This window comes from Emcibacter nanhaiensis, assembly GCF_006385175.1.
Taxonomy (GTDB): domain Bacteria; phylum Pseudomonadota; class Alphaproteobacteria; order Sphingomonadales; family Emcibacteraceae; genus Emcibacter; species Emcibacter nanhaiensis.
This window is the reverse complement of the sequence record NZ_VFIY01000005.1, coordinates 178,632-236,302: the sequence shown is the minus strand read 5'-3', so window position 1 is coordinate 236,302 and position 57,671 is coordinate 178,632. Positions and strand designations below refer to the sequence as shown.

The 57,671-nt window shown below is 57.0% G+C and carries 52 protein-coding genes and 1 tRNA gene (1 of these 53 only partly in view); 26 read left to right on the top strand and 27 right to left on the bottom strand.

Annotated features, from left to right (window positions below; translation table 11 throughout):
- The 4 genes from FIV46_RS05025 to FIV46_RS05010 all read right to left on the bottom strand — a co-directional run.
- A protein-coding gene (locus tag FIV46_RS05025) for a heme ABC transporter permease (RefSeq protein ID WP_139939032.1) crosses the window boundary here: on the bottom strand, positions 1 to 331 show its 5' portion. It extends 401 nt beyond the left edge of the window; 331 of the gene's 732 nt are visible here — the first part of the coding sequence; the start codon lies at positions 329 to 331; its stop codon lies beyond the left edge, outside the window.
- 149 nt (positions 332 to 480) lie between these two features.
- A complete protein-coding gene (locus tag FIV46_RS05020) occupies positions 481 to 888 on the bottom strand; it encodes a hypothetical protein (protein ID WP_219845891.1) in 408 nt (135 codons plus the stop codon).
- Positions 889 to 903: 15 nt separating this feature from the next.
- Positions 904 to 1,977 (bottom strand): metallophosphoesterase family protein, encoded by a 1,074-nt coding sequence (locus FIV46_RS05015; protein ID WP_342780408.1) that lies wholly within the window; start codon positions 1,975 to 1,977, stop codon positions 904 to 906.
- Positions 1,978 to 2,043: 66 nt separating this feature from the next.
- The gene (locus FIV46_RS05010; protein ID WP_139939028.1) at positions 2,044 to 3,177 is read right to left on the bottom strand and encodes a cytochrome-c peroxidase; all 1,134 of its coding nucleotides are present in this window, start codon (positions 3,175 to 3,177) and stop codon (positions 2,044 to 2,046) included.
- A 183-nt stretch (positions 3,178 to 3,360) separates the two neighbouring features.
- Here FIV46_RS05010 and FIV46_RS05005 point away from each other — a divergent pair, with 183 nt between their 5' ends.
- Together FIV46_RS05005 and FIV46_RS05000 are read left to right on the top strand one after the other, a co-directional pair.
- Positions 3,361 to 3,984: a hypothetical protein gene (locus FIV46_RS05005; RefSeq protein ID WP_139939026.1), complete on the top strand. Its 624-nt coding sequence runs from the start codon at positions 3,361 to 3,363 to the stop codon at positions 3,982 to 3,984.
- A gap of 134 nt (positions 3,985 to 4,118) precedes the next feature.
- Positions 4,119 to 4,418, top strand: a complete 300-nt coding sequence (locus FIV46_RS05000; RefSeq protein WP_139939024.1) for a PGPGW domain-containing protein — start codon at positions 4,119 to 4,121, stop codon at positions 4,416 to 4,418.
- A gap of 12 nt (positions 4,419 to 4,430) precedes the next feature.
- On the opposite strand, the gene ccmB is transcribed toward FIV46_RS05000, so the two are convergent.
- From ccmB to FIV46_RS04980, 4 genes are all read right to left on the bottom strand, one after another.
- Entirely contained in the window at positions 4,431 to 5,099 is a 669-nt protein-coding gene (gene ccmB / locus FIV46_RS04995; RefSeq protein ID WP_139939022.1) for a heme exporter protein CcmB, read from the bottom strand.
- Positions 5,096 to 5,758, bottom strand: coding sequence for a heme ABC exporter ATP-binding protein CcmA (ccmA, locus tag FIV46_RS04990; RefSeq protein ID WP_139939020.1), 663 nt, complete (start codon positions 5,756 to 5,758; stop codon positions 5,096 to 5,098). Before ccmA ends, ccmB begins: the two co-directional genes overlap by 4 nt.
- Before the next feature lie 199 nt (positions 5,759 to 5,957).
- Positions 5,958 to 6,194, bottom strand: a complete 237-nt coding sequence (locus FIV46_RS04985; protein WP_139939018.1) for a hypothetical protein — start codon at positions 6,192 to 6,194, stop codon at positions 5,958 to 5,960.
- Positions 6,195 to 6,350: 156 nt separating this feature from the next.
- Complete coding sequence (locus FIV46_RS04980; RefSeq protein WP_139939016.1) at positions 6,351 to 8,429, bottom strand: methyl-accepting chemotaxis protein; 2,079 nt, start codon at positions 8,427 to 8,429, stop codon at positions 6,351 to 6,353.
- Between the two features lie 374 nt (positions 8,430 to 8,803).
- Here FIV46_RS04980 and acnA point away from each other — a divergent pair, with 374 nt between their 5' ends.
- Both acnA and FIV46_RS04970 read left to right on the top strand, forming a co-directional pair.
- On the top strand, positions 8,804 to 11,494 hold the full coding sequence (gene acnA, locus FIV46_RS04975) for an aconitate hydratase AcnA (protein ID WP_139939014.1): 2,691 nt from the start codon (positions 8,804 to 8,806) through the stop codon (positions 11,492 to 11,494).
- 89 nt (positions 11,495 to 11,583) lie between these two features.
- Positions 11,584 to 12,270 (top strand): hypothetical protein, encoded by a 687-nt coding sequence (locus FIV46_RS04970; RefSeq protein WP_139939012.1) that lies wholly within the window; start codon positions 11,584 to 11,586, stop codon positions 12,268 to 12,270.
- 6 nt (positions 12,271 to 12,276) lie between these two features.
- Here FIV46_RS04970 and FIV46_RS04965 read toward each other — a convergent pair whose 3' ends face one another.
- Positions 12,277 to 13,146, bottom strand: a complete 870-nt coding sequence (locus FIV46_RS04965) for a hypothetical protein (RefSeq protein ID WP_139939010.1) — start codon at positions 13,144 to 13,146, stop codon at positions 12,277 to 12,279.
- Positions 13,147 to 13,269: 123 nt separating this feature from the next.
- On the opposite strand from FIV46_RS04965, the gene FIV46_RS04960 reads away from it, so the two are divergent.
- Positions 13,270 to 13,968 (top strand): DUF1223 domain-containing protein, encoded by a 699-nt coding sequence (locus tag FIV46_RS04960; protein WP_181163060.1) that lies wholly within the window; start codon positions 13,270 to 13,272, stop codon positions 13,966 to 13,968.
- Positions 13,969 to 14,071: 103 nt separating this feature from the next.
- On the opposite strand, the gene htpG is transcribed toward FIV46_RS04960, so the two are convergent.
- Positions 14,072 to 15,967 (bottom strand): molecular chaperone HtpG, encoded by a 1,896-nt coding sequence (gene htpG / locus FIV46_RS04955; protein WP_139939006.1) that lies wholly within the window; start codon positions 15,965 to 15,967, stop codon positions 14,072 to 14,074.
- A gap of 98 nt (positions 15,968 to 16,065) precedes the next feature.
- Positions 16,066 to 16,755, bottom strand: coding sequence for a glutathione S-transferase family protein (locus FIV46_RS04950; RefSeq protein WP_139939004.1), 690 nt, complete (start codon positions 16,753 to 16,755; stop codon positions 16,066 to 16,068).
- Between the two features lie 275 nt (positions 16,756 to 17,030).
- Between FIV46_RS04950 and FIV46_RS04945 the strand changes: the two genes are divergently transcribed.
- A complete protein-coding gene (locus tag FIV46_RS04945; protein ID WP_139939002.1) occupies positions 17,031 to 17,387 on the top strand; it encodes a DUF2794 domain-containing protein in 357 nt (118 codons plus the stop codon).
- A 310-nt stretch (positions 17,388 to 17,697) separates the two neighbouring features.
- Positions 17,698 to 18,261, top strand: coding sequence for a porin family protein (locus FIV46_RS04940; RefSeq protein WP_139939000.1), 564 nt, complete (start codon positions 17,698 to 17,700; stop codon positions 18,259 to 18,261).
- Between the two features lie 52 nt (positions 18,262 to 18,313).
- Here FIV46_RS04940 and nadB read toward each other — a convergent pair whose 3' ends face one another.
- Complete coding sequence (gene nadB / locus FIV46_RS04935; RefSeq protein ID WP_139938998.1) at positions 18,314 to 19,957, bottom strand: L-aspartate oxidase; 1,644 nt, start codon at positions 19,955 to 19,957, stop codon at positions 18,314 to 18,316.
- A gap of 54 nt (positions 19,958 to 20,011) precedes the next feature.
- Positions 20,012 to 20,968: an ABC transporter ATP-binding protein gene (locus tag FIV46_RS04930; protein ID WP_139938996.1), complete on the bottom strand. Its 957-nt coding sequence runs from the start codon at positions 20,966 to 20,968 to the stop codon at positions 20,012 to 20,014.
- Between the two features lie 230 nt (positions 20,969 to 21,198).
- On the opposite strand from FIV46_RS04930, the gene FIV46_RS04925 reads away from it, so the two are divergent.
- On the top strand, positions 21,199 to 21,390 hold the full coding sequence (locus FIV46_RS04925; RefSeq protein ID WP_139938994.1) for a zinc-finger domain-containing protein: 192 nt from the start codon (positions 21,199 to 21,201) through the stop codon (positions 21,388 to 21,390).
- 39 nt (positions 21,391 to 21,429) lie between these two features.
- A complete protein-coding gene (gene polA, locus FIV46_RS04920) occupies positions 21,430 to 24,207 on the top strand; it encodes a DNA polymerase I (RefSeq protein WP_139938992.1) in 2,778 nt (925 codons plus the stop codon).
- 69 nt (positions 24,208 to 24,276) lie between these two features.
- Here the strand turns inward: polA and FIV46_RS04915 are convergent, their stop codons facing one another.
- The 5 genes from FIV46_RS04915 to FIV46_RS04895 all read right to left on the bottom strand — a co-directional run bounded on the left by FIV46_RS04915 (position 24,277) and on the right by FIV46_RS04895 (position 31,131).
- The gene (locus FIV46_RS04915; RefSeq protein WP_181163059.1) at positions 24,277 to 26,823 is read right to left on the bottom strand and encodes a TonB-dependent receptor; all 2,547 of its coding nucleotides are present in this window, start codon (positions 26,821 to 26,823) and stop codon (positions 24,277 to 24,279) included.
- A gap of 40 nt (positions 26,824 to 26,863) precedes the next feature.
- On the bottom strand, positions 26,864 to 27,151 hold the full coding sequence (locus tag FIV46_RS04910) for a hypothetical protein (protein WP_139938988.1): 288 nt from the start codon (positions 27,149 to 27,151) through the stop codon (positions 26,864 to 26,866).
- On the bottom strand, positions 27,148 to 27,510 hold the full coding sequence (locus tag FIV46_RS04905) for an Hpt domain-containing protein (RefSeq protein ID WP_139938986.1): 363 nt from the start codon (positions 27,508 to 27,510) through the stop codon (positions 27,148 to 27,150). The genes FIV46_RS04910 and FIV46_RS04905 overlap by 4 nt, the downstream gene beginning before the upstream one ends.
- Positions 27,511 to 27,551: 41 nt before the next feature.
- Positions 27,552 to 27,956 carry a hypothetical protein gene (locus FIV46_RS04900; RefSeq protein WP_139938984.1) on the bottom strand — a complete coding sequence of 135 codons (405 nt, stop codon included), beginning with the start codon at positions 27,954 to 27,956 and terminating at the stop codon, positions 27,552 to 27,554.
- A gap of 391 nt (positions 27,957 to 28,347) precedes the next feature.
- On the bottom strand, positions 28,348 to 31,131 hold the full coding sequence (locus FIV46_RS04895; RefSeq protein WP_181163058.1) for an SBBP repeat-containing protein: 2,784 nt from the start codon (positions 31,129 to 31,131) through the stop codon (positions 28,348 to 28,350).
- A 246-nt stretch (positions 31,132 to 31,377) separates the two neighbouring features.
- Between FIV46_RS04895 and FIV46_RS04890 the strand changes: the two genes are divergently transcribed.
- The 5 genes from FIV46_RS04890 to FIV46_RS18330 all read left to right on the top strand — a co-directional run bounded on the left by FIV46_RS04890 (position 31,378) and on the right by FIV46_RS18330 (position 33,881).
- Complete coding sequence (locus FIV46_RS04890) at positions 31,378 to 31,668, top strand: YggT family protein (protein ID WP_139938980.1); 291 nt, start codon at positions 31,378 to 31,380, stop codon at positions 31,666 to 31,668.
- A complete protein-coding gene (locus tag FIV46_RS04885; protein ID WP_139938978.1) occupies positions 31,665 to 31,988 on the top strand; it encodes a DUF167 family protein in 324 nt (107 codons plus the stop codon). Before FIV46_RS04890 ends, FIV46_RS04885 begins: the two co-directional genes overlap by 4 nt.
- Positions 31,985 to 32,869 carry a bifunctional methylenetetrahydrofolate dehydrogenase/methenyltetrahydrofolate cyclohydrolase FolD gene (folD, locus tag FIV46_RS04880; protein ID WP_139938976.1) on the top strand — a complete coding sequence of 295 codons (885 nt, stop codon included), beginning with the start codon at positions 31,985 to 31,987 and terminating at the stop codon, positions 32,867 to 32,869. The genes FIV46_RS04885 and folD overlap by 4 nt, the downstream gene beginning before the upstream one ends.
- 10 nt (positions 32,870 to 32,879) lie before the next feature.
- A complete protein-coding gene (locus tag FIV46_RS04875; protein WP_139938974.1) occupies positions 32,880 to 33,521 on the top strand; it encodes a MarC family protein in 642 nt (213 codons plus the stop codon).
- A gap of 234 nt (positions 33,522 to 33,755) precedes the next feature.
- Positions 33,756 to 33,881 carry a hypothetical protein gene (locus FIV46_RS18330; protein WP_281280508.1) on the top strand — a complete coding sequence of 42 codons (126 nt, stop codon included), beginning with the start codon at positions 33,756 to 33,758 and terminating at the stop codon, positions 33,879 to 33,881.
- Positions 33,882 to 34,006: 125 nt separating this feature from the next.
- On the opposite strand, the gene FIV46_RS04870 is transcribed toward FIV46_RS18330, so the two are convergent.
- On the bottom strand, positions 34,007 to 34,690 hold the full coding sequence (locus FIV46_RS04870; RefSeq protein ID WP_139938972.1) for a hypothetical protein: 684 nt from the start codon (positions 34,688 to 34,690) through the stop codon (positions 34,007 to 34,009).
- 206 nt (positions 34,691 to 34,896) lie between these two features.
- Here FIV46_RS04870 and FIV46_RS04865 point away from each other — a divergent pair, with 206 nt between their 5' ends.
- The 7 genes from FIV46_RS04865 to FIV46_RS04835 all read left to right on the top strand — a co-directional run bounded on the left by FIV46_RS04865 (position 34,897) and on the right by FIV46_RS04835 (position 41,428).
- Complete coding sequence (locus tag FIV46_RS04865; protein ID WP_139938970.1) at positions 34,897 to 36,291, top strand: MATE family efflux transporter; 1,395 nt, start codon at positions 34,897 to 34,899, stop codon at positions 36,289 to 36,291.
- 90 nt (positions 36,292 to 36,381) lie between these two features.
- The gene (locus FIV46_RS04860) at positions 36,382 to 37,113 is read left to right on the top strand and encodes a lysophospholipid acyltransferase family protein (RefSeq protein ID WP_139938968.1); all 732 of its coding nucleotides are present in this window, start codon (positions 36,382 to 36,384) and stop codon (positions 37,111 to 37,113) included.
- Positions 37,114 to 37,176: 63 nt separating this feature from the next.
- The gene (locus FIV46_RS04855; protein ID WP_139938966.1) at positions 37,177 to 37,749 is read left to right on the top strand and encodes a helix-turn-helix domain-containing protein; all 573 of its coding nucleotides are present in this window, start codon (positions 37,177 to 37,179) and stop codon (positions 37,747 to 37,749) included.
- A 108-nt stretch (positions 37,750 to 37,857) separates the two neighbouring features.
- On the top strand, positions 37,858 to 39,051 hold the full coding sequence (locus tag FIV46_RS04850; protein ID WP_139938964.1) for a glycine C-acetyltransferase: 1,194 nt from the start codon (positions 37,858 to 37,860) through the stop codon (positions 39,049 to 39,051).
- Between the two features lie 12 nt (positions 39,052 to 39,063).
- On the top strand, positions 39,064 to 40,107 hold the full coding sequence (gene tdh, locus FIV46_RS04845; protein ID WP_139938962.1) for an L-threonine 3-dehydrogenase: 1,044 nt from the start codon (positions 39,064 to 39,066) through the stop codon (positions 40,105 to 40,107).
- A 37-nt stretch (positions 40,108 to 40,144) separates the two neighbouring features.
- Positions 40,145 to 40,221, top strand: a tRNA-Pro gene (locus FIV46_RS04840).
- Positions 40,222 to 40,453: 232 nt separating this feature from the next.
- Positions 40,454 to 41,428, top strand: a complete 975-nt coding sequence (locus FIV46_RS04835; RefSeq protein ID WP_181163057.1) for a sensor histidine kinase — start codon at positions 40,454 to 40,456, stop codon at positions 41,426 to 41,428.
- Between the two features lie 6 nt (positions 41,429 to 41,434).
- Here the strand turns inward: FIV46_RS04835 and FIV46_RS04830 are convergent, their stop codons facing one another.
- Positions 41,435 to 43,096, bottom strand: coding sequence for a sensor histidine kinase (locus FIV46_RS04830; protein WP_181163056.1), 1,662 nt, complete (start codon positions 43,094 to 43,096; stop codon positions 41,435 to 41,437).
- Between the two features lie 239 nt (positions 43,097 to 43,335).
- Positions 43,336 to 43,812, bottom strand: coding sequence for a peptide-methionine (S)-S-oxide reductase MsrA (msrA, locus tag FIV46_RS04825; RefSeq protein WP_139938956.1), 477 nt, complete (start codon positions 43,810 to 43,812; stop codon positions 43,336 to 43,338).
- Positions 43,813 to 44,046: 234 nt separating this feature from the next.
- Here msrA and FIV46_RS04820 point away from each other — a divergent pair, with 234 nt between their 5' ends.
- The gene (locus tag FIV46_RS04820; RefSeq protein ID WP_246056885.1) at positions 44,047 to 45,066 is read left to right on the top strand and encodes a cytochrome-c peroxidase; all 1,020 of its coding nucleotides are present in this window, start codon (positions 44,047 to 44,049) and stop codon (positions 45,064 to 45,066) included.
- Positions 45,067 to 45,138: 72 nt separating this feature from the next.
- On the opposite strand, the gene FIV46_RS04815 is transcribed toward FIV46_RS04820, so the two are convergent.
- Positions 45,139 to 46,188, bottom strand: a complete 1,050-nt coding sequence (locus FIV46_RS04815; RefSeq protein WP_139938952.1) for an aldo/keto reductase — start codon at positions 46,186 to 46,188, stop codon at positions 45,139 to 45,141.
- 146 nt (positions 46,189 to 46,334) lie between these two features.
- Positions 46,335 to 46,589: a GlsB/YeaQ/YmgE family stress response membrane protein gene (locus tag FIV46_RS04810; RefSeq protein WP_139938950.1), complete on the bottom strand. Its 255-nt coding sequence runs from the start codon at positions 46,587 to 46,589 to the stop codon at positions 46,335 to 46,337.
- A gap of 113 nt (positions 46,590 to 46,702) precedes the next feature.
- On the opposite strand from FIV46_RS04810, the gene FIV46_RS04805 reads away from it, so the two are divergent.
- The gene (locus FIV46_RS04805) at positions 46,703 to 47,554 is read left to right on the top strand and encodes a DUF1853 family protein (RefSeq protein WP_139938948.1); all 852 of its coding nucleotides are present in this window, start codon (positions 46,703 to 46,705) and stop codon (positions 47,552 to 47,554) included.
- Here the strand turns inward: FIV46_RS04805 and FIV46_RS04800 are convergent.
- On the bottom strand, positions 47,551 to 48,591 hold the full coding sequence (locus tag FIV46_RS04800) for a TIGR00341 family protein (RefSeq protein WP_139938946.1): 1,041 nt from the start codon (positions 48,589 to 48,591) through the stop codon (positions 47,551 to 47,553). The genes FIV46_RS04805 and FIV46_RS04800 overlap by 4 nt on opposite strands.
- 101 nt (positions 48,592 to 48,692) lie before the next feature.
- Between FIV46_RS04800 and FIV46_RS04795 the strand changes: the two genes are divergently transcribed.
- Together FIV46_RS04795 and msrB are read left to right on the top strand one after the other, a co-directional pair.
- Positions 48,693 to 50,084: an FAD-binding oxidoreductase gene (locus FIV46_RS04795; RefSeq protein ID WP_139938944.1), complete on the top strand. Its 1,392-nt coding sequence runs from the start codon at positions 48,693 to 48,695 to the stop codon at positions 50,082 to 50,084.
- The gene (gene msrB / locus FIV46_RS04790; protein ID WP_139938942.1) at positions 50,084 to 50,482 is read left to right on the top strand and encodes a peptide-methionine (R)-S-oxide reductase MsrB; all 399 of its coding nucleotides are present in this window, start codon (positions 50,084 to 50,086) and stop codon (positions 50,480 to 50,482) included. The genes FIV46_RS04795 and msrB overlap by 1 nt, the downstream gene beginning before the upstream one ends.
- Positions 50,483 to 50,534: 52 nt before the next feature.
- On the opposite strand, the gene FIV46_RS04785 is transcribed toward msrB, so the two are convergent.
- Positions 50,535 to 51,371, bottom strand: a complete 837-nt coding sequence (locus FIV46_RS04785) for a PEP-CTERM sorting domain-containing protein (RefSeq protein ID WP_139938940.1) — start codon at positions 51,369 to 51,371, stop codon at positions 50,535 to 50,537.
- Between the two features lie 439 nt (positions 51,372 to 51,810).
- Between FIV46_RS04785 and prsT the strand changes: the two genes are divergently transcribed.
- Positions 51,811 to 54,618: an XrtA/PEP-CTERM system TPR-repeat protein PrsT gene (prsT, locus tag FIV46_RS04780; protein ID WP_181163055.1), complete on the top strand. Its 2,808-nt coding sequence runs from the start codon at positions 51,811 to 51,813 to the stop codon at positions 54,616 to 54,618.
- A gap of 54 nt (positions 54,619 to 54,672) precedes the next feature.
- Here prsT and FIV46_RS04775 read toward each other — a convergent pair whose 3' ends face one another.
- Together FIV46_RS04775 and FIV46_RS04770 are read right to left on the bottom strand one after the other, a co-directional pair.
- Complete coding sequence (locus FIV46_RS04775) at positions 54,673 to 55,632, bottom strand: ribonucleotide-diphosphate reductase subunit beta (protein ID WP_139938936.1); 960 nt, start codon at positions 55,630 to 55,632, stop codon at positions 54,673 to 54,675.
- A 75-nt stretch (positions 55,633 to 55,707) separates the two neighbouring features.
- Complete coding sequence (locus tag FIV46_RS04770; RefSeq protein ID WP_219845885.1) at positions 55,708 to 57,543, bottom strand: ribonucleoside-diphosphate reductase subunit alpha; 1,836 nt, start codon at positions 57,541 to 57,543, stop codon at positions 55,708 to 55,710.
- Positions 57,544 to 57,671: the final 128 nt, after the last annotated feature.

Genomic DNA, 57,671 nt, shown 5'->3' with positions numbered 1-57,671 from the left:
CCCACAGGCTGCCGGTGATCAGGGCCAGCAGGGTGAAGGCCGCGCCGATCGGCGCCGTCGCCCGGGCGGTATAGTCCGCCAGCGGATGTTTCCAGATGATGCCGACAATGCTGGCCACCGCCATCAGCACATAGCCGAACATGGACATATAGGCCGACGGCACATGGACGTACATGATTCGGAAAGTCGCCCCCATCTGGTAGTCTTCAGGAGCGACAAAAAGGGACATATAGGTGCCAATGGTGAGGAGGACGACAGCAAGCGCGATCGCCCAGGGCTGGATCAGTTTACTCAACCGCATGAAGCGGGCGGGATTTGCGAACTTATGCATGATCTGAGGTCTATCGCCAACTTATGTTTTAATCAAGTTATTTGGGCATATTCCCCGATAAATTCACAAACGCCCCCGCCGGTATCCGGACAGCCTCCCCTGATATCTTCCACTATTAAGTAAAAGGCTGTCCGGAACTTGGAATAGATTTAGTGCTTGCCCGGATCGAGGGCAACGCCGCGGCGCTCATAGCGGGCATAGGCCTGCATGGCGATCAGAGTTTCATCATCCAGCGCCAGGGCCTTGCCTTCCAGCGGGTTGATGATGCACCAGTTGATCATTTCGCCAAACACAACCACCCGGCCGATCTGCTGCTGGTATTTGGGATAGGTTTCCGGGTGGGTGTCGGCGGCATTGGGGTGACACTGGGCGCAGGCCACGCCGTTGGTGCCGAGATTACCATCCACCCAGGCGGCACGGCCTTTTTCCACTGCGGCCATGAATTCCCTGGTCCAGGTTTCCACATCCTGTTTGTTAAACTCATCCGCCTGGGCAACGGGTGACAGAATCATCATCCCCCCCAGGACAAGAGCAAAATTCCTAAGCGTCTTTTTCATGTTTGTCTCCCATCCTCAATAACGTTTCTGCGGCAAAGTCAGACCTGCTTCCTGATAAGTCGTGTCCACAGGATGACCCTTGTCCGGATCGTAGGCAACGGTCCGGGATTTATTCTGGGGCAGGCTGTAGTTCACAGAGGCCCTGCCGCTGTTGATGTCAATATACTGCCAGCCGGTGGCATCCCGTTCAAAGAACGGATTGGCCCGGTTCATGGGAATGGTCAGCTGCGGCAGGTGGCTTTCCGCCTGCACGTATGACTGCGGATAAGGCCAGGGCCAGGCCGTCGCCATCACCGCATGGAAACTGATATTGTCGATCTGGTTATACTGGATCTGATGGACGTGACCATACAGCACTGTCGCCTTGTCGAATTTCTTCAGCAGTTTCTGGATGTCCTCGGCTTCCTCGGTCCAGAAGTTCCAGTTTTTGAAGATTTTCTGGATCGGCGAGTGGGAGCAGACCACCACCGGTGTATCCTTGCTCACCTTCTTCAGATCGTTTTTCAGCCATTTCAGCTGTTTCTTGCCGATCATGAAGGGAGAGCCGCGCGGATCGTCCAGGCCGGCCATCACGCCCATGCGCTCGGTGCCGTCCTTCCAGGTATTATGGGTCCAGTCGTCATCCACAATGATGCTGTTCAGCACCACGAAATGCACGCCCTTGTGGTCGAAGCTGTAATACTGGGGACCGTTATGTTCGGACCAGTATTCGCCAAGATCCAGATAATAGTCGTGCTCACCCATGACATAGTGAACATCGAAGTTATTCAGCCCGGCCATCATTTCAAAGCCGTGATCAAGCTCGGACTTTTTACCCAGCTGCGCCAGGTCGCCGCCGTAGATGACGAAGTCCGGACGCGGGTTCATCAGATTACATTCGGCCACTGCGCGGATCAGACCGCGATCCCAGTTGCGGACGAATTTGTTGCCGCGGATATGCTGGATATGGCTGTCGGAGATATAGGCGAAGGTAAAGTCTTCACGTTCGCCGCCAAACGCCAGTTTCACGCTGGTGATCGGCAGGCAGGCGCCGGCCACAAGGGCCACGCCGTTGCGCAACACCGTCCGCCGGGTGGTATTTTCAGCCACAGGAGTATCTTCAAGAAGCTGTGCCGTGGTCAGATTCACATCGTCAATATGTTTCATTGAAGCCTCCTATTTGGTCAGTTCGGCGAGTTTATTGAGGGATTCCCGGGGGCTGGTCAGCGCCTTGAGGAATTCCACAAGATCGGCTTTCTGCTGATCGGTCAGGTTCAGCGGGCGAATGCCGCCACTCTGGAAATCATTGATCGGGTCGTCCGGGTTTACCCGGCCGCCGTTGTTATAGAAGTCAACGACCTCTTCCAGGGTTTTCAGGCTGCCGTCATGCATATAGGGCGCGGTCAGCGCAACGTTGCGCAGGGTCGGCGTCTTGAAGGCGCCGATGTCGGCCGCATGGGTGCTGACCACGAAACGGCCAAGCTCGGAGGCCTCGGCATCGGTCAGGACCGTAACATCGAGATCCATGCCGCCTGCCTTGTCACGCTTGAACGCCTCGGTCACCGAATCGATGCTGCCGGAAATCTTGTCGAAATTCACGTTGAGGTTATGAAATTTGCTGTCCGAGAACAGGGCATAGGTTTCGCTGGTGGTGTGACAGGACACGCAGCGGCCCTCGAACCGGAATACCCGCATGCCGCGGATGGCAGATTCCGACATGGCCGTCTTGTCCCCGCCGTACATATAACGGTCGAAGGGGCTGTCTCCGGCCAGGATCGTGCGCTCGAAGGAAGCGATGGCCTTGGCCACATGGTCGATAGTAATCTTTTTCGGGGAAATGCCGAAGGCGGCCTTGAACATCTTCTGATATTCCTTGTCGCCCTGGACAAGTTTAACCACCGGGTCATGGTTTGGTTGTCCCATTTCCACCGGATTGACAATCGGCCCCTTGGACTGATGTTCCAGGTCCGGTTCGCGGCCGTCCCAGAATTGCGTCTTCATATAAGCCGCATTGATCACGGTCGGCGCATTGCGGGTCCCGGTCAGCTTGTTGATTCCCTCGGAGACCCGAAGAGGACTGTCGGTGAAGGCCTTGCCGCCGTCATGGCAGGTGGCGCAATTTACCTCGCCGGTGGTACTGAATCTCTTGTCGTTGAAAAGCTTTTTGCCGAGCGCCACCTTTTCCGCGGTCATCGGGTTATCTGCCGGCACCGGCACCGGCGGCAATCCAAGCGGCGTTTCCGCCAACGCTGACAATGGCGCAAACAGCACGGTACAGAAGGCGCCGGCTGCAAGAATGGTCCTTTTCATCATCCGTCTCCCATATTTGTCAGTGAAGACCAACCTGTCTCCCCTGTAGTCTTCCACAATCCACACTATAATTAGACAAGTTATAGGAAAAACTATAACCTATTGAAATTATAAGTAAATATATGAATGATGGGAACATCCCCAGTTCAGGGAATAAAACCGCGATTAAGCTATTGTTATACAATGAAAAACAAATACTGCATTCGTTCCCGCATTTCCGAGGATAAATTCAGGCAACTCCTGAAAAGCTACATCGGCGACAGAACAGCCCAGCAGACGGCTGACGAGACCAATATGAATATCAACAGTATCGACCGCTACTTCAGATTATTCCGGGAACGAGTGGTCCTGCTGACCGGCACAAATGTCTCGCAAAATGACCTGCTACAGGATAGCTATCCCCAAAAAGCAGACCATATCCTGATCGGAGTCCTGGAGAAACGGGAACAGGCCTGTGCGGAAATCATCACCGCCGACCTCCATGAGCCGTTAGCCGAACTGTTGTCGCAAAAGCCCGGCATCAAGGATGTCGTCCGTCATCGGCACTGGCCCGGGTATGACGAACTGATAGACGTCAGCCATGACCGGCGCATCCGGCTTCGCGCCACCGGCATTGCCGGTTTCTGGGATTTTGCCCATCTGCGCCTGGCCAAATTCCGGGGCATGCACAAATCCACTTTCCTGCTGCACCTGAAGGAATGTGAGTGGCGCTATAACAATCGTGACCAGGACCTTTATGCCACACTGCTGGCCGAGTTCCGCAACTATCCCCTGGGCCGCCGACGGCCCCTTCGGCCGGCCCCTTGAGTCTGTTTGTCGCATGTCACCAATCTTTCATCGAATGGCCATAGTTCCGCCGCGAATCCATGGTTAAAATAAATCCTGCTACAGACCCGTCGTCTGTCACCAAATGTTAAGTTGTTTCTGGCTGAATAGTGACCATGTCCTGGAAGACCGTAAAAAGACCCGTAAAACTGATTATCGGCTGGATCCTGTTCATTGCCGGAGTCATCATTGCGCCAATGCCGATCCCCATCGGCCAGATCACAGCCCTGGTCGGCTTAAGCCTGCTGGTGTCCGAAAGTGAAAAAGTCAGGGTCTGGGTCCAGAAGCTGCGCCGACGCATCCCGGGGCTGTGCCGCCAGCTGACCAAAGCCAAACCGCACCTGCCCGGTTTTCTGAAAATACTGATTGAACGGACCGATCCTGTTCACCTGAACAAGAACTCGAAACATGTCTAGGGCCGGGATCGCCTAGTCAAGGCCGGACCTGATCGCCGCCGCGGCCGCCCAGGGTGCCAGCACGGCGCTGCCCAGGGTGAAGCCGGCCAGAATCATCAGCGGCAGGCGAATATCCTGGCCGTCGAGGGCGCCATTGACCGCCAGCACGCTGAAAATCAGGCTCGGGATATAAAGCGGCAGCACCAACAGGGACAGCAGGACCCCGCCGCGGCGCAGGTTCACGGTCAGCGCCGCCCCGACCGCCCCCACAAAACTGAGCGTCGGTGAGGCCAGCACCATCACCACCATCATCGGCAGATAACCGTTCGCCGGCAGATGCATCATAATTCCCAGTACCGGCGACAGGATAATCAGCGGCAGCGCCGTGGTCAGCCAGTGGGCCAGCGACTTGGCCAGCACCACCAGTTCCAGCGGCAGGGGCAGCAGGACAAACTGGTCCAGCGAGCCGTCTTCAAAGTCGGCCTGGAAAATCCGGTCCAGCGACAGCAGCGAGGACAACAGCACGGCGACCCAGATCACAGCCACGGAAATGCGCGACAGCATGTCCGGGTCCGGCCCCACCGCGAAGGGGAACAGCGACACGACAATGGCGAAAAAGAACACCACCATCAGGCCGGTGCTGCCTTGGCGCCAGGACAGTTTCACATCCCGGCCGATGATCTGGAAAAACAACGCGCTCATGACCAGACCTCCGACAGGGACCAGTCGTCCGCCACCGCACCTTTTCCGGAAAATTGACCAAGATCGAGAACGATACTGCGATCGCGGGCCAGTCCCAGGTCGATATGGGTCGCGGTGACAATCAGCCCGCCCCGGTCCAGATGCGACGTCATGACCGCGGACAGCCGCTGAACGCTGTCCTGATCCAGTCCCACGGTCGGTTCATCAAGCAGCCAGATCGCCCCCCGGTGGCAGACCATCCGGGCCAGCGCCGTCCGGCGGCCCTGACCCGAGGACAGGTAGCGGGCCGGCTGATCCCCAAGATGATCGATTCCCAGAGCGGCCATGGCCCCGTCGATGCCGTCCTCCACCCCGTGCAGGCGGGCCCAGAAGGCGATATTTTCGCGCACGGTCAGTTCCGGCTTCAGGGCGTTTTTGTGGGCCAGATAACAGATATTTTCGGCGATCCAGTCGCCATCACCGGTAAACGCCTCGCCTTCCCAGGCAAGGAATCCGGCCCGGACCGGCAACAGGCCGGCAATGGCCTTGATCAGGGTCGATTTCCCGGATCCGTTGGGACCACGAAGCACCAGCGCCTTTCCCCGTGGCAGGGAAAACCCAAGGTCGGTAAAAACGGTAAAATCGCCCCTCACACAGCACAGGCCGTTTGCCTCGAGAATGGTCCGGTCCTCCTCACATTCACATAACGTCCTGAGAGCTATAGCATTTTGACATCAAAGACAGAAGAAAAATTGGGGTATGCCTGATAAAAGTGCCTGCTCCTGTACCCGGACAGGACAGGAAGCAGGCACCCCGGGGCGGGCATTTTAGAGGACAGGTTGGAGTGTGCCCGCCACTCGATAAAACTGTTGGTGAGGCCTATCTCAGAACGCGCTGGTACAGATCCCCGGCCCAGAGGATAAATGCGGTCGACAGCGAAAACAGGGCGGTCCCGACCAGAATATTCGTGATAGACGGTCCGTCGGCCGAGAGCGGGCCGGTCGCGAAAAGATCGGCGGCAAAAATCGCAAATGTGACGATCGTGGCGACGGGCAAAAACAGACGCGACCAGGAAATCTTCTTTTTTGAAGGGCGGGCAACGATTCTTGTTTTCATTTTTCTCTCCAGTTTTCTCTCCGACACATCTCTATGTTTGCAACGTTAGACCGGCAATGGGGTTTCAATGAGACCACATTGGGAAAAAAATCGGGCAGAATATGGCCATCTGGTCACATTCTGCCCGACAATGGAGAGGATATTCAGATTTGGCGACTAGGACGCCGACTTGATATCTCTCAGAAACTGCTCGAACTTCTGGTTCAGTTTTTCAGATTCGGCATTGAGCCTGTTGGCATTGGACAGCACATCATTGGCAACCCGTGACGTGTTCTGGGCGTCATGGCTGACCGATACGACATTTTCCAGGATGCCGCCCATGCCACCGGACACTTCTTTCACGCTGCGCACGATTTCCCGGGTGGCTTCCTCCTGGTCATGGACGGAAGACGCAATATCCTCCGATGTACCGGATATGCTCCTGATGGTGTCCCCGATCAGGCGCATGGTCCGGACGGCCTCCATGGTGGCGTCCCGCATGCCGCTGACCTGGGCGGCAATCTCGCTGGTTGCTTCTGCGGTCTGGCCGGCCAGGTTCTTCACTTCCGAGGCCACCACGGCAAAGCCGCGCCCGGCATCCCCGGCCCGGGCCGCCTCGATGGTGGCATTGAGCGCCAGCAGGTTGGTCTGTTCGGCGATATCATTGATCAGGCTGACGACGGCGCCGATTTTCTGACTGGCGTCTTCCAGGTGCTGGATGTGGATATTTGCCTGTTCGATTTCCTCGACCGCACCGCTTGTCCCCTGGGCTGATTCCCGGACCCGGCCGGAAATCTGGTCGACGGTGGCCTCCAGGTCACCGGCGGACACAGACACGGCGCTCATATTCTGGTTCGACTGCTCCGAGGCGGCGGCCAGGGCTTCCGTACGGGCACTAGTGGAATCAGCGAGCGAGAACATTTCGCGGGCGGACCCTTCCATCTCAACCGAGGCACTGCGGACCTGGCGCAGCACATCACGCATGGTCGCCTCAAACTCGAGGCAGACCTGTTCAAGACGGGCCTGTTTTTCGGCGCTCCGTCGTTTGTCCTCCTCTTCCCGTTCCATTTTTTCCATGGCCAGCTGGCGCTCCTGCTCGGCTGCCCGTTTCTCCGCCGCCAGGCGCTGCTCCTTCTCCCGGGCCTGCTCAAGCCGGGCCTGCTCCATTTGTCCCAGGTTTTCCCGGAACCGTTCGATGGCCGAGACCATCTTGCCGATTTCATTGTTCTGGGCAGGAAGATCGATCTGCACATCATCCTCGCCGTCCGACAACGCCCGCATGGCTTCGGTAATCTTGCGGATCGGGCGGGTCAGGCTGCGGGTCAGGGGCAGGGACAGCAACAGGTAGGCAACCAGGGCGATCACCGCCACCAGCGCCATGGTCACGACAAACCGGCTTTTTGCCTCGTCATAGGTCCGCTCTGCATTTTCCCGGCCGGTCCGCGCAAGATCCATCACGGATTTAAAATCGGGCACCATTGAGCTATAAATCTCATCGAGGCGGGTCGATGCTTCCTTCACCTCTTCATTATGCTGGACAAAATCGGCGAAGCTTTTTTCATAGGCGGCGATGTATCCCAGCAACAGGTCCTTCCGTTCCCTGGAAATATTAGTCTGCGGGATACCTTTCTTGACCGTGCGAAGATGGATCTTGTACCAGCGCTGGCTGGCCTTGTCCCCCAGGCGGATATAATCCTGTTCGGCTTTGCGCGTTTTGAGCAGGGCAACCTGGATTTCCGGCAGGTTGGTTTCATCCAGGGCTTCCTCGGCCTTTTGTCCCGACTGTTTCAGTTTGCCGCGCAGGCCGTCTTCCTCGGTATAGCCGAGCTGCCTGAGGCCTGACGCCAGGCTGGAAAACCGGTCCTGATATGTTTTTGATTTATCCTGCAGGGACTTGAGGGCCGATTTGACCTCCCCGTTCTCCGCCTGTTGCGCATAGTCGTCCAGGATAGATGTCAGTCGCCGGCTTGTTTTTCCGTGCTGGGCCAGCAGATCGTCCTCAGGGTGCAGCAAAAAGCTTTTTTCATCCTGGCGGATTTCCCGGCCAAGACTGAAGAGTTCGGAGCCCAGTCGACCCTGGCGTTCATAATCCTGGTAACTATGGAACTCGCTGTTGATTTTGCCGTAATTCCAGACAAACCCGATCGTCAGCATGACCATCGACAGGATCGTCAGCCCGGCCAGAAGAAAGATCCGGCGGGAAATGGTAAATTTACTCAATAAATTATCGGTAAGCGAAAAAAGCCAGTTAAACATCCTTTACCCCTGAAGCTTTTTGCTGCATAGCAATATATTAGAAATACTAGAAATAACAATTACTTATAAAAGAAATTCCATTCATTAGACGCAAAAGTTTTTGCACTGAAATACTTAATAGTTCGTCAATTTAGAGGTGAAGCTTTTGTGACAAAATCCTTAAAATCCCCAGGCCCTTTGCCCTCATGCCGGAATCTCCTCCACTGATCAGCGCTGAAGTAGTTAAGAACGGCTCTCAAAAGCATATTTTCCCTTGAGAAATCCACGGTTTTGGTGCAGAAAACGGCTGTATTCCCCGCAAGCACTACCGGTGCCCGTCCACCCGGGCCCAGAACGCTTGCCACAACGGCCTTACTAAACAAAGGAGAACAATCGTGGCATCTGTTGGTCAAGACAGCCTGAACACCCGCCGCACGCTCAATGTCGGCGGCAAGGAATATGATTATTTTTCACTTTCCGCAGCTTCCGAAAAAATCGGTGACGTATCCCGTCTTCCCTATACGCTGAAAGTGCTGCTGGAAAACCTGCTGCGCTACGAAGACGGCGTGACGGTCTCCACAGAAGACGTTCAGGCCCTGGCTGACTGGCAGAAAAACCGCGGCAAGGACAGCCGCGAAATCCAGTATCGCCCGGCCCGCGTGCTGATGCAGGATTTCACCGGCGTACCCGCCGTTGTCGACCTGGCCGCGATGCGCAACGCCATGGTTGACCTGGGCGGCGACCCGCAGAAAATTAACCCGCTCAGCCCGGTGGACCTGGTCATCGACCACTCCGTGATGGTTGACAAGGCCGGCACGCCGACCGCGTTTAAGGAAAATGTGGACCTGGAAATGGAACGCAATGCCGAGCGTTACCAGTTTCTGAAATGGGGCCAGAAAAGCTTCGATAACTTCTCCGCCGTGCCGCCGGGCACCGGCATCTGTCACCAGGTGAACCTGGAATATATCGCCAAGACCGTCTGGACCGCCGACGTGGCCGGCCGCACCGTGGCCTACCCCGACACCTGTGTCGGCACCGACTCCCATACCACTATGGTCAACGGCCTCGCCGTTCTCGGCTGGGGCGTGGGCGGCATCGAAGCCGAGGCCGCCATGCTCGGCCAGCCGGTCTCCATGCTGATCCCGGAAGTGGTCGGCTTCAAGCTGACCGGTGAAATGCAGGAAGGCATCACCGCCACCGACCTGGTGCTGCGCGTTGTGGAAATGCTGCGTGAACTGGGCGTGGTCGGCAAATTCGTTGAATTCTACGGCGACGGCCTCGATCACCTGACCCTGGCCGACCAGGCCACCATCGCCAACATGGCCCCGGAATATGGGGCCACCTGCGGCTTCTTCCCGGTGTCCGCCCAGACCCTTGATTACCTGCGCTTTACCGGCCGTGACGACGACACTGTCGCCTTGGTCGAATCCTATGCCAAGGAACAGGGCATGTGGCGTGACGCCAACTCCCCGGAGCCGGTTTACACCACCACCCTGGAACTGGACATCTCCACCGTCGTGCCGAACCTGGCCGGCCCGAAACGCCCGCAGGACCGCGTTGCCCTCGACACTGCCGCCTCTGCATTTGACGGCGTGCTCGACGGCTTCGGCAAGCTTGCTGAAAAAGGCAAAACCTTCGAGGTGGAAGGTGACGAAAACGGCATCCGCCACGGCGACGTGGTGATTGCCGCCATCACCTCCTGTACCAACACCTCCAACCCGGGCGTGCTGATGGCTGCCGGCCTGGTGGCCAAGAAAGCCCACGAACTGGGCCTCACCAAAAAGCCGTGGGTGAAAGCTTCGCTGGCGCCGGGATCCCAGGTGGTGACCGACTATCTGGAAAAAGCCGGCCTGCAGTCTCATCTCGACGCGCTGGGCTTCAACCTGGTGGGCTACGGTTGTACAACCTGTATCGGCAACTCCGGTCCGCTGGCCGCGCCGATTTCCAAGTCCATCAACGAAAACGACCTGGTCTGCACCTCTGTGCTGTCCGGTAACCGTAACTTTGAAGGCCGCGTGTCCCAGGATGTGAAAGCCAACTATCTGGCGTCACCGCCGCTGGTCGTGGCCTATGCCATCGCCGGTTCCATGACCATCGACATCACCAAGGATGCGATCGGCCAGGACAAGGACGGCAATGACGTGTTCCTGAAAGACATCTGGCCGAGCAATGCCGAAGTGCATGAAGCTATCGCCCACTCCCTGAGCCGCGAAATGTTCATCGAACGCTACAGCGACGTTTTCGCCGGCACGCCGGAATGGCAGGCCATCAAGGTGGCCGAGGGCGAAACCTACGCCTGGGACGACAAGTCCACTTACGTGCAGCACCCGCCTTACTTCCAGGGCATGTCCAAAACCGCCGAGGGCGGCTTTGCCGACATCAGGAGCGCCCGCCTGCTGGCCCTGCTCGGTGACAGCATCACCACCGACCATATCTCCCCGGCTGGCGCCATCAAAGCCGACAGCCCGGCCGGTAAATACCTGCAGGAGCACGGCGTGGAGCGCAAGGACTTCAACTCTTACGGTTCCCGTCGCGGTAACCATGAAGTGATGATGCGCGGTACCTTCGCCAACATCCGCCTGCGCAACCTGATGGCGCCGGGCACCGAAGGCGGCTGGACCACCCATTATCCGTCCGGCGACGTGACCAGCATCTATGATGCCTCCATGCAGTATCAGGCCGACGGTGTGCCGCTGGTCGTGGTCGGCGGCAAGGAATATGGTACCGGCTCCAGCCGTGACTGGGCCGCCAAAGGCACCAACCTGCTGGGCGTCAAAGCCGTGATCGTGGAAAGCTTCGAGCGTATCCACCGCTCCAACCTGGTCGGCATGGGCGTTCTGCCGCTGCAGTTCAAGGACGGCGAAACCCGCGAAACCCTGGGCCTGACCGGCAAGGAAACTTTCGACATCACCGGCATCGGCAACGGCATCACCCCGCGCCAGGACGTTGACGTGAAAATCACCTATGAAGACGGCAGCACCAAGGACATCAAGGTGCTGTGCCGGATCGACACCGCCAACGAAGTTGAATATTACGCCAACGGCGGCATCCTGCATTACGTACTGCGCAACCTGGCCAACTCCTAAGCCGGGTTACACCACCGAAACTCGAAAGGCCGGGTTCGTCCCGGCCTTTTTTGTTTATGGCACGTTACACTTGTGCTATCCGGGGCAGTATGAACACAACGCCGATACAATATCCGTTCGAGGCCCTGGAGAACTGCAGCAGAAATGCAGGCAGCACGGCTTTCGGCGATAATTTCTCCAGCCTGCTGGAGGAAGGCCTGGGGGTAGAGCAATGCCTGCTGTTTGCCCTGCCGCAGGACCGGCTTGATGATCCGGCAGCGCTCAAATGCCTGCTGTCACTCAATTTCAGCCGGGAGCAGGGACCCCCGGCCCTGGCCAGCGCCTATCTTGCGGGCACCCTGCAGCAGGACAAGAACCTGGCCCTGCTGGAAACGGCCCCGGCCGACCACTGGCAGGTGCTGCCGTTCCGGGAACTGAGTGACGGTCGGTATGACCGGGTCTCCCTGATCCGGCGCGACGGGCGGACGATCTATTATTTCATCCTCTATTGCCGCAACGAAAACGATCAGGCGGGGATTGGCAGTTCCGGCCTGCCGGCCATGGTCGGCTCCATGCTGCTGAGCCATATCCGCCATGCGGATCCGGGGCTGGTGATCGATCCGGTCTCCTTCCTGCCGGGGCCGAACCGGGAATTTTGCGAGACGGTAATCAAACGGGCGGTCCGGGAAAAGAGCGATGATTTCACGCCGGAGGATGACGCGCTGTGGCAGGACAGCTGCCGCAAGCTGGGAATCAGGTCGGTTGGGGAATTACTGCAACTGTGCCGCCAGACATAGTGGGCTCTAGTGCGCCTCGCGGGCAACATTTTCCGTGCGCGGCTTGCCGGCATCTGCGCGATGGGGGGCATCGCCTTCGCGCACGCCGATCAGTACCCGGAAGGCTTCCGCATTGGCCGCCACCACGATGGCCAGCATAAAGAAGGTCATCAGGGACGCGGGAACATTGACCACCAGCACCGCCCACAGATAATGCATTTCCACATTGGCGACAATTTCCTTCAGCATCCAGGACAGGACCCAGGCATAGAGGCTGATGGGCAGGAAAGCCCGGAAGGTCATCATCCACAGGGCAAAGGTGAAACCGCTGGTTTTCTGCCAGATGTGCCTGAGTCTCATGTTGCGCCGTCCCAGCGCCGTTGCTGCTGACAGCAGCGAAAAGCGCACCAGAAGCGGCGACACCAGGACCATCACCACAACGGTGCATTTGAACACCAGTTCATGCAGTTCCTTCTTGGTCATCGGCTCGCCGGCGCCGTTAAACAGCAGCAGCGCGATAATGGACAGGACAATGGTGGGCACGACAAGGGCGGCTGCGATGACCACAATCCGCAGGACACTTCGCCCCAGCCGCAGCAGGGAAAAATTTCCGCCCTGGAAGCCCTGGGCCACCAGGCGGGTGTAGCTGGCATGCTGGGCGCCGAGCAGGAACTGCCGATACCAGACCAGAGCAAAGGAGGCGGTAAACAGACTGACCACATAGGTGGTGTCAAACTTGATGCCGTATTCATGGATCAGGATCTTTTCCAGGCCCTTGAAAAAAATCCACAGGATAAACGGTCCGGTTACCAGCCGGAAAAAATGCGGCAGATGGTTGAGGAAAAAATTGTAACTCTCGGCTATGGATGAGCCTACTTGGAATGCCCGCTTCGACAATGACCGCCCCTGACTAGAACTATTTTACGCAAATTCACCATAGTGTGATTAGTACTTGATAAGCAAAAAATGTATCTTACAGGCATGAAAAAGCAATTACCAATAGTTAGAATTTTATCTGTCTTGTGCCTTGTCAGCCTGGTCGCCCTGCCGGTCCGGGCCGCAAAGCTTTCCGTGGTCGAACTTTTTACCTCACAGGGCTGCAGCTCCTGCCCGCCGGCGGATGACCTGCTCCGCGAACTGAGCGAGAAGGAAAATATCCTGGCGCTGAGCTTTTCGGTGGACTACTGGAACTATCTGGGCTGGAAGGATATTTTTGCCAAACCCGAATTTACCCAGCGCCAGAAAGACTATAGCCGGACCCTCAGTCACGGCGGGGTCTACACCCCGCAAATGATCATCAACGGCCGCAGCGCTGTGGTCGGATCACGCCGCGACCTCGTCGCCAAATATCTGGCCGCGCAACGGGAAATCCCCGTCGCCGGCCCCGACATTTCCCTTGCTTTCCAGGAGGGCATGATCAACCTGACCATCGGCAACGGGTCGGTAAACGAACCGGCGACCATCTGGCTGGTGGCCTATGACGACAAACGGTCCGTCAAAATCAAAAGCGGCGAACTGGCCGGCCAGACCCGGGACTACAGCAATGTGGTGCGCAGCCTGAAACAGATCGGCAGCTGGATCGGGCGGGAAGTGATGCTGTCCCTGGATCCGGCCAAGGTCGCGGCGGAAAAATGTGACAATTATGCGGTGCTGGTGCAGGACAAGGATACCGGCGCCATCCTGTCGGCGGCGCGGGTCAGACTGGGATCTCCGTCCTGACGCCAATTCAGAATATTACCCCCCCTCAAACTGAAAGGGCTCTGCACCTCACCGGCAGAGCCCTCTTTTTTTGCATATACAATGCAATAGCGTGATTGGTGATTTACTTGAGGCCAAGCTTCATAATACCCGCCAGGCGCTGGGCGAAGGCGACCGGGTCTTTCGGCGCTTCCCCCTCCATGATCAGGGCCTGGTCCAGCAACAGCAGGGAAGCATCCTTCAGCTTGTCGACCGAGCCATCGCCGGTGGCGATGGCGGCCATGGTCTTGATCAGGTCATGGTCCGGGTTGATTTCCAGCACCCGGGCGGACATGGCGTCGAGCTTGTTGTGGGCCTGGAGGATCTTCTGCAGGTGCATGTCCATATCACCTTCATCGGCCACCAGGCACACCGCGCTGTCGGTCAGCCGTTTCGAGGGCCGGATGTCCTTGACCACCTCGCCCAGGTTGGCCTTCAGCGCCCCGATCAGGGCATCCATTTCCGGGGTTTCCGGCTTTGCCTCGGCCTCATCACCTTCCTTGTTTTTGTCTTCCAGATCGGCGCTGCCGCGGGTCACCGACTGCAGCTTTTTACCGTCGAACTCGGGCACCATCTGCAGCCAGAAATCATCCACCGGGTCGGACAGCAGCAACACTTCGATGCCTTTGGATTTGAAGCCCTCGAGCTGCGGCGAACGCCGCACCCGCTGCGGACTGTCGCCGGTGATGTAATAGATGGTTTCCTGACCCTCTTTCATGCGCGAGACATAATCGGCCAGGCTGGTCAGCCCCTCCGCGCCGGTGCTCTCGAAACGGGCCAGTTTCAGCAGCTGGTCGCGGCGCTCGAAATCCTCATAGATGCCTTCCTTGAGAACCGGGCCGAAATTCTGCCAGAACTCGGCATAGGCCTCCGGCTCCTTGGTCGCTTTTTTCTCCAGCTCGGAAAGGATCTTATTGGTTACCGCCTTGCGGATCTTGTTCATGACCGGGTTGTTCTGCAGCATCTCGCGGCTGATGTTAAGCGGCAGGTCCTCGCTGTCGACAATGCCGCGCATGAAGCGCAGGTAGCCGGGCACCAGGTCCTCGCAGTCGTCGGTGATAAACACCCGTTTGACATAGAGCTTGGTGCGGGGCCGGCGGGCCGGGTCAAACAGGTCCATGGGCTGCTGGGTCGGCACAAACATCAGCACGGTATATTCAATCATGCCTTCGGCCCGGTAATGCAAAGTCAGCCAGGGCTCATCAAAGGCATGGGCCACGTGATGGTAGAATTCCTTATACTGGTCTTCGCTGATTTCCGACTTGGGGCGGACCCACAGTGCCGTGCCTTCGTTGACTTTCTCGGAAGTTTCACCTTCCTCACCTTCCGTCACCAGGTTGATGGGGATGGCGATATGGTCGGAATAGGTCTTGATGATCGTCTGCAACCGGTGCGGCTCGAGGAACTCGCCCGCATCTTCCTTGAGATGCAGGACAATATCGGTGCCGCGGCCGGCCTTTGCCGCCTCGGCAATTTCATATTCGCCGAGCCCGTCGGAAACCCAGGACCAGGCCTGCTCTTCACCGGCGCGGCGGCTTGTCACCGTCACCTTGTCAGCGACCATGAAAACGGAATAAAAGCCGACCCCGAACTGGCCGATCAGGTTCATGTCCTGTTTCTTGTCGCCGGACAGCTGCTCCATGAAGGCGGAGGTGCCGGAGCGGGCAATGGTGCCAAGGTGAGACATCAGATCGTCCCGGTTCATGCCGATGCCGTTGTCGGAGACGCTCAGGGTGCGCGCCACCTTGTCAGCCCGGACGGTAATGGCAAAGTCGGAATCCTCTTCCAGCAGGGCCTTGTTGGTCTGGGCTTCGTAGCGCACCTTGTCACAGGCGTCGGAGGCATTGGAAATCAGTTCCCGGAGAAAAATTTCCCGGTCCGAATAGACCGAATGAACCATCATATGCAGAAGCCGGGAGACTTCCGCCTGGAAACCGTGTTTTTCGGTCTTGGGCGCCTCTTGGTCGGTTTTGCTGGTCATTTGTATTTTCCCTCACTTAGATCGTCTTTACGTGGTTCAGATATGGAAAAGCGGCCGGTGATTTCAACCCCCGGCGCGCCACAAATGCCAACGTTTCCTTAGCTTCGTTGCTGCAGCTGGCCGCCAAGGCCGTCAAACATGCTGTCCATCCGGCTGCGCCAGTCATGGAGGCGGCTGTCTTCCTCCAGAAACTGCGCCCGGGACGTGCCTTTCGCCCACTGGAAAATCCCGTACAGGATATAGTCGCAATAGGCCGGCGTCTCGCCGCCGAAATAGTCATATTCCCGGAGGGTCATTTCATAGGGCCAGAGGTTGGCCCGGAACAGATCGAGGTTTTCCTCGCGGTGCTCCTCCATCTCTTCCAGCGCCTTGCCGAGGCGTTTCTCGCGGCTTTCGCGGAAATAGGCCTGGTCCTCTTCCTCCAGCATTTCGAAGATTTCCCCGACGATGGCCTTGAACAGGGGCATGACCAGATGATTGAAACTGGAATTGTTGAAATGCCGCGCCTGGACCCGGCCGACATCGCCGCCGAACAGGCTCGGCCGCTCGGGATAGGCCTCCTCCAGATAACAGGCGATATGCCAGCTGTCGGTCACCACCTTGTCGTCATCGACCAGCACGGGGACCGTCCTGGATTCGGCAAAAGCCAGCCGGTCGGCAATTTCCGTAAAGCGGAGCGGCACCAGCTCCGGCTCAAAGCCCTTGTGCGCCAGCGCCATGCGCGTCCGCCAGACATAGGGGCTGAAGCCCTGCGAAGGGTCGCGGCCGACCAGTTCGAAAAGTTTCATAATCTTCTCCCGTGACGATTAGCCGGACAAAAACAATAACAGGTTGGGAGAAAAAAAGAAGCCAGTTATCGGACCGAAACAGGGTGTAAGGGGTAGTAAGATGTCGTTCAATCCGGATAACTGGCCGAGGGGATTTAGCAGTTTCCAAGAGTAAGCACCGATTGGGGCGCGAGTGAGATGGAATCTGGGCAATTTTGGGGCAATTTCTGCGCGAATAGTTCACTGCATGCAGGTGAGGCTTGCAATCGGGGCGAAAAATCCCCATCCTTTAGGGTATGAGCGAGCAAATCCCGAGCGTCATTCCGTTCCAGGGCGCCCGTCCAGGGCAGGCCCCGTCACAGATCTTTTTCACCATGCAGGAAATGCAGGCGATCCTCAATGTCTATGGCCGTATGGTGGCCGCAGGGCAATGGAAGGATTACGCCATGAGTCCCGGCCGGGAAATCGCCAGCTTTGCCTTTTATCGCAATGCCAGCGAACGGCCCATCTACCAGATTGTCAAAAATCCCGCCCTGCGCAAGAAACAGGGGGCCTTCTCGATCCTGTCCGCCCAGGGCAAGGTGTTGAAACGGGGACATGACCTCAACAATCTGCTGAAATTCTTCGACCGCAAGCTGATCAAGCTGGTCTAGCTGTCACCCGACAACCGCCTTCTCAAAACCGCTGCTTCCCATATGCATACGGTTTCCAGAATATAATTCGGTGAAATCACATATTCTTGCGATGAAGTGATATTCATCGCACATAATTCCGCCATAATTCAGATCTAACTGCACATTCTCTCTGCTTTTTGGTATGCCGCCTATCCATTTGTTTTTAAGGTAGAATATGAACAATACATTCATTTTCCATTCAGAAAAGCGGGGCTATATAATTAGTTTCAGCCATGCTGGATAAATACAGAATAATATTCGTTATAAACGCTATTTCAGAGGAAATCTTATGAAAAAAACACTCATCTCCTTCGCCGCCGCTGCTGTGCTGGCCGGTACCGTTTCCGCCCAGGCAGAAGACTCTGTTTTTGCCGGCCCCTATGCCGGACTGGAAATCGGCTACAATGATTTCAACTATGATGCCGGCCCCGTCGACGCCAGCTCCGATGGTTTCACCTACGGCGGCTTTGCCGGTTATCGCTATCAGCTGGACAGCAGCATCCTGCTCGGCGCAGAAGCCCGGATCGGCGAGTCCACCGCATCAGTGGATGGCGGTTCATCCGTGACCATCGATTTTGGCCGCCAGCTCGGCATTGACGCCACCGTCGGCACCACCTTCGGTGAACAGGACGATATCCTTGCCTTCGCCTTTGTTGGTTATGAAAATCTTCGTGCAACCGCCCACTATGCCGGCGAAAAAGCTTCATCCGACCTGGACGGCATTCGTTTTGGTGTCGGCGGAGAATATGCCTTTGCTGACAACCTGAGCCTCCGCGCGACCTTTGCCTACACCGACTATGAAAATGATGTGCGCAACATCCAGCTCCTGACCGGCCTGGTCTATAACTTCTGAGAGTTGCAGCCTTAAACGAAAAAGCCCTCCATTCCGGAGGGCTTTTTTGTATCTAGCGCGCGATCGGTCGGCGCGGCGGTTTGAGGATGGTGTCGATCCCTTCCATATCCGGATCAGTCTCCGGATAGTCCAGGGTGTAATGCAGGCCGCGGCTTTCGGTGCGCTGCAGGGCTGAGCGGACGATCAGGTTGGCCACGGTGACCAGGTTACGCAGCTCCAACAGGTCCGAGGATACCCGGAAATAGCTGTAATATTCGCGGATTTCCGACGCCAGCATATCGATGCGGCGCTGGGCCCGCTGCAGCCGGCGCGTGGTGCGCACAATGCCCACATAGTCCCACATGAAGTGCCGGAGCTCGTTCCAGTTGTGGCTCACCACCACTTCCTCGTCGGAATCCGTGACCCGGGATTCATCCCACGCCCTGATCGCCATAGTCTCCCTGATGGCGCCGACCTTGCCCAGGATATCCTCGGCCGCGGCATCGGCCATGACCACGCACTCCAGCAGGCTGTTGCTGGCCATGCGGTTGGCGCCGTGCAGGCCGGTGTGGGTCACTTCGCCGATGGCATACAGATTGTTGACGTCGGTCCGGCCGTGCAGGTCGGTCATCACCCCGCCGCAGGTGTAATGGGCTGCCGGCACCACCGGGATCGGCTGTTTGGTCAGGTCGTAGCCGAGCTTCAGGCAGCGCTGGTAAATAGTCGGGAAATGGCCTTTGACGAATTCCGGGTCCTTATGGGTGATATCCAGGTAAACACAGGCCTCGCCGAGGCGCTTCATTTCATGGTCGATGGCCCGGGCGACAATGTCACGGGGCGCAAGCTCGGCCCGCTCGTGGAAGCGGGGCATGAAGCGTTCGCCGTTGGACAGCCGCAGATAGGCGCCCTCGCCGCGCAACGCCTCGGTCAGCAGGAAGGTCCGGGCCTCCGGGTGATACAGGCAGGTGGGATGGAACTGGTTGAATTCCATGTTGGCCACCCGGCAGCCGAACCGCCAGGCGAGCGCAATGCCGTCGCCTGTGGAGCCGTCCGGATTGGAGGTATAGAGATAAACGCGGCTGGCGCCGCCGGTGGCCAGCACCGTCATCTTGGCCTGGTAGACATCGACCAGGTCGCGTTTGGTATCCAGCACATAGGCGCCGATACATTTGCGCTGCTTCGGGTCCGGGTCCTTGTCGCTGACCAGGTCCACCGCCACATGATTTTCAAACAGGGTGATATTGGGATGGGCGCGGGCCTGGTCCTCCAGCGACATCTGGATTTCCTTGCCGGTGGCGTCCGCCGCATGCAGGATGCGCCGGTGGGAATGGCCGCCTTCCTGGGTCAGGTGGAATTCCCGCTCCGAAAAGCTGTCCCGGCCATGGCCGTGGTTTTCTTCGCGGCGGGTGAAATCCACGCCCTGCTCGACCAGCCAGTTGATGGCTTGCGGGCCGCGCTCGACGATATAGGACACGGCATCCCGGTGACAAAGTCCCGCCCCGGCGATCATGGTATCCTCGATATGGGATTCAAGGGTATCCTTGTCGTGCTGGACCGCGGCAATACCACCCTGGGCCCAGCTGGTGCTGCCGTCGCTCAGCTTGGTCTTCGACAGGACCGCCACCCTGGCCTTGTCCGCCACCTTGAGCGCCAGCGTCAGGCCGGCGGCCCCGCTGCCGATTACCAGTACATCAAATTCATATTTTTTCTTAGACATTGTTCAGTCCTTTGCCCCTTTTTCCTCCCGGGGGCCTTACGGCCATCCAAAGCTTTATTCGGCCACGCCGGCCCGGGTCAGCTGCAGGAAGATATCCTCCAGGTCACTTTCCCGGGTGGACAGGTCGTTAATGCCGATATTTTCCCGCTGCACCCGTTCCAGAAGCTGGCCCACATTGACGGTGCTGGGGCTGAAGTGAATCAGCAGTTCCCCGTCCTCATTGACCGAGGCATTCAGGTCCGTCATTGACGACGGCACCGCCTTCAATGGGTCAGTCGGCCGGATAATAAGAAGTTTCTCGTCCAGCTGCTTGAGCAGGTTCGGCGTGGTGTCGCAGGTCACCAGCTCGCCCTGGTTGATGATGGCGATCTGGTCGCACAGCTCTTCCGCCTCTTCCAGATAATGGGTGGTCAGCACGATGGTGACCCCGCGCCCGTGCAGTTCGCGCACATATTGCCACAGCTGTTGCCGGAGCTCCACATCCACCCCGGCCGTAGGCTCATCCAGTACCAGGATCGGTGGATTATGGACCATGGCCTTGCCCACCAGCAGGCGGCGTTTCATGCCGCCGGACAGGGTCCGGGAATAGACATTGGCCTTGTCGGACAGGCGCAGGATTTCAAGAATTTCGTCGCTGCGGCGCTGGTCCTTGGGAATATTGTAATAGCCGGCCTGCAGTTCCAGCACCTCGCGGGGGGTGAAAAAGACGTCAAAAAAGATTTCCTGGGGCACGATACCGATGGAGGCCTTGGCGTTGCGGGGGTTTTCATCAATGTCAAAACCCCAGATCTTCGCCGTCCCCGCCGATTTCCTCACCAGACCGGCCAGGATATTGATCGTCGTCGACTTGCCGGCGCCGTTGGGGCCCAGCAGGCCGAAGATGGAGCCCCGGGGAATGGTCAGGTCAATGCCCTTGAGCGCCCGCTTGCCCCCCTTGTAGGTCTTTTCGAGGCCGCGGATCTCAATGGCTGCGTCGGCAGCGGGATCTGTCTGGGTGTTTTGGTCTGACAAAGCTTCCTATCCTGAAATTCACCGGTGGCAGAAATTCGCCTCTGACTATTAGGGGCCCGGAGGCCAAAAATCTCTTGTTAAATGCAACGCCGAACGTTAATTCTGATACGAACGGTTATCGGTAGCATCCGGCCCCCCTGCGGTCAATGAGAAATCTTACAGACTCTCGCTGAAAAACCCGGGCTGAACCGGTTGCCAACATTAAAGAATTTATGGACGGAGCCCATTTCATGACTGAACAGACACAGGTCGCTGCCACCAGCCCGACACCTGCCCATGAAATCATTGAGACAGACAAGAAACGCGTTGCCTGCAACGGCGGCGGCGGCCCCCTGGGCCACCCCCAGGTATTCCTGGAAATGGGCAGCAAGACCAGCGTGCTCTGCCCCTACTGCAGCCGCGAATATGTGCTGAAGAGCTAACCCCCTTATCCATCCTCAATCACCCTCAGGGATCGTTTTATGGCAGAGAAAAAACCCGAACATCTTTATCTGGTCGATGGATCGGGTTTCATCTTTCGCGCCTATCACGCCCTGCCGCCCCTGACCCGTCATGACGGCCTGCCAGTCAATGCGGTCATGGGCTTTTGCAACATGCTGTTCAAGCTGTTGCGCGACCTGGATGACAATGAACGGCCGACCCATCTGGCGGTGATTTTCGATGCGGGCCGCAAGACCTTCCGCAACGAGATTTATCCCGACTATAAGGCGCACCGGCCGCCGGCGCCGGAAGACCTGGTGCCCCAGTTCCCGCTGATCCGCGACGCGGTCAAGGCCTTCAATGTGGAAGCGATCGAAAGCGACGGCTATGAAGCGGACGATATCATCGCCACCTATGCCACCGAGGCCGAGAAAAAGGGTTTCGAGGTCAGCATCGTCTCCTCGGACAAGGACCTGATGCAGCTGATCACCGACAATATCACGCTCTATGACAGCATGAAGAACAAGGAAATCGGCGTCGAGCAGGTGATCGAGAAATTCGGCCACGGTCCCGACAAGGTGATCGAGATCCAGGCCCTGGCCGGCGACAGTGCCGACAATGTGCCGGGTGTGCCGGGCATCGGGGTCAAGACCGCGGCGCAGTTGCTGGATGAATATGGCACCCTGGACGAACTTCTCGAGCGGGCCGGGGAAATCAAACAGCCGAAACGGCGGGAAAAGCTGCTGGAGAATGCCGACCTCGCCCGGATCAGCCGCGATCTGGTGACGCTGAAGCGGGATGTACCGGACCTGCCGGACCTGGACAGCTTCAAGGTCAGGGACATTGACCCGGATACCGCGCTGCCGTTCCTGGAGGAGATGGAATTCCGCTCGCTACAGACCAAGATCCTGTCCTTCATGGGCAACAGCGATCCGACGGCAAGCACACAACCGGCAGAACCGGGGCCAGGCGATGAAAGTTACGAATGCGTAACAGATATCAAGGCTCTGAAAAAATGGATTACGATGGCGGAACGATCCCGCCAGGTGGCGGTGGATACCGAGACAACCTCGCTGGATGCCATGCGGGCGAAACTGGTCGGCGTGTCCCTGAGCGTGGAAAGCGGCAAGGCCTGTTATATCCCGCTCGGCCATGTCTCCGACACCGACGGGGAGCTTGATCTCGGGGATGGTACGGCTCCGGAACAAATTGACCTCAAGGAGGCGCTCGACCTGCTGAAGCCGCTGCTGGAAAATCCGGCGGTGCTGAAGATCGGCCAGAATATCAAATATGACTATCTGATCCTCGCCAAGCACGATATCCACATTCATCCGCTGGACGACACCATGCTGATGTCCTATGCGCTGGACGCCGGGCGCAACGGCCACGGCATGGACGAACTGTCGGAACTGCACCTGGGCTATAAACCCATTCCGTTCAAGGAGGTGTGCGGCACCGGCAAAAAACAGATTACCTTCGACAAGGTGCCGCTGGACAAGGCCACAGACTATGCCGCCGAGGATGCGGACATTACCGGCCGGCTGCAGCGGATTCTCAAGCCGCGGCTGGTGCAGGAACATATGGTCACCGTCTATGAAACCCTGGAGCGGCCGATGGTGCCGGTGCTGGCCAATATGGAGAAGGAGGGCATCCTCGCCGACCGCCAGGTACTCAACCGGCTGTCCAATGATTTTGCCGAGCGGCTGGCGGTGCTGGAAAAGGACATCCACAAACTGGCCGGCAAGGAATTTAATATTGCGTCCCCGAAACAATTAGGCGAAATCCTGTTTGACGAAATGGGCCTCGAGGGCGGCAAGAAAAGCAAAACCGGCGCCTGGGGCACCGGTGCCGATGTGCTGGAAAAGCTGGCCATGGACGGCCATGAACTGCCGGAACGGGTGCTCGACTGGCGCCAGCTGGCCAAGCTGAAAAGCACCTATACGGACGCGCTGCAGGAACAGATTGACCCGGTGACCGGCCGCATTCACACCAGCTACTCGCTGGCCGCCACCACCACCGGGCGGCTCAGCTCCAACGACCCCAACCTGCAGAATATCCCGATCCGCACCGAGGAAGGGCGCAAGATCCGCCAGGCCTTTGTGCCGAAAGAGGGGCACAAGTTCCTGGCCGCCGACTATAGCCAGATCGAGCTTCGGCTGCTGGCCCATGTGGCGGAAATGGACAGCCTGAAACAGGCCTTTAATGACGGCATCGACATTCATGCGCTCACCGCCAGCGAAGTGTTCGGCGTGCCGATCGAGGGCATGGACCCCATTGTCCGCCGCCGGGCCAAGGCCATCAACTTCGGCATTATCTATGGCATCAGCGCCTTCGGCCTCGCCCGCCAGCTGGGTATTTCCAAAGGTGAGGCCAAGGATTATATCGACGCCTATTTTGTGAAATTCCCCGGCATCCGCCATTATATGGAGGAGACCAAGGAGTTCTGCCGCAAACACGGCTATGTGCAGACCGTGTTCGGGCGCAAATGTCACATCAGCAGCATCAATGACAAGAACGGCGCCCGTCGGGCCTTCGGCGAGCGGGCCGCCATCAATGCGCCGCTGCAGGGGTCGGCCGCCGACATCATCCGCCGAGCCATGATCCGCATGCCGGGGGCGCTGGAAGAGGCCGGCCTCCAGGCGAAAATGCTCTTGCAGGTCCATGACGAACTGGTGTTTGAAGTGCCTGAGGGCGAGGTAGAGAAGACCATCCCGGTGGTCAGAAAGATCATGGAAGGGGCCGCCCTGCCGGCCGTGGAGATTTCCGTGCCGCTGATCGTCGACTGCGGTGTCGGCGACAACTGGGACCAGGCCCACTGATACAAGACATCACAGACAATAAAAAAGGCGGGAAGTTTTCCCGCCTTTCCCTATTCTATGTCAGGAACCCTAGAACTTGAATTTGCCCTGAACGGTGATGGTCCGTCCCTGGCTCAGGAAGTTGTAGGTGGACTGGGCCGCAAATGTGCTACCGGCCAGAGGTGATTCACCCCCGAACAGCAGGGTCTTTTTGTCGGTCAGGTTCTGAGCCAGTACCGCCAGTTCCCAGATGTCGTCCTGATCAGTCAGGGCGATGCGGGCGTTCAACTTGGCAAAACCGTCCTGAATCAGGTTCGGGTTCAGGTTGGCAGAGGCATGATACTTACTGGTGAAGAACATATTGAGGTTGGTGTGCACCACCAGACCATCGGTCAGATCCTTCGAGTGGTTGATGCCCACGGAGCCCTGCCACTTGGAGGCCAGCTGGTTCGTCTCGCCGGTATAGTCGCACAACCCGTCAGCTGCGCCTGGACCGAATGGCGTCTGTCCGAAGTAACACTGACCGTTGGGATAATCCGTGAACTCGAAATCGAGGTACGCCAGGGAGCCGGACAGAGTGAGACCTTCTGCCACCTGCCAGCGACCGTCCAGCTCGAAGCCCAGGGCTTCGGCCTGACCGGCGTTGCCCACGTTAAACCCGAGCTTGCCATCGAAAATGGAGACCTGCAGGTCTTCATATTCGGTATAGAAGCCGGCAAAGTTCAGCTCCGCCGCGCCGCCCGCCAGGGTCAGCTTGCCGCCGACTTCATAGTTGGTGGCTTTTTCATCCTCATACTCAAAGGCATCTACCATATCATCATAGAATGATTTGAAGTTGGAGCGGAAGTCAAAACCACCGGATTTGCTGCCCGTGGCAAAGCTGGCATACAGCATGACGTCGTCATTGGGACGGTACATCAGTTTGATGTCAGGGTTGAATTTGGTTTCGCTGCGATCTTTGGCCACCGGATAGTATCCCAGGTAAGCCGCTTGTCCAAGGAACACCGGATCATAACCAGCGGCCAAAGCTGCGGCTGTCGGCGCGCCCACAAGGGGAGTTAATACCTCTTGCAGATTTCCGGCGACCGCGTTGGAGGCCGCAAGGTCAAAAACCAGACCGCTGAAATCAGGTGCCAATTGTTTGGCGCCTTCCAGATCCGAACCGTCAATATTCGTCACCCAGATGTCTTTAGTGCCGCTCTTCTTCTCATGAGTCAGACGCCCGCCAAGTTGCAGGGAGAATTGCTCATTGATGTTCCAGGTCAGCTGGGCAAAGGCAGAATAGACATCCGCATCCACATGGGCTTCACGCTGGGTGACGGTATCGGACAGGAGATCACCTGCGCCCGCCACGCCCAGGGCGCCGAATAACGGTGCGAAAGGATCCAGAGCGCTGTTAGCATTCAACGCCGGAACCAGGACAGAATTCTGAGCCAGCGTAAAATCGTCGCTGAAATCATGGTTGCTGGTCTGGAAGTAAGCGCCCAGGATATAGTCAATGGTCTCGCCGCCCGGTGACGTCAGGCGGATTTCCTGGGAAAACTGCTCGTATTTTTCCTGGATCGGCAGCAGGAACACATTGGCGCCGGTAAAGTCACAGTCACAGACTTCATCATATTCGAATTTCGAATAACCGGTGATGCTTTCCAGCACGTGGTCGCCGATGGCGTAATTGAGGGTCATCACCGCTTCGGTAGCGTCGTTGTTGCTCCAGTCGCCGTTAGCACTGCGCTTGCCGTCCAGTGTATTGTTCAGCACGGAGGCGTCCTGGCCAAAGCCATAGACCATGATCTGGCTATAGGTCAGACCGGCCAGCGGGTGACCGGCCGGGAAGGCCCCGTTGGGCAGTTCGTTGGCGATTTCAATGTTACGGCCGACCACATCAAAGGCGCTGCGCTCCACCTTGAATGTAGCGGTCAGGTCGTCGGAGACATCCCATTCCAGGATACCGCGCACCGCCCAGTCTTCCTGCTGCGGCTCCTTGCGGTCGAGCGTCAGGTTTTCGATATAGCCGTCGAAGTCATGATAACGGCCGGCAACCCTGACCCGCATGTCGTCGGACACGGGACCTGACAGGACGCCGGTCACTTCATAGGCGGTATCCACAAATTCATAGGCGCCGGTAATATAGCCTTCAAATTCCTCGGTCGGCTTGGCCGTCGTCATATTAAGAGCACCGGCCACGCTGTTCTTGCCGAACAGGATGGACTGCGGCCCGCGCAGGACCTCCACCCGCGCCAAGTCAAGGAACGGCTGGCGGGTCTGCTGGGCGCGGCCATGGTGGATGCCATCCACATAAACGCCCACGGACTGCTCAAAACCCTGGTTGTTGCCGGAGCCGATACCGCGCATGAAAACATTGGTGCCGATGCCGCTTTCCGCCATGGTGAAGTTGGGTACGGCGAACTGCAGATCGGCCATACGCTCGATGGACTGTTCTTCAAGCTTGGCGCCACTGACCACATTCACCGAAATCGGCACGTCGCTGAGACTTTGTTCCCGATACTGGGATGTCACAACGATCTCTTCCAGAACGACGGCCTCGTCTTCCTGCGCCTGTGCCATCTGGATACTGGTTGCCAGCAGCGAGACGGAAAGTAGAGCTGAGGTATTTTTCAAATATTTAAGATAGGACATAAATCCTCCCATTATTGTTAGGTTGGCCCGTTATATTGTTTTAAGCAGGCAACTGGCTGCCGGACATCCCGCGATACCATCTGATTCCGCACAACTCCCAGATCGCGGAACCGGCAATTCTTTTCATATATCCCAAACTGGAAAAGAAATCACCTTTGGAGATATCCATCAATTGCACAGCTTTAGAAAGATGGTACACAAAAATAATCTGTCCTTCAACTATAAAACAGTCGTTTGTTTTTTTGGTGAGAGTTGCCGTCCGGCATAGACGAACATTGCGCTTCAGAAATCCCGCGCCCGGAGAAACCGACGGGTTGTCCCCGTTCATCGCCCTTTTTCAGCCAGATAGAGCGTAAGGGCTTCCTTGGAAGCCCCCATCAGGTCAAAGACACCCTGGGCAATTTGCTCGATGTCGCGGTCATCATTGTTGCGGCACGCCTCTTCGAGTTTCCGGGCAAGCTGGTTTAGCGCTTCGAAACCGAAAGTCTGGCTGAGTGACTTGAGGCTGTGGGCCTGAATTCGGCAGGACTTGTAATCCCGGTCCTGAATGGCGGCCGCAAGAATCGCCCTGCGTTCCGAGAAATCCCTGAAAAGCTCCTCGACAATTGGTGCAACCTGGGTCTTGTTGACGCCGCCAAGCATTTGTTCAAGCTGGTCTGTATCCAGCTTCTTTGAATTATGATGCATGTTTCGACCCCCACGGTCTTTTGGATCTCTGATTCTTCCGGTCAGCGCTTTTGCACCACCACATTGGAGATCAGAATTTGCGCCTCTTTATGTTTCAGCACGCGGTTGGTGGCGCGCTGATAAACCCTACTTAATAATGCAATATTTATCGGCCGGTTGATATCAAAATATTTCAACGCCAGTCGATTTGTTTCTACAGTATAGGCGCTGACCAGCCGACGCATCAGCTTGTGCGCCTCCGCCCGTTTCCCGGGATCCAGAATTTTCAACTGCGATGACACCGTCAAAACGCCGCCGGGGCGGCCCTGGGAAAACATGGTGACTATGACCGGTGCAACCGGGAGGTAAATCTCCTCGCCGAGTTCACCCTGGTCTTTCTTGTCTTCGGCCATGGCCGGCAAGGGAAGTGTCAGCATCAGGAATATTAAAAGAACTGGTCTGAGCATTGTATAATAATCCGGCACCCGAGTTTTATTCGCTTGATTCAGTTATCCGACTATAGCGACAGAATAGTATGCAAGCCGTTAACAACACCTTATAAGCTTTTTGCAATATATACGTGCAAAATATATTTTTTGCATATTGCAACGCATTTTGCATATATTTTACTTCTCCCGTGACAGGACGCTCTTTCGAAACAGCAGTTTTCTGGCTTTTCCAAGAATTGGCACGGCATTTGCTAATATAATTAATGCCTCTGGAGCAGCGGCGGAAGCAGCAGATTTTCCGACCCCCAACGGACCTAGCAACTGTTTCCGCCTCTCTCTGCCTTAAATATTTGATCTCTTATGGCCCCTCGCGGGGCCATCTTTTTTTCAGATCCGGCAGGACGAAAACCTAAAGCAGGATGCTCGCGTCTGAAGATGATCCGGCAAGGAGGCGACTGAGCCCCGCTTCATAATTTGCCAGCTGCTTGGAAAGATAGGCCGGTGCTTCGCCGCTAACCTGGTTCTGTTGCAGGAGCTGGGCCTTGATCGGATCATAGAACAGGGAACGATAAGCGCGACTGATGGTGCTCAGGGTGTTGGAAAGCTGGTTGAAGACATACTCTGCCTCTTTTTTGGACCGCAGCTGCGTCAAATCTTCAATTTCGAGACCGAAAGCACCGCCAAGGTTATCCGGGTCAGTTCCAATGGAATCGTCCCCGAGACCGAACAGCTCATCCGCCGACAGGACCGTGGTGGGCTCAAGTCCAAACTTGCGCAACGCATCCTGCGCCCCTTCTCCGGCAAACAGCTGCACTTCACCGCCGTTTTTGGTCGCAATCTTCAGTCGCTGGCCGCCGTCAGAAGTTGTCACAGTCGCATTGAGATAGCTGAAAGACTGACCATTGATGCGATCGGCGATATCGTAAAAATCATCACCCTCGCGAACCTTGATCTTGTAAGGAGTGCGCCCATTGACGGAAATATAGAAATAATCCCCTGCCGTCGCAGTTGTCTGCGTTTCGAGATCGCGGCTTTCCCGGAATACCAGTTCGCCGGTCGGCAGCCCAAGCTTGGTCAGTATGGAAGACCCCGCTTCGGAAAACCCGACGGCCGCCCCGCTGGAAAAGCTTCCCGATGAACCCACCTGCTGGACCCAGTCCGTGGCACCGGTCGCGCCATCTATTTTTGCCGCAAAGGCATCGCTGTAGCCGGATTTACTGTCCCCGGGCAAGGCGCCGGCAGTGGTGCCTGCCACATAAACAGACCCGTTAACCGCCGTCAGGTCCTCAATGGAATCTGTTGAACCGGTCCCCAGGAATGACGTCCAGTTTGAGGACAGGTTGCCGGCAGTGTTGTTCAGGGCAATGACAAATCCGTCCTTGCCGCCGCTGCTGGCCGACACCACCGAGCCGCCACCGCTGAAGGAAGACGCGGACGATGTTCCCGCCAGATAAACATTGCTGCCGTCGACGGCAATATCCGTAATCTCCCCGCCGGCAAGATCACCAACCGTGAAACTGGACAGCTGGTTCGTCAGGTCTGCGGCGTCAAAAGTCCGGATAACGGCCTGGTCGTCTTCTTCGGAAGCGACCAGGATGTTGCCGTCGGCATCGATGGCGATGGCCTGGCCGGTTTCTGACCCGGCGCCACCAAACTGGGTTTTCTGGGTCACGCCGCCCGACGCCGCATCCAGCTGCACGACATAGGTATCAAGACCGCCGCCCGCGGTCACCGTGCCGTCAAAGGCGCCGGTGATCCGGCCGGTGACAAAAACATTGCCGCTGGCATCAATCGCGAGACTTGCCGGAGAGTCCGTACCGGCCGTATCCAGCTGCTGGGTCCAGAGCTCCTCGCCGGCATTATCATATTTTATAATAAAACTGTCCTTGCCGGAAAAGACATCCAGGTCTTCCAGTTCACTGTCGATCTGACCGGCGATGACGACATTGTCGTCACCGTCAATGGCGATATCAAAGGCTTCTGCGGTGTCCGTTGCCCCCACCAGGCGGGACCAGAGCAGATTTCCGGACGCATCAAACTTGCTCAGATAGACATCGGATGTTTCCGCCACATTTATATTGGCCCCCAAGTCGCCCACGGTCGTGCCCAGGACATAGAGGTTACCCTGGCCGTCCACCGCCGAAGCGGCCGTCGTCGTTTGCTCGACGACTGGATCCTGGTCAATCAATTCGCCTTCGTCGTCTTTGATCTCGTGCAGGGGATTTTCCAGGTCGGTGGCATAATGTTCCGTCGTCGACAGGATATTGCCGGAGGTGCCGTTATCAACCAGCTTGGTAATGGACGCGGATTCCGTGCCGCTGCTGCCTTCATGGGTATCGCCCACCAGATAGACCGCCGGATCCGCCGCTGCCGCAGACAGGGAAACACTTTCGCCGATCCCGGCATCAATCACCAGCGCAAACCTGCCGTCCTCAACTTCTTCGAAATCAAACCGGGTATTATATTTGGGCACTTCCTGGCCCTCGCCGTCCAGTTCGGTGACAGAGGTGATCTGCGTGTTAACATAATTTTTCAGACTGGTCATACTGACCGTGCCGGAGATCTGGGACAGGTCGATCACAATGTCGTCGGTACCGCCGCTGTCCCCCAAGGTTATGGTGAAAACCTCATCCCCGTTGATCCCGCTGATGGCAGAATATTCAGTGCCGTAAGCGACAACTGAGCCCACACGTTCATAGGTATTCTTGCCCAAGGCGACTTCGGTGGTTACCTTGCTTTCCTTTGCGCCGCTAAACAGGGTAAGTTGTTCCAGGTCGAGGCCCTGGAGATAATCCTGAACCTCGGTCATGCCCTTGTTATATTGTTCGCTCAGGGATTCGAGCAGGGAGGAAGACGTGGTGTCCGACGACGCATATTCTGCGATGGTGCGCAGGTCTTCGATCGCCGTATACAGGGCAAAGAGCGCCTGGACATCCTTGTCGCCATTTGCGAGCTGGACTTCCTCATCGGCAATATTGATGAATTTGCGGAGATTCTTGACCTCGTTATAGCGGGTGCCGAGCGACCGGTCATCCGCCGTGTCCCACGGGGTGGTGATGTCGCTGGCCGACGCCGTCGTCGTGGTGCTGGCGGTGCCGGAGGACAGGGCGGACGTCACACGAAGATTGGTCTTCGCGCTGTAGTAGCCCGCAAGCAATGACGTATCAAAAGAGATAATCGAAAAATCCGACATATCCGGCCATTCTTTTCCTGTGCCCGCCACCATGGCGTGACTCAACCCTTCGATACTAGAGTCGAATCGTTAACATTCGGTTAGGATTTGACGGTAGCACAGGGTCCAAATGCTGCCAATAGGGCGAATTTGCCTAGTGGCAACCCCCTGAAAAACTACGCTTTTCCGAACAAACAGTTGCACTGTCCCGGCAACGCACCTATTTATTAACAAACATCGCATTAGAACCGATAAAATGGACAAAAAATGACCGCGCTGTATTTTCTGGTAGACACCGTCTTCACCCTGTATGTCTGGGCCCTTATTCTTTCCGTGATTTTCAGCTGGCTGATCGCCTTTGGCGTGATCAATACTCACAACCAGTTCGTCTACAGCATCTCCCATATGCTGTACCAGATTACCGAACCGGCGCTCAGGCCGATCCGGCGAATCCTGCCCGATATGGGCAATGTGGATATTTCACCGATCATCCTGATTATCCTGCTGCAGGTCCTCAAGGTTTTCATCCTGCAGGACATTCTCCTGCCGCTCATGTGACGGTCTTGATCCGCAAGACAAAATCCTCGGTCCTGCTGCCGGTCCGGCTTACCCCCAACGCGTCAAAAAACGAACTGGGGGATGTCGAACGGGATGCCGCCGGACAGCAAGTACTGAAAGCGCGGGTCACCGTGGTGCCGGAAAAGGGCAAGGCCAACAAGGCCCTGGTCAAACTGCTGTCAAAGGAACTGGGCATTCCCGCAAGCCAGATTTCGGTTGCATCCGGGGCGACAAACCGCAATAAACAAATTGAAATATCGGGCGATCCCGATGACTTGTTCACACAGATAACCGACTGGATGAAGGGACGGTCCACATGAGCGCGCAAATTATCGACGGTAAGGCCTTTGCAGCCAACCTGAAACAGGACATTGCCAAACAGGTGGCGATCCTCAAGGAAAAGCACAACATCACCCCCGGGCTTGCCGTGGTAATCGTCGGCGAGGATCCGGCCAGCCAGATTTATGTGCGCAACAAAAACAAGTCCACCGTTGAGGCCGGCATGAACAGTTTTGAACATGTTCTGCCCGAAGACACCTCCGAAGCTGACCTGCTGGCGCTGGTGGAGCAGCTCAATAATGATCCGGCGATCAACGGCATCCTGGTGCAGTTGCCGCTGCCGAAGCACATCAATGAAAGCGCCGTGATCGACGCCATCAACCCGGCCAAGGATGTGGACGGTTTCCATGTGATCAACTCCGGCCTGCTGGCCACCGGCGGCGACGCCATCGTCCCCTGTACGCCGCTCGGCTGCCTGCTGATGCTGCGGGACCGGCTCGGCGACATGAGCGGCCTGGATGCCGTGGTGGTCGGCCGCTCCAATATTGTCGGCAAACCCATGGCCCAGCTGCTGCTCAATGAAAACTGCACCGTGACCATCGCCCACAGCCGCACCAGGGACCTGCCGGGAGTAGTCGGCCGCGCCGATATCGTGGTCGCCGCCGTCGGACGTGCGGAACTGGTCAAGGGCGACTGGATCAAGCAAGGCGCCACCGTCATCGATGTGGGCATCAACCGCATCGCCACCGACGACGGCAAAAGCCGGATTGTCGGCGATGTGGAATTCGCCGCCGCGGCCGAGCGGGCCGGCGCCATCACCCCGGTACCCGGCGGGGTCGGTCCCATGACCATCGCCTGCCTGCTGAAGAATACCGTCACCGCCACCTGCCGCCAGGCCGGTGTGAAAGAGCCGCAGGCCTGAAGGGCGTTTCATGCTTGAACTTTTCATCACCAGCTTCGTGACCCTGTTTGTCGTGATCGACCCGCCCGGGATCGCCCCCATTTTCGCGGTGATGACCTCGGGCCATGAGGCGGCCTATAAGCGGAAAATGGTGTTCCGGGCGACCCTGATCGCCACCATCATCCTGGTGTTTTTCGCCTTTGTCGGCAAAGGCTTCCTCTCGGTACTGGGCATCAGCATGGCGGCCTTCCGCACCGCCGGCGGTTTCATGCTGTTCCTGATCGCCATGGAAATGGTATTTGAAAAGCGCACTGAACGGCGCGAGAAAAAAGCCGAGCACGATGAGTTTTATGATCCACTGCATGAGGAGCCGGAAGATATCTCGGTCTTTCCCATCGCCATACCGTTCATGTCAGGCCCCGGCGCCATCGCCACCATTATGTTGCTGATGGGTCAGGCGGGCGAAGACTGGAGCGCAAAGGGACTGATCCTGGCCGCCCTGCTGACCGTGATCGCCTCCACCACCCTGATCCTGCTGTTGGCGACAAAAATCATGGAACTGGTCGGCCATACTGCCGCCAATGCCTTTACCCGGATTCTCGGCGTGATCCTGGCCGCGCTCGCCACCCAGTATATGTTCGACGGTATCCGGATCACTTTTCTCGGCGGCTGACGCAACCCTTCGCCAAATTTTGTATTTTTTAAATAGTTAGCGAAAAACAATAATTATTATTTTGTTTTTTGCTAACTTTTGAAGTCTTTCTTTTCCTGCCAGAGACTCGAAATTTATTTTTTCCCTATATTTCAATGACTTGGTTATTTTTGAAAAAACTGGCACGCTTCCTGCAAATACGAGTTCAAAACCGAAATCAAAATGATTGAAATCGTATCTGAACGGAGAGTGAAAATGGAAATCTGGACCCTGATCAAAAACAGCAAATGCGGCAACCCGCTTCTGAAAACGCTGCCCCTGAAAAAAAGCCACGGCCGCCGGCTGCGTCGCCAGCGTCGCGCGTCCCTGACTTTCGCCTGAGACAGGCGCCAAGAGAAATTATGGGGAGAAATTACCACCCGTGACCTCTATCCCGGACGTCATAATTGCCTGAGAACCTGACAGCCCGGCTCACACAGCCGGGCTTTTTTTCGATCGGGACCGGATCAGGCCACCAGGTTGGTCGCCGTCTGGTCGCTGACCAGCGGATTGTCCGCCTCAACGGTCTGGGACGACAGCACCCCGCCGTCCTGTGACAGCTGGCCGATGGTGATATCGATCTGCAGGCCGACAGAAATGGACAAGGTTGCCAGCGAAGGCGCTGCGGGAGTGTCCTCCTGTTCGGCCGGCTCCTCCACTGTCACCACAGACTGTTCATTTTCCGTTGCCTCGCCAATATCGGTCTGGCTTTCATCCAGGGCCAGCTGGTCAAGGCTGGCGCCGTCCTTCAGGGCCCCGAGGAAATCGCCGAGGATCTTGATGGCGAAGACGCTCACCAGCTTGCGCAACAGGTTGTCAAGAAAGGCCTGGGCCCGGCGCTGCTGGCCATGATTGCGGAACAGGGCGAATTCCTGTTCCTCTGCCGGCGTCTCTTCCGTGGTCTGTTCGGTGCCCGCAACGTTCGACTGCAGATAGCTGCGGCCCACCTTGCTGAGGCTGATCTGGAAACTATTCTCCGCCGCCGGCTTTTCGCGCCCGTCATGGACGGAATGGCCGTGACGGGAATGACCCTGGCGGTGCCCGTCGGTCGCCCGGGAACGGAAATGATCAAATGAAAGTGATTTATATCCGGTCCCCGTATCGGTGCCGGAAAAGGCGGAAAACAATCCCGCCAGTGAATAGCCTGACATAACAATATCCTTCTGATATCTTGCTTGGGGCGCAGTTTTACAGCCCTGCATTTCTGCATTTGTCCGACAATTTTCCCATCTAATGGTTAATGAAACCTTATCGCCCTGCGCTGGGGCACCGGAAAATAATGGCTTTCCGGTTTCTTTTTTAATGACAGCCCCGGGAAAGAGGCGTATGGGTTGTGCCCTTTTTTCGGAAAAACAGGATGCATGACAAACAAAATACAGCGACGGAGAACTGGCTGCGCGAGCGACTGACACGGCAAATGTCAGAACTGCTGCGCCTGTCGTTTCCTATTGTCCTGCAACGGATCGGCACCATGGCCATGGGGCTGGTGGATACCCTGATGGTCGGCCACTACAGCGCCCGGGACCTGGCCTACCAGAGCGCCGGCGACATCCCGGTCATCACCCTGATCGTCCTGACCATCGGACTGCTGACCGGCATCATCGTGCTCAGCTCCAACGCCGTCGGCGCCGGCAACCCCCGGGAGTCCGGTGCCATCTGGAAACGGGGCATGGTCTATGCCCTGGGCCTGGGCCTGCTATGGTTGATGATCTGCATGTTCGGGGAAGAAATCCTGCTGGCGCTGGGACAGGATGCCGATATTGCCCGGGGCGGCGGCGAAGTGGCGCAGGTGCTGGGCTATGGCATGCCGTTCATGACGTTGCTGCTGGCCTGCACCTTTTTCCTGGAAAGCATCAGCCGCCCGCTGCCCGGCCTGATCGTCATGATTTTTGCCAATGTCCTCAATATCTTCCTGAACTGGGTGCTGGTATTCGGGCATTTCGGCTTTGAGCCCATGGGCGCGGTCGGATCGGCCTGGTCGACAACATTGATCCGGGTCTTTATCTTTTTCGCCCTGCTGCTCTTCATCCTGGTCCTGAAGGATGGTGAGAGGTTCGGCATTCGCGACAAAGCGGACCTGTCCTGGAAGGGCTGGCGACGCCAGCGCCATATCGGCTATGCTGCCGGGATCACCAACGGCGCCGAGCATCTCGGTTTTGCCGGACTGATGGTGTTTGCCGGCTGGATCAGCGCCGAAACCCTGGCCGCCACCACCATCACCTTCAAGCTGTTCGGCCTGCCGTTCATGATCGCCATCGGCCTGGGCGGCGCGACCTCTGTCCGGGTGGGCATTGCCCTCGGCCGGCGGGATCCTGCCGACCTGATGCTGGCAGGCAGCGCCGGCCTCGGGTTTAATATCCTGACCATGCTGCCGCTGGCGGTGTTGATGGTGCTTTATGCGGAAAACCTCACCCTGTTCTTCACCTCGGCAGAAGTGCTGGTGGCGCTAACCACGCCGCTGATCAGCCTGTCCGGCTTCCTGCTGGTGTTTGACACCTCCCAGGCCATCATGGGCAATGCGCTCCGGGGGCGACAGGATGTATGGATGCCGACGATCATTTATATATTTGCCTTCAATATCGTCATGATTCCCCTGTCCTGGTATATGGCCTTTGCGCTCGACCGCAAGGCGGAGGGCCTTGTTGAGGCAGTGATCCTGACCAGCATCCTGGCCCTGGCCCTGGCGGCGGGCAGATTCTATTATCTTGCCTATGATGACTGGCAGGCGGCGCAGCAGAAAGCTCCCGCCTGACGGGACGGTTTCCGGGCGCGAGAGCTTTTGCAATCGGCGGGAAAAAGGACTACACTGCGGCAAAACATAATAAGTAGGCACATCCGGGAAATGCTGTATTTACGTTCGATCCTTTTCAACACCTTCTTCTGGGTGGGAACCCCTCTTGTCATTCTGCTGATCCTCACGCCGCTGATGCTGTGCAAGACCGACCGTCCCATGCGGCGGGTGATCCTGTGGTGGGCCAATGTGGTGGTCTGGATGCTGGAACATGTGGCGCGGATCAAGGTTGAAATCCGGGGACGGGAAAATATCCCGAAAGACCGGGGCTTCATCCTGTGTGCCAAGCATATGAGCAACCTGGACGCTTTTCTTGCTTTCCGTGAAGCCCCGACCCTGACGGCACTGGGCAAGAAGGAACTGTTCCGGGTGCCGTTCCTCGGCCAGGTGCTGAGCAAGCTCAATATTATCTCCATCGATCGCCAGTCCGGCACCGCCCATAAAGTCACCCCGGTGGTGGCCGACATTATCTATCACCAGAAGCTGCCGCTGCTGGTCTATCCGGAGGGGACCCGCACCCTGGTGGGGGAACGGCGCAAGCTGAAAAGCGGCGCCTATCATATCCAGGCGGAGCGGGACATCCCGGTCATCACCCTGGCCAGCAATTCAGGCCAGCACTGGAAAAAGCACGACTTCCGCAAAATCCCCGGCACCGTGGTCGCCGAATTCCATCCGGCCCTGCCCGGAGATCTGGAAAAAGACGCCTTCATGAAAAAGTTGACCGATGCCATCATCCACCGCAGTGAAGAGCTCATGAACCTGAAACACCCCCGTCAAGACTGAGCAAATTCCTCTTTCCACCGGCAACCTTGTTCAATATAGTGGAAAAACAGAGGAGCCACCCAAATGTCAAGACATTCCCCCCCTGATGTCGGCAGCAAGATCAAGGAACTGCGCAGCGCCCGGCAAATGACGCTGGAACAGCTGGCCCGGGCGTCCGGCGTGTCAAAATCCATGCTGTCGCAGATCGAGCGCGGGCGCACCAATCCGACGGTCGCCACCCTGTGGAGCCTGACCGCTCCGCTGGGCATCGACCTCGCCGACCTGCTGGACAGCAAGGGCGAGGACCAGGCCACCCGCCATGAAATCTCGGTGCTGCCAAGCCACCAGTGCCCGGCCATCCAGAGCGCCGACGGCAAATGCAGCCTGCGCATTCTCGGCCCCATCGACCTTGTCTCACAGATGGAATGGTACGACATGCAGATTGAACCCGGCGGCATTCTCGAGTCGGAGCCCCATTCCGCCGGCACGCGGGAGCATATCACCGTGCTGGAAGGCGCGCTCCGCATCAGCAACGGCCTGCACCAGCAGGACCTGGCGGCCGGAGATACCGCCCGATATGAAGCGGACATCCCCCATGCCATTGAAAATATTGGAAAATCAAAAGCCCGGGCGATGCTGGTGGTCATCGCAGGCTAGTGCTTTTTAAATCCTATATATTATACTTAATATTTAATATATTGAATTTTCCATTATCATGATATATTACCGGCTTCTTCTCAAACATCGTTACAGGATGCTGGCCAAATGTCCCGACGCTATATCGACCATCTCACTTCCGAAATCGCCGCCCTGAAAGAAGCCGGGCTTTACAAGTCCGAACGCACCATTACCAGCCCGCAGCAGGCCGTGGTGCATGTGGCGCAAAAGGGCGACCAGGATTTCATCAATTTCTGCGCCAACAATTACCTGGGCCTGGCCAATGATCCGCAGCTGGTCGAAGCGGCCAAGACGGCGCTCGACAAATATGGCTACGGCATGTCGTCGGTGCGCTTCATCTGCGGCACCCAGGATATCCACAAGGAGCTGGAACACAAGCTGGCGGCCTTTCTCGGCACCGAGGATGTGATCCTCTATCCGAGCTGTTTCGACGCCAATGCCGGCCTGTTCGAAACCCTGCTCACGGAAGAGGACGCCATCATCTCCGACGCTCTCAACCATGCCAGCATCATCGACGGCATCCGGCTGTGCAAGGCGAAGCGGTTCCGCTATGCCAACAACGACATGCAGGCCCTGGAAGACTGCCTGAAACAGGCGCAGGACTGCCGCTTCCGGCTGATTGCCACCGACGGCGTCTTTTCCATGGACGGCATTCTTGCCAACCTGCCGGCCATCTGCGACCTGGCGGAAAAATATGACGCCATGGTCATGGTGGATGACAGTCACGCGGTCGGCTTCATGGGCGAGAGCGGCGCCGGCACCCCGGAATATTTCGGCCTGTCCGACCGGGTTGACATCCTCACCGGCACCCTGGGCAAGGCCATGGGCGGCGCCTCCGGCGGCTATACCGCCGCCGATGCGGTGATTGTCGACTGGCTGCGGCAGCGCTCGCGCCCCTATCTCTTTTCCAATACCCTGGCGCCGGTCATTGCCGCCACCAGCTGCACCGTCATCGACATGCTGAAGGAAAGCGGTGACCTGAGGGCAAAAGTCCATGCCAACGCCGCCCGTTTCCGGGAAAAGATGGAACAGGCCGGGTTCAGTCTGGGCGGGGCCGGACATCCCATTGTGCCGGTCATGCTGGGCGATGCGCGCCTGGCCGGGGAGATGGCCGACCGTCTTTTGGAGGAAGGGATCTTTGTGATCGGCTTCTCCTATCCGGTAGTGCCCGAAGGCAAGGCCCGGATCCGCACCCAGATGTCCGCGGCCCACACCACCGAACAGATCGACCGTGCCGTCAACGCCTTCAGCCGCATCGGCCGCGAGCTGGGCGTTATTTAAAGGAGCACCTCCATGAAAGCCCTGGTCAAAAGCAAGGCGGAAGTAGGCATCTGGATGCAGGACATCCCGGAGCCGGAAATCGGCCCCAACGATGTGCTGGTCAAAATCAGGAAAACCGCGATCTGCGGCACCGACATCCATATCTATAACTGGGACAACTGGGCGCAAAAGACCATCCCGGTCGGCATGCAGGTGGGCCATGAATTCGTCGGCGAGATCGTCGAACTGGGTTCGGAGGTCCAGGGCCTCGCCCTCGGCCAGCGGGTGTCCGCCGAAGGGCATATCACCTGCGGCCATTGCCGCAACTGCCGGGCCGGCAAACGCCATCTGTGCCGCAACACCCTGGGCATCGGCGTCAACCGCCCCGGCGCCTTCGCCGAATATCTGTCGGTGCCGGCGGTCAATATCTGCCCGCTGCCGGACGGAATCAGCGACGATATGGGCGCCATTCTCGACCCGCTCGGCAACGCCACCCATACGGCGCTCAGTTTTGACCTGGTGGGGGAAGATGTTCTGATCACCGGCGCCGGCCCGATCGGCATCATGGCCGTGGCCATCGCCCGCCATGTGGGCGCCCGCAATGTGGTCATCACCGATGTCAATGACTATCGCCTGGAACTGGCCCGGCAGATGGGCGCGACCCGGGCGGTCAATGTCAGCCGGGAAAAGTTGCGCGACGTCATGGATGAGCTGCATATGCACGAGGGATTCGATGTGGGGCTGGAAATGTCCGGCGTGCCGACCGCCTTCGCCGACATGCTCGACACCCTGAACCATGGCGGCAAGGTGGCGCTGCTCGGCCTGTTGCCGGCGGAAACCGGCGTGGACTGGAACCATGTGATCTTCAAGGGGCTGGAGATTCACGGCATCTACGGCCGCAAAATGTTTGAAACCTGGTACAAGATGATCGCCATGCTGGAAAGCGGCCTGAACCTGGACCCGATTCTCACCCATCACTTCCCGGTCGACGATTTTCAGGCCGGTTTTGACAGGATGAGATCGGGCCAATCCGGCAAGGTTATTCTGGACTGGCAGAAAAATGATGCTTCCTCTTGACCGCCGTGAATTTAACGTATAAATCAGGGTCCGCAGTCGGAGAGTAGCTCAGCCTGGTAGAGCACTACGTTCGGGACGTAGGGGCCGGAGGTTCGAATCCTCTCTCTCCGACCATTTCACCCCCCCCCCGGTCACATCGATTCCACTTAATCTAATATTAGCAATTTATGATTATACCTTGGAGCCCCCGGCCCAGTTCCGGCGGAAATTTTTCGAGGTCTAATGAGTGCTGCAGCAATTCTGGCATCCTTATCTAATTTTGTTTCTGACTGTCACGTCGGTTCCGCTCGCGATTATGTTCCGGCGCTCCCTGCTTCCCGGCCTGAACCGGGGACATATGTTTTTCATGACCGGCAGCGTCTACTGTGCACTGGTTGCCTTGGTCCTTTATCTCGAAAAAATCTCCCCGGGCCAGCAGCTCTTCATCCATCTGACCGGCACGGAGTGGCATGCCAGCCCGCTCGTCACCTATACCCTGTACATACCGGGTATATTTCTGATCGCCTTCGGCCTTTTCAACTGGCTGCCCGCCATCAACGAAATCGCAAACGAAATTGAACGTCGCAAAAATGTCGAGGAGGAATTGCGCCACCTCCACAAACATTCAGAACAGCTTGCTATCAAGGCCGAGGAAGCCAACCAGGCCAAATCGGAATTCCTCGCCACCATGTCCCATGAACTGCGCACCCCGCTCAATGCGGTGATCGGCTACGCGGAATTCATGCTGCTCCATGACATCCCGCTGGATGAACAACGGCAAAGAAACTATATCCAGGCGATCCGCAAAAGCGGCCTGCATCTGCTTGACCTGATCAACGACATCCTAGACCTGGCGAAGGTGGAGGCCGGGAAGATCGAACTTTCTGTGGGTGACTTCCACGTCGGCGGCATGATGGAGGAATGCCGTGATTTTATCGCCACACTGGCACAAAAAGAAAATATCAAGCTGGAGATCGAAATAACTGATTGTGAATTCCGGACAGACATGAGGCTGCTCCGGCAGATCGTCATCAACCTGTTATCAAATGCCGTAAAATATAACATTCAAGGCGGCAGGGTGCAGGCCGCGGCGAAAGTCGACGGCGATACACTGGAAATATTCGTCAAGGACAATGGCCTCGGCATGTCCCCCGAAGAACTCAAAAAAGTCATGGAACCGTTTGTTCAGGTCGATAACAGCTACAGCCGGTCCCGCGAGGGCACAGGACTTGGCCTGACTCTGGTCAGTCGGTTTGCCTGCCTCCTGAACGGGCAGGTTGAACTGAGGTCGGAAAAACATTTCGGCACAACCGCCATCGTCCGGCTCCCCAGGCTGGCATAACAAGTCTTACGGCTTTACAACCCGGTTTTCTGGAAAAGTTATCCGGACGTTGGTCCCCTGGCCGGGTGTGCTGTCAATCTCCACCTCGCCTCCCTGGAGTTCCACAAACCCCCGGACCAGCGGCAGGCCCAGGCCGGTGCCCTGATGATATCTTGTCAGATAGGATTCCACCTGACCGAACGGCTCCATCGCCCGCTCGATATCACTCTCCGACATGCCGATCCCGGTATCTGCCACGGTAACCATGACACCGTCACCCGGCTGGAAGGTGCCGATAATATCCACCCGTCCTTTTTCCGGTGTGAATTTGATGGCATTGGTCAGCAGGTTGATCAGGATTTGTTTCATCAGCCTGTCATCCGCCTTCAGGGCGGGAAACCCTTCCTGGAACCGGCTGGATAAGTGGATACGCTTGACCTTCGCATTGTCCACAAGCAGACGCGCACACTGTCCGGCAATTTCCTCCAGCCAGACAACATCTTCATGAACTACATATTTTCCCGCTTCAACTTTGGACAGGTCCAGAATGTCATTGATAATTTCCAGCAGATGGCTGCCGCTTTCATTGATATCGCGGGCATACTCGGTAAATTTTTCACGACTGACATTCAGGTCAGCGCTTTGTTTAAGGATGTCTGAAAACCCGATAATGGCGTTGAGCGGCGTACGCAGTTCATGGGACATATTGGCCAGGAATTCCGACTTGGCACGGTTCGCCTTTTCCGCCTGCAGCAGCGCCTTGCGGAGATTCGCCTGGGCTTCAAATCTGTTCTCAATATATTTGACGCGGGTAACGGTGAAAATAATCACAAAAATGATCAGGAACAATCCGCCGGCCCAGATTATCCACTGCACCGGTTGTATTGTGGTCGGGAGGGGGGACGGTTTGGCCACCAGTTCCCAGATTCCCCCAGGCACCTGCATCTCGGTTGTCAGGACCGGCATGCCGGGCGGGATATCCTCTCCATGAACTGTAATATAGCCGCTGCCATTCTTATCCCTGGTCCTGACAGTATACTCGAAGTCTGTATAGGTCGGCGACGACATCGCAAGCGCCGTTTCTGCAAAAAGACGGTCCACGTCGAGCAGCAGGGACACAAAGCCCAGAAATTCCGCTTGTCCTTCCTTACCTTCGGGCTGGGGCCCATAAACAGGTCCCCTGAGAAACAGCACAACATTGCCCTGAATCGACAGGCTGGGACCATCCAGCTGAATTTCTCCGGTTTTACGGGCCTTTTCTATGGAAGAAAGCTGATCCGGCAAGTCAAAATAATTCAGGCCGATCACAACACGATTGCCGTTTTCGGGATAGACAAAACCGATCCGGTATCCCGCGGAAATGCCTACACTTGCAACATGAGAGTCCCGCTGGAATACATCGCCGGTAAAATGCTTCAGTTGGGCCTCCTTGAGGTCAGGATGAACCGAGACATATGATGTCAGGCTTTTCAGCAGATAAATGTCCCTGTCCAACTGCTGTCGGATAAAAAAGGCGGTATCCATGAGCTTGCGGCGGGTTTCCTGCCGGGCTTCCTCCAGGACATTCTGCTTCTGCAAATTTGTGGTAACCACCAGCGAGGCAATGATGAAAACAATGATAATCAGGCCAAAGAGCAACTGGAAAAGGATCTGTCGTCCCTTTTCCCGCTTTTCGGCTGAAGTACCCATTTTTTTCCCTGACCTAATCCCCATGTTCCCCGAGTCAACTTATCGAACCAGGCTACATACCAGCCGAACTTCCGTTTAAAAGACGCTTACAAATTTAGAGCCCTCTAACAAAAACACAACAATCTATTGCATCTAAAGTTCGAAGACAGCAGCATCCGCCGGGTCGACTCTTTCTGCAAAACATACCGATGCCATAGGTAACGAACCAGCATAAGCCCTTTGATTTCTATTATCTTTTCCTAGTGGCAGGAAATATCTATGCCGCGTTTCTGCAAATATTTCTGATGATATTCCTCTGCCGGCCAGAATTTCTCCGCCGTAAGAATTTCTGTGACCACCGGGTTCGCCCAGCGTCCGGAAGCGTCCTCCCGGGCCAGCGATTCTTCAGCCTGCGTCTTCTGACTTTCACTGTGGCAGAAAACGGCCGAGCGATACTGTGAACCGATATCCGGTCCCTGCCGATGGCGTGTTGTCGGGTCATGCATGCCCCAGAATTTATCAAGCAGCTCCTGATAACTCACCACCGCCGGGTCGAACTCAACTTCCACAGCTTCCGCATGACCGGTCGTATCCTCACAAACTTTTTCATAGGTCGGATTTTCCAGATGCCCGCCGGTATAGCCGACCCGGGTGGAGGTCACGCCCGGAACCTTACCGAATTCCAGCTCCACCCCCCAAAAGCACCCCGCTGCAAATGTTGCAATTTCCTTCGTCATTCTGTTTTCTCCGGACGTCTGTCAAAAATATGTCGCGTATTGTTCCACATCAATGTCATTTAACTCAATTCCGGTATTTATCAAAGCATCCAGTAGAAGTTAGAGAAAACAATATTTTATAATTTATTTGTGTTGAAATATAATTTTGACTCCCCGGTTCTTTCTGAATGAGGTCTGATAATGAAAATCTCCAGAATTTTTCGTCGCAAGACTTTGATCGCTGTGCTGTCCGCCATGGCTGCTTCCGCCGCCGCCTCGACTCCTCCCGCCTGCTGTGACGAGCTTCTGGACGAGGCCCGTGACTATTTCGAGCCGCTGCCGGAAACGGTGCCCCAGTCAGAGGACAATCCGCTGACTGAAGAAAAGGTTGAGCTCGGCAAAATGCTTTATTTCGAGCCCCGTCTGTCCAAAAGCTGGGTCTTCAGCTGCAACAGCTGCCATAATGTCGCCACCGCCGGCGTGGACATGCGTCCCAAATCTGTCGGCCACACCTGGCAGTTGGGCGGCCGCAACTCCCCGACCGTGTTGAATTCGGTCTTTAACGACAGCCAGTTCTGGGACGGCCGCGCCGCCGATCTGACCGAGCAAGCCAAGGGTCCGATCACCAATCCGGTGGAGATGGCGCACCGGGAGGATCTGGCGGTGGAAACCCTGTCTTCTATCCCGCAGTATGTGGCCCTGTTCCGGAAAGCCTTTCCGGGTGACAAGCAGCCGGTCAATTACACCAATGTGGCCAAGGCCATTGCCGCCTTCGAAGCCCGGGAGCTGATTACCCCCAATGCGCCGTTTGACCGTTTCCTGAAAGGGGACGAGAAAGCCCTGAGCGACCGGCAGAGACGCGGCCTGCGTGCCTTCATGGATTACGGCTGCACAGCCTGCCATTCCGGCGTCAACCTCGGCGGCAGCGGTTTCTTCCAGTTCGGCGTGATGAATATGCCGGACAAGAAAATCCTGCCCCGGGAGGACAAAGGTGTCCAGGATCTCACCGGGGATGAGGGCGATGCCTACAGTTTCCGCTCTGCCGCTTTGCGCAACGTGGCGCTGACCGCGCCCTATTTCCATTCCGGCGTGGTCTGGGACCTGGGAGAAGCGGTCCAGGTTATGGCCAAGGCTCAGCTGGATGAAGAGCTGAGCAAGGAAGATGTAGCCGATATTGTCGCCTTCCTGGAAAGCCTGACCGGAGACCAGCCCAGGATCACCCTGCCAAGCCTGCCCATCGGCCCGTCCGACATGATCAAGCCGGTGGATGACTGACGCAACGGGAATGCGTTCATAAAAAAGGGAGCCCGACCGGCTCCCTTTCCTGTTTTCAACGCGCGGCCGGTCTCAAGGAGCCGGATTAGGATATTTCTCGAATATCCTGCTGACGCCCTGTTCCAGCTCCTCGGTCCATGCCAGCTCAAAGGCCGCCATATTTTCCTCCAGCTGCGCCATCGTGGTGGCGCCGATGATAGTTGACGTCACAAAGTCACGGCTGTCGACAAATTTCAGGGCCATCTGCACCAGGCTGAGGCCATGTTCCTCCGCCAGCGCCTTGTAGGCCGCGACCGCGTCGTCCGTATTGACCTTCTGGTACCGGTCGGTGAATCTGCCGAACAGCTGGCGCCGGCTGCCTTCCGGCAGGGCCCCGCCCAGATATTTACCGCTCAGGGTGCCGCCGCCGAGGGGAGAGTAAGGCAGGCAGGCCACCCCTTCCCGGTGGCTCACTTCCGCCAGGCCATGCTCATACAGCCGGTTCAGCAGGTTGTAAGCGTTCTGGACCGACTGCACCCGCGGCAGTCCCCGGGTCTCGGCATGATGCAGGCATTTCATGGTGGCCCAGGGCGTTTCGTTGGACAGGCCCACTTCCCGGATCTTGCCTTCCCTTACCAGGTCATCAAGCACGCCGAGGGTTTCCTCCAGCGGCACCGCGTCATCGTCTTCAATATGCTTGTAGCCCCGGGACTGGTCAAAAAGATTGATGGGGCGGTCCGGCCAGTGCAGTTGATAAAGATCCACATAGTCGGTCTTCAGCCGTTTCAGGCTCTGCTCCAGCGCATAGGTGATCTGTTCCCGGTTGAGCCGGGTAATATCGGTAAAAGGACGAAACCAGGGCATATCCGACCGCCCCATGACCTTGGTCGCCAGAACAATTTTATCCCGGTTGCCCCGGGCCTCCATCCAGTTGCCGATATATTCTTCGGTCCGGCCCTGGGTTTCCTCGCGCCGGGGGACCGGGTAGAGTTCCGCAGTATCAATGAAATTGACGCCCTTGCCGGTGGCGTAATCCAGTTGTTCCCATGCCTCCTGTTCCGTATTCTGTTCCCCCCAGGTCATGGTGCCGAGACAGATGCGCGAGACCTTAATATCGGTTATTCCAAACTGACTGAATTGCATTTTGCTGATTTCCTGCTCCGCTTATGGTTGGGTGTCGATTTTACAGATAGTGATGACCAGGTCAAAAAAAACAGGGAGAAGAGATATTCTCCCTGTCGCTTTTATTTGGGAATTGCCGGTTTTTTGCGGCGACGGCTTTAACCGGGTCAGGCTGCCTTGTTCTTCTTGAAAAAGCCGACGATAAAAAGCAATACGACGGCACCGACCACGGCGGTGATCAGGCTGCCGATCAGGCCTTCGCTCACAGATATGCCCAACACGCCGAACAGCCAGCCGCCGAGCACCGCGCCGATAATCCCGACAATCAGGTTGCCAAGCAGTCCAAAACCTCCGCCTTTCATGATTTTCCCCGCCAGGAAACCGGCTACGGCTCCAATGATCAGAAACCACAAAAATTCCATATGAAATCTCCTCGATTGTTTTTATTTTCGCACCCCTCTTTACCGGCATGCTGCAGTCATTCTACACTTAAAACCGGCAAATGCGGAGTCATTAATCTTAACCACATATTCCCATGCACAGATATCTCTATGATTTTCAATGGCTTCTTGACATGCCGAGCCTGATCTCCCGTCCCTTGCCGGAGTGGCTGGAAGACCGCCGGCCGCTTGCGGACACCGACCTTCCCCCTGATCTGGCCCCCTCCCGGGCGCTCGGCCCCTATTTTGAAAATCTGTTCGCCGCAGTCCTGGCCCGGGATGAAAAAATCAGCGGTGTGCGCCGAAACATCCAAGTGACGGACGAAGGCATCACCAAAGGAGAATTCGATTTCCTGTTTTACCGGGACGGCCAGGCGCACCATGTGGAAACAACGGTCAAATTCTACCTCGGCACCGGTTCCTGCCAACGGGCACAGGACTGGATCGGGCCCGGACGCCGGGACCGGCTGGACCTGAAACTGGCCAAGATGATGGACCGGCAACTACAGTTGTCAGGAACGCAAGCAGGCCGAAAAACCCTGCAGGCCCTGGGCTATGAAACTCCCGACGTCCATGCCTTCACCCGGGGCTGCCTGTTTCATCCCCTGGAGAACTGGGTCCATGGTGAATTTATTACACCAGATGACGTCAACCCCGCCCACCTGAAAGGCTGGTGGACCGGCGAAAAGAACATGGAGGATATCCTGCGACAGGAGGCTTTCTGGCTGGAACTGAGTAAACCATTCTGGCTCGACGTGCGCACCTCACTGCAACAGGAAAACATCCACTCGCCGGAGGAGATGACGGCCCGGGTGTCGGACAGGCTTGCCCATGGCGACCGGCCGGTTCTGCTGGCGGCGCTGCGCAATCAAAACGGCGGGTGGCGGGAAGTTCACCGGGGCTTCATCGTCCCCGACAACTGGTCCCACCTCTTGTCAGATCTCTAGAAAGCGACACGCGCCCGTTCCAGAATAACGAATCCCAGAACAACCAGGCTGATGAGCCAGAAAAACAGATAAAAAATCATGGCCTGTTTGGCCTTCTGCTTCTCGTACCATTCGCGCGGGCCCACGCCCTTGAAGAAGAACACCAGCTTGGCGGCGAGATTGACGCAGACAATGTTGACGGCCAGCAGCAGCGCCGCGCCCTGGGCCGCCTCCATATTCCCCGATCCGATCATAATCCCCATGGTCGCCCCCGGCGGCAGCAACGCCACCGCGACCATGACGCCCACCAGGACGCTGGAAATGCCGCTCGCCAGCGACAACACCGCCGCCGCCCCGGACACCAGCGCCAGGGCGATGCTGTCAAAGCCCACTTCGGTGCGGCTGAGCAGCTCCTGGCTGTCGAGCGGACCGGTCCAGAAATAGCCGAGGCAGATACTGAGCGCGAGGGCAATGGCAAATCCTGTCACCATGGTGCGGATGGAACGGCCCATCAGGTCAAGGTCGCCCAGCGCCGTGGACAGGGCCAGCGCCAGATTGGGGCCGAGCAGGGGGGCGATCACCATGGCGCCGATCACCACCGCCACGTTATTCTCGATCAGGCCGATGCCGGCGACAATGGTGGAAAAAACCACCAGCAGCATAAAGCTGTTGCTGAGCTCGGCGCCGCGGGAAATATCTGCATAAAGCTCGTCCCGGCTGACGCCGGCAAATGGTTTTGGCGCCTTTTTGGCTTTGCCGTTTTCCTTCGCCTTCTGGTCCTTGTCCTCCGACGGCAACTCCACCGGACCTGTATCCTTGGGCTGCGGCAGGATGGCCTCGACCGGCTGAATGATAATCCTGTTGATATGGCTCTTGGGGAAAATATCCTGCAGACGGTCCGTTACCGCCTGTACATCCTGGGTCCTGACCAGAAGGGCAAGGCAAGAGCCGTCATCACCCACCGGCCAGCTGTCAACCACCCGGGCAATCTTGTGGGTTTTCCGGAACAGGTCGCCCGCCCCTTCCCTGACATGAATCTGGATTATCCGATGGGCCATATCATTCTCCCCTTGTCCGAGATGACGGATGCATCAATGTTTGAGTTCTGGCGCCAATCATGTGAGACTAGTCAGGAAGCGTTAAGGGAGCAAGAAGGAACATGTCACGACAGGGAAATATCCAGAAAATACTGCCGTCACTGAGAGATATTCTCGGCGACCGCCTGTCCGTCGCCCAGGCGGTCCGGGAACATCACGGCACCAGCCTGACCCACCTGGCGCCGGCCCTGCCGGAAGCCGTGGCCTTCGTGAACACCACAGAAGAAGTGAGTCGTCTTGTCAAACTCTGTCATGAGGCCGACGTGCCGGTCATCGCCTTCGGTACCGGCACCTCGCTGGAGGGTCATTTCCTGGCCCTGGAAGGCGGGCTGTGCATCGACCTCAGCGGCATGAACAGGATTGTCAGCATCCATGCGGAAGACCTGGACGCTACGGTAGAGGCCGGGGTCACCCGCGAAGAGCTGAACCACGCGCTCAGGGACCAGGGCCTGTTTTTTCCCATCGACCCGGGCGCCAACGCCTCCCTTGGCGGCATGACGTCAACCCGGGCGTCGGGCACCAACGCGGTGCGCTACGGCACCATGCGTGACAATGTGCGGGCCCTGACGGCGGTGATGGCCGACGGGCAGATCATCCGTACCTCCAGCCGGGCCAAGAAATCGGCCGCCGGCTATGACCTCAATGCCCTGCTGACCGGGGCGGAAGGCACGCTCGGCATCATCACCGAGATCACGCTCAGGCTCTATGGCATTCCCGAGGCCATGTCCGCCGCCGTCTGCCATTTTGACAACCTGGAAAGCGCGGTCAAAACGGTGGTGGAAACCATACAGGTGGGCATCCCCGTCGCCCGGATCGAACTGGTCGATCCGCTGCAGATGGAGCTGATCAACGACTATGCAAAACTGGACTATGCGGCGAAACCAACCCTGTTCCTTGAATTCCACGGCAGCACACAGTCGGTGCAGGAACAGGCCGAACTGTTCGGCGATATTGCCGCCGGCCATGGCAGCAGCAATTTCCGGTGGGCGACCCGGACCGAAGACCGCAACAAATTGTGGAAAGCCCGGCATGACGCTTTTTATGCCGTGCAGGCCAGGTATCCGGGCAAGGACTTCTGGGCGACCGACGTCTGCGTTCCTATTTCACGGCTGACCGAATGTGTGCTGGACACCTACCGGGATATTGAAGAGACAGGGATTATCGCCCCGCTGGTCGGTCATGTGGGGGACGGCAATTTCCACCTGACGCTGGTATTTGACAAACAGGATCCCGAGGATGTGAAGATGATTGAAAGCTTCAACGACCGCCTGGTTGAGCGGGCCCTGCGTCTGGAGGGCACCAGCACCGGCGAGCATGGGGTGGGAATCGGCAAAAAGAAATTCATGCCTCTGGAACACGGCCCGGCGCTTGACTATATGCAGGCCATCAAGCGGGCGTTCGACCCGAAAAATATTCTCAATCCCGGCAAGATTGTCGATCTGGAGGATGAATGATGAGCGACAAGATAGAAAAAGACGACGACGCCTGGCGCGACCAGCTGGACCCGCTGCAGTATGAAGTCACCCGCAAGGGCGCCACGGAACGGGCGTTCGCCAATAAATACTGGGATCACAAGGAAGCCGGCACCTACCATTGTATCTGCTGCGGCACGCCGCTGTTCAGTTCGGCAAGCAAATATGATTCCGGCAGCGGCTGGCCCAGCTATTACGAGCCCATTGATCCTGCCAACATTACCGTTCATCAGGATTTGAGCCACAGCATGGTGCGGGACGAAGTGCTGTGCGCCAAATGTGACGCCCATCTCGGCCACGTCTTCCCCGACGGCCCGGCCCCCACCGGCCTGCGCTATTGCATCAATTCCGCCTCGCTGGATTTCAAAAAGGCAAAATAAAACGGCCCCCGGACAGGGGGCCGCTTCCGTTAATTTCTTTTCGCCCGAAGGATCAGGCGCGGGCCTTGCGGCGGCGGTAGGCAATACCGCCCAGTCCGGCAAGCAGCAGGCCGAAAATGGCTGGTTCGGAAACCTGCGGCGGGCGGAACTCAACCATGCCTTCGATAATGTCGTTGGCGCAGCTCATGGTCCAGTGGAACGCAATCTGGCTGGCTGTCGCCAGGGAAGTTCCGGACACATCAAAGGCAAACTCCAGATAATCCTGGGAAGTGTTCTTGTCCACCGTACCGAATCCGCCAATAGTTGTGTAATGGTCTTTAACCCACTGGCAGCCCTGGCCCGGTGCGCATTCCCGGTGAGCTGATTCATCCAGCGCATAGACATGCTCGTTGGCACTACCACCGGTGTAACGAACAGTCCCAAACTGGTAGGAGTCTGAATCCATCGGGCTGTTGATGCTTACCAACTGGCCAAACTGCGGATCGTTGGAGCCGTTATTGATGTTATAGGCATATTCCCAAGTGGTGTCTTCACCGTTGTTATTGAATTCGTCCTGATAATAAGGCGCAGAACCATAAGGCTTCCAGGCCGCGGAATCCCCGCCGCTCTGCACGCTCATGAACAGATCGCCGAAATCATATTGGCCCACATGGTCGACAAATTCGGTATAGATCCGCACGGTCATCATGCCGTTATCGGCACGGTCTACCGTCATGCCGTACACGTCATAATCACCGCCACCGATATGGTCCTGGTTGCTGCCGGCACCAATATAGCTGTACTGATGATTCCCCAGATTGTCGGCAATATCGTAGTCAACCGCCTGGGCTGTGGACATGGCTGCCATGGACAGACCTGCCGCAATTCCAAAAGTTTTTAAGATTTTCATGACCCACCTCTGTGCGTAAACGCTTAAATCTATAATCTCTGCTGAGCTATACTATATGTTGACTTTCTTATATAGAAATCAACCAGAATTACAATCTCTGAACAACCAAAAGCAATTTCCGTGCCACAAAATGATATATAGTAATTTCAATGACTTACAAAAACTGCCTGCGAGATTGATTCAAGATTCTGTAAAATATTCCGACAAATCAGTTGCAACTGTCCCATTTCGGTACAACCATAGTTACTCCACCTCTGGTATATATCGTCCGTTGCCGTTCGAAACCGCTTTTGAATTAATTTACCGGGTTTAGAGCTTTTGTAACCATTGTCATTCTATTGTCTTTTATATTATCTCTAAATAGATGATATTCATGACCAAATTATTAAGAACAACCTAGTTGCATAGGGTATGGGGACCAGGAATGGCTTTAGACTTCATGAAACTCCGGACAGTAACGATTGCCGCCTTCATCACCATGGCGATGACCATAGGCGCGCCCGCTGTCACTATCGCCGCCGGCTCGGAGGCCAGCTCCGCCTATGAGAAAGCCCTGACCAGTTTCCATGAGGAAAAATATGAAGAAACCTTCATTCATCTGAAGAATGCCCTCAAGGCCGACCCCAAACATATCCCCTCGCGTATTCTTCTGGCCGAAACCCTGATTGCCGCCGGGGATGGCGCCGGCGCCGAAATCGAGCTGGAGTTCGCCCGCGAACATGGCGCCGACATGGACCGGCTGTCCGTGCTGTTCGGCCGCGCCTATGTCCTGCAAAGCAAATATGACCGGCTGCTGGAAACCATCCGCAACGGCAACCGGGACCGACGGATCGAAACGGAAATCGCTTTCCTGCGAGGGGAAGCCTATTTCGGACAGCGCAAACTGGCCAATGCGGACAGAAGTTACGCCATGGCCCTGGAAATGACCCCCGACTATCATATCGCCAAGCTGGGCCGGGCCAAGGTCGCCTCCGCGCGCAAGCAATATGGCAAGGCCATGGAATATATCGACAGCGCGCTGGAAAGCCTGACCCCGGATCCGAATGCCTGGATCATGAAATCAAAGATCTACAAGATCAGGGGCTACAACAAGGAAGCCCTAGACGCCGTCAACGAGGCCCTGGCCATTGACGACAGCCATCTTGCCGCCCGCCTGACCCGGGCCGCCCTCTATATCGACCAGCGGCAACTGGACCAGGCCGAGGAAGACGTGGACTATATCCTGGACCTTATCCCCCAGGAACCCCGGGCCAAATACCTGAAGGCCGTGATCCGCGCCGCCCGCGGTAAGGAAGAAGAATCCCGCGCCACCATGAGCGAGGTGATCAATACCCTGCGCGCCGTGCCGGACGAGGTCATGAAAGCCAACCCCAGCTATTATTATCTGGCCGGGCTGACCAACTTCCAGTTCGGCAACCTGGATGAAGCCCGCCAGTTCCTGCAGGATTACCTGAAAATGGAACGGGATGACGTCAGCGCCATGCGGGTGCTGGGCGCCCTTGAGTTGCAGGCGGAAGATCCGACGGCCGCCAGTATCGTCCTTACCAATGCCGACCGGACCCAGCCCAACAACCCGACCATTCTGACCCTGCTCGGTATTTCCTATCTCGAGATGGGCAATACCACCAAGGCAAACCGCTATTTCGAGAAGGTGGTCCGGCTGATGCCCGACTCCGCCCAGAGCCATACCAACCTGGCCCGGGGCAAAATGGCCGCCGGGTCCATGCAGGAAGCGATCCAAAGCCTGATCCAGGCCGAACAGCATAATCTGGATTCGACCACGGTGAAACTGCTGCTGGCCCAGGCCTACCAGCGGGCAGGGGAGCATGAGAAAGCCATCGAAATTGTCCGCGGCCTCAAGGACAAGGCGCCGGATAACTCCTTCATTAACGAGCTCTATGCCACGGCCCTCGGTTTTGCGGGCAAAAGGGAAGAAGCCCGCACCTATCTTGAAAAAGCCATCGAGCTCGACCCCAACAACCTGAACGCCCAGATCCGCCTCGCCCGGATGGATGTGGTGGACGGCAAGACCGATCAGGCGATCGCCCGGATCAAGAAAAAAATGGAGGAACTGCCGGATGCCTATAACCTGATGGTGGAACTGGGCGATATTTACAAGAATACCGGACAGAATGAGCAGGCCCTTTTGTGGTACCGGAAGGCCTACAGCATGGACAGCAACAATGCCATCACGCTCAGCAAGGTGGTCGGCATGCTGGAGCAACTCGGTGAACTCGACGAGGCGATCAAGACTGCCGATGAATTCACCAACCGGTTCCCGGAAGACAAAGATGTCTATACCATGATCGGCGATCTGCAGATGAAAGCCAACAACCCCAACAAGGCCATCGACGCCTATGAACTGGCAGTGGAATATTCCATCAACCGGGGCGCGGCCCTGATGACCCTGGCCCGGGCCGAGCTGGCCGTCCGCGATCGCCAGGGGGCGGAGACGTCCCTGAAAAAAGCCATCGCCTGGGACCCCGAACTCAAGGAGGCCTATATTGCCCTCGTGCATATGGCGATTGAGGACAAGGACCGGCTGAACGGCCTGGAACTGCTAAAGCCGCTGCGCCGCCTGACCGAGGGGTCGCCGGCCGCCGACATTCTGGAAGGGGACCTGCATATGGCGGTGGGGGATACGGCTGCGGCCGAGAAATCCTATAATGCCGCCCTCAAGGTCGGCGACAGCCCGCTGGCGATGCTGGGCCTGTTCCGCGCCTACAAGGACAGCGGCCAGCTGTCCAAGGGTATCGCCCGGCTGAAGACCTGGCTCGCCAAATATCCCGAGGATCTGGTGGCGGCCATGACCCTTGGCACTGCCTACAAGCTCAATGGCCAGCCGCAAAAGGCACTCAGCCATTATGAAGAACTTTTGCAGCACTATCCCAATATGCCGGCCCTGCTGAACAATGCCGCCAACCTGCATTATGACCAGGGCAACACAGACAAGGCCCTGGCCTATGCGCAGAAAGCGCTGGCGCTGGCCCCGGAAAGCGTCAACATCATGGATACGCTGGCCTGGATCGAGACCCGGAACGGCAACCCGGAAAAGGCGTTGCCGTTGCTCAGGAAGGCGCTGGTGATCAGCTACAGCAGCCCGGAGACCAAATATCACCTGGCAGTCACCCTTGATAAGCTTGGCCGCCGGTCGGAAGCCCGCAAGATGCTGGCCGAAGCCCTGCAGTCGGATCAGGCCTTTGACGGTCGCGACGAGGCGCGGAAACTTTTTGACAGCTGGAAATAAAACACCCTCCCCGGCGGGAGGGTGCCTGTTGAATATCTGGCAGCGCCGGTACGATCAGTCGAAGGCTTCTTCCCAGGAGCCTTTGGTGGAGGCTTTGGAATATTCCGTCGCCCGGTTCTCGAAGAAGTTGGTGTGCTCGATACCGTTGAGGATCTCATCCATCCACGGCAGCGGGTTGTTGCCCACGAAATAGATCGGACTGAGGCCAAGCTGGTTAAGGCGCCGGTCGGCAATATAGCGGATATAATTTTTCACTTCCTTGGCGGTCAGGCCTTCCACGTCGCCGAGCTCAAACGCCAAGTCGATAAAAGCATCTTCATGCTCGACAATAGTCTTGCAGGCCTCGATCAGGTCGTTCTGCAGTTCCTCGGTCCAGATTTCCGGATTTTCCTTCACAAAGGTATGGAACAGCTTGATGATGCTGTTGGTATGCAGGCTTTCATCCCTGACTGACCAGGTCACCACCTGGCCCATGCCCTTCATCTTGTTGAAGCGGGGGAAATTCATCAGGATGGCGAAGGAAGCAAACAGCTGCAGCCCTTCGGTAAAGCCGCCGAATACCGCAAGGGTCTTGGCGATATCTTCCTTGGTTTCCACGCCCCAGACCTGCATATAGTCGTATTTGTCCTTCATCTGTTCATAGCGGAGGAAGGCTTCATACTCTACTTCCGGGATGCCCAGCGTATCCAGCAGGTGACTGTAGGCCGCCACATGAATGGTTTCCATATTGGAAAAGGCCGCCAGCATCATCTGTACCTCGGTCGGTTTGAAGACCCGGGTGTAGTGGCGCATGTAGCAGTTGTTCACTTCCACATCGGCCTGGGTGAAGAAGCGGAAAATCTGGGTCAGCAGATGTTTTTCGGTCGCTGACAGCTTCAGGTTCCAGTCCTTTACATCGTCCGCCATGGGAATTTCTTCCGGCAGCCAGTGAATACGCTGCTGGGTCAGCCAGGCATCATAGGCCCAAGGATACTGGAATGGTTTATAGACAATACGTTCCTTTAACAGGGACATGGCCGGAACCCTTTAAATTAAATTTTGATATCACAATTTCTTAGTAGCCTGCCGGGGAAACCGGCAGGCGGAATTTTACTGGCAGGAAAGACATTCCTCATAATTGGTGCTTTCCTGTGCCTGGGCCACCAAGGCCTTTTCCATCTGAGCCTTGGTGGAGGCTTCACTGCTTTCCGCCCGCTGAATGGACAGGGAACGACAGTAATAAAGACTTTTGACGCCTTTTTTCCAAGCTTGGAAATGCACCTGGTGCAGGTCGCGCTTGTGCACGTCGGCCGGCAGGAACACATTGACGGACTGGGCCTGGTCGATGAACGGTGCCCGGTCGGCGGCATGTTCCACCACCCAGCGCTGATCCAGTTCGAAGGCGGTCTTGAACACATCCTTCTCGTCCTGGCTCAGGAAATCCAGATGCTGCACGGACCCGCCATTAACGGTAATGCTGGACCAGATTTCGTCGGTATTCTTGCCCTTGGCCTCCAACAGACGGGTCAGGGCGCGGCTGCGCACATTGAAGGACCCGGACAGGGTTTTCTGGGTGAAGCTGTTGGCCGCAATGGGCTCGATCCCCGGGCTCGCCCCGCCGCAGATGATGGAAATCGACGCCGTCGGCGCAATGGCAGACTTGTTGGAGAATCTTTCCATCATGCCATAGTCGGCCGCATCGGGGCAGGCGCCGCGCTCTTCGGCCAGTTTGCGGGATGCCGCCCTGGCCTGCTCATCAATATGTTTGAAGACCTTCTTGTTCCAGACCTGGGCCATGACGGATTCAAAGGGAATCATCCGGTCCTGCAGGAAAGAATGAAAGCCCATAATGCCAAGCCCGACACTGCGTTCACGCATGGCGGAATATTTGGCCCGGGCCATGCTGTCCGGTGCGCGGTCGATAAAGTCCTGCAACACATTGTCCAGGAAGCGCATGACGTCTTCGATGAACAGCTCCTCGTCCTTCCAGTCGTCGAACTTTTCCATATTCAGGGAAGACAGGCAGCAGACAGCGGTGCGCTGGTTGCCGAGATGATCAATACCGGTGGGCAGGGTGATCTCGCAGCACAGGTTGGAGGTTTTCACATTGAGGCCGGCCAGCTTGTGATGTTCCGGCGTGGCCCGGTTTACATGATCAATGAACAGCATATAGGGTTCGCCGGTTTCAATGCGGGCCGTCAGGATGCGGATCCACAGGTCACGGGCACCGACGGTGCGCTGGACGGACTGGTCGTGGGGGCTGAGCAGCGCCCACTCCTCGTCATTTTCCACCGCGCGCATGAAGGCATCGGAAATGGCAATGCCGTGATGCAGGTTCAGCGCCTTGCGGTTCGGGTCACCGCCGGTCGGCCGGCGGATTTCGATAAACTCTTCCACTTCCGGATGGCTGATCGGCAGATAAACCGCCGCACTGCCGCGCCGCAGGGACCCCTGGGAAATCGCCAGGGTCTGGCTGTCCATCACCCGGATAAAGGGAATGATGCCGGAGGTCTTGCCGTTGGAGGAAACGGACTCGCCGATGGAGCGCAGGTTGCCCCAGTAGCTGCCGATGCCGCCGCCTTTGGCCGCCAGCCAGACATTCTCGTTCCACAGGCCGACGATGCCGTTGAGGCTGTCATCCGCTTCATTGAGGAAGCAGGAAATGGGCAGGCCGCGTTTGGTGCCGCCGTTGCTGAGCACCGGCGTGGCCGGCATGAACCAGAGCTGGCTGATATAATCATAAAGACGCTGCGAATGTTCCCGGTTGTCTCCGTAATAACTGGCCACCCGCGCGAAAAGATCCTGAAAGGACTCTCCCGGCATCAGATAACGGTCCGTCAGCGTTGCTTTGCCGAAATCCGTTAAAAGCGCATCACGTGACGGGTCTATTTCAACCCGTGAATGGTCCTTGACCTGAACTGCATCTGTAAGAACTGAAACCGACACTATCCCACCTTTGAGTGCTTAAAACCTGTCATCCGATTCGCCCAACTTCATCCTATAAATCGTTCCCCCGAACGATTTCGAAACCAGAATCCAGGCCAGAAAATTGCCCGACTGAGAAGGCCCTGCGT

Bases quoted from the DNA above. Each gene is read 5' to 3' on its own strand.
- FIV46_RS04905 (WP_139938986.1), bottom strand. From the start codon at position 27,510: ATGCATCATAATTCAAAGAAGCTGGATACAGACCAGCTTGAACAAATG.
- FIV46_RS04805 (WP_139938948.1), top strand. From the start codon at position 46,703: ATGCACAGATATCTCTATGATTTTCAATGGCTTCTTGACATGCCGAGC.
- FIV46_RS04970 (WP_139939012.1), top strand. From the start codon at position 11,584: ATGAACACAACGCCGATACAATATCCGTTCGAGGCCCTGGAGAACTGC.
- prsT (WP_181163055.1), top strand. From the start codon at position 51,811: ATGAAACTCCGGACAGTAACGATTGCCGCCTTCATCACCATGGCGATG.
- FIV46_RS18330 (WP_281280508.1), top strand. From the start codon at position 33,756: ATGGAAATCTGGACCCTGATCAAAAACAGCAAATGCGGCAACCCGCTT.
- FIV46_RS05020 (WP_219845891.1), bottom strand. From the start codon at position 888: ATGAAAAAGACGCTTAGGAATTTTGCTCTTGTCCTGGGGGGGATGATG.
- FIV46_RS04890 (WP_139938980.1), top strand. From the start codon at position 31,378: ATGACCGCGCTGTATTTTCTGGTAGACACCGTCTTCACCCTGTATGTC.
- FIV46_RS04985 (WP_139939018.1), bottom strand. From the start codon at position 6,194: ATGAAAACAAGAATCGTTGCCCGCCCTTCAAAAAAGAAGATTTCCTGG.
- FIV46_RS04810 (WP_139938950.1), bottom strand. From the start codon at position 46,589: ATGGAATTTTTGTGGTTTCTGATCATTGGAGCCGTAGCCGGTTTCCTG.
- msrB (WP_139938942.1), top strand. From the start codon at position 50,084: ATGAGCGACAAGATAGAAAAAGACGACGACGCCTGGCGCGACCAGCTG.
- FIV46_RS04870 (WP_139938972.1), bottom strand. From the start codon at position 34,690: ATGTCAGGCTATTCACTGGCGGGATTGTTTTCCGCCTTTTCCGGCACC.
- FIV46_RS04835 (WP_181163057.1), top strand. From the start codon at position 40,454: ATGACCGGCAGCGTCTACTGTGCACTGGTTGCCTTGGTCCTTTATCTC.
- ccmB (WP_139939022.1), bottom strand. From the start codon at position 5,099: ATGAGCGCGTTGTTTTTCCAGATCATCGGCCGGGATGTGAAACTGTCC.
- FIV46_RS04925 (WP_139938994.1), top strand. From the start codon at position 21,199: ATGACTGAACAGACACAGGTCGCTGCCACCAGCCCGACACCTGCCCAT.
- htpG (WP_139939006.1), bottom strand. From the start codon at position 15,967: ATGACCAGCAAAACCGACCAAGAGGCGCCCAAGACCGAAAAACACGGT.
- FIV46_RS05000 (WP_139939024.1), top strand. From the start codon at position 4,119: ATGTCCTGGAAGACCGTAAAAAGACCCGTAAAACTGATTATCGGCTGG.
- FIV46_RS04775 (WP_139938936.1), bottom strand. From the start codon at position 55,632: ATGTCCCTGTTAAAGGAACGTATTGTCTATAAACCATTCCAGTATCCT.
- FIV46_RS04950 (WP_139939004.1), bottom strand. From the start codon at position 16,755: ATGAAACTTTTCGAACTGGTCGGCCGCGACCCTTCGCAGGGCTTCAGC.
- FIV46_RS04820 (WP_246056885.1), top strand. From the start codon at position 44,047: ATGGCTGCTTCCGCCGCCGCCTCGACTCCTCCCGCCTGCTGTGACGAG.
- FIV46_RS05010 (WP_139939028.1), bottom strand. From the start codon at position 3,177: ATGAAAAGGACCATTCTTGCAGCCGGCGCCTTCTGTACCGTGCTGTTT.
- FIV46_RS04940 (WP_139939000.1), top strand. From the start codon at position 17,698: ATGAAAAAAACACTCATCTCCTTCGCCGCCGCTGCTGTGCTGGCCGGT.
- nadB (WP_139938998.1), bottom strand. From the start codon at position 19,957: ATGTCTAAGAAAAAATATGAATTTGATGTACTGGTAATCGGCAGCGGG.
- FIV46_RS05005 (WP_139939026.1), top strand. From the start codon at position 3,361: ATGAAAAACAAATACTGCATTCGTTCCCGCATTTCCGAGGATAAATTC.
- FIV46_RS04915 (WP_181163059.1), bottom strand. From the start codon at position 26,823: ATGTCCTATCTTAAATATTTGAAAAATACCTCAGCTCTACTTTCCGTC.
- FIV46_RS04855 (WP_139938966.1), top strand. From the start codon at position 37,177: ATGTCAAGACATTCCCCCCCTGATGTCGGCAGCAAGATCAAGGAACTG.
- tdh (WP_139938962.1), top strand. From the start codon at position 39,064: ATGAAAGCCCTGGTCAAAAGCAAGGCGGAAGTAGGCATCTGGATGCAG.
- FIV46_RS04980 (WP_139939016.1), bottom strand. From the start codon at position 8,429: ATGTTTAACTGGCTTTTTTCGCTTACCGATAATTTATTGAGTAAATTT.
- FIV46_RS04865 (WP_139938970.1), top strand. From the start codon at position 34,897: ATGCATGACAAACAAAATACAGCGACGGAGAACTGGCTGCGCGAGCGA.
- FIV46_RS04895 (WP_181163058.1), bottom strand. From the start codon at position 31,131: ATGTCGGATTTTTCGATTATCTCTTTTGATACGTCATTGCTTGCGGGC.
- folD (WP_139938976.1), top strand. From the start codon at position 31,985: ATGAGCGCGCAAATTATCGACGGTAAGGCCTTTGCAGCCAACCTGAAA.
- FIV46_RS04785 (WP_139938940.1), bottom strand. From the start codon at position 51,371: ATGAAAATCTTAAAAACTTTTGGAATTGCGGCAGGTCTGTCCATGGCA.
- FIV46_RS04850 (WP_139938964.1), top strand. From the start codon at position 37,858: ATGTCCCGACGCTATATCGACCATCTCACTTCCGAAATCGCCGCCCTG.
- FIV46_RS04830 (WP_181163056.1), bottom strand. From the start codon at position 43,096: ATGGGTACTTCAGCCGAAAAGCGGGAAAAGGGACGACAGATCCTTTTC.
- FIV46_RS04910 (WP_139938988.1), bottom strand. From the start codon at position 27,151: ATGAACGGGGACAACCCGTCGGTTTCTCCGGGCGCGGGATTTCTGAAG.
- FIV46_RS04945 (WP_139939002.1), top strand. From the start codon at position 17,031: ATGAGCGAGCAAATCCCGAGCGTCATTCCGTTCCAGGGCGCCCGTCCA.
- FIV46_RS04860 (WP_139938968.1), top strand. From the start codon at position 36,382: ATGCTGTATTTACGTTCGATCCTTTTCAACACCTTCTTCTGGGTGGGA.
- FIV46_RS04815 (WP_139938952.1), bottom strand. From the start codon at position 46,188: ATGCAATTCAGTCAGTTTGGAATAACCGATATTAAGGTCTCGCGCATC.
- FIV46_RS04800 (WP_139938946.1), bottom strand. From the start codon at position 48,591: ATGGCCCATCGGATAATCCAGATTCATGTCAGGGAAGGGGCGGGCGAC.
- polA (WP_139938992.1), top strand. From the start codon at position 21,430: ATGGCAGAGAAAAAACCCGAACATCTTTATCTGGTCGATGGATCGGGT.
- msrA (WP_139938956.1), bottom strand. From the start codon at position 43,812: ATGACGAAGGAAATTGCAACATTTGCAGCGGGGTGCTTTTGGGGGGTG.
- FIV46_RS04900 (WP_139938984.1), bottom strand. From the start codon at position 27,956: ATGCTCAGACCAGTTCTTTTAATATTCCTGATGCTGACACTTCCCTTG.
- FIV46_RS04875 (WP_139938974.1), top strand. From the start codon at position 32,880: ATGCTTGAACTTTTCATCACCAGCTTCGTGACCCTGTTTGTCGTGATC.
- FIV46_RS04795 (WP_139938944.1), top strand. From the start codon at position 48,693: ATGTCACGACAGGGAAATATCCAGAAAATACTGCCGTCACTGAGAGAT.